Below are 42,741 nucleotides of genomic sequence, written 5' to 3'. Positions count from 1 at the left end.
CCGCCTCTCCCAAGACGGCAACGTCAAACTCCGAGAAGTCGCCAAACGCCTGATCGCAACCACCCGCGAGTGAAGCGCACTGTGATTGGGATCAGGCGTTCACTCAACCAGATGCTCCTGATGCTGCGCGATCTCGCCAGTTGTGCCGGGCTACCGGGGGTTATGTCAGGTGGCGAGGCCGGTTGGGCAGCTTTCGGCTTTCGATCAGTTGGATCGCCACGTCACGCAGCTTCGTGTTGGTGTCTTGGGAGTAGCGCTTCAGCACCTCGAACGCCCGCTCGTCATCGAGGTTGTAGCGCTCCATCAGGATTCCCATCGCCTGACCGACGAGCTTGCGGGCATCGACGGCGCGTGTGAGGTTCTCCTCGCGCTGGGCGCTGGCGACCGCGACCGAGGCGTGCCGGGCCAGGATGTGCGCGATCGCTTCGTCGTCGGGACCGAACGCGTCCTGGTGAATGCTGTACAGGCCCAGCATGCCGACCGTGCCGGCCGCGGTGCTCAGCGGCACATCCAGCACGCTGCGCACCCCGAGCTCGCGAACCTTGCCCGCCCAGTTCGGCCAACGGTCGTCGGTGGTGGTGTCGCGGACCCGGACGATCGAGTGCTCGCGCATCGACTCCGTCAGCGGGCCTTCCCCACCGCGGACCTGCAACGCGTAGATCTCGGCCACCACCGGGTCGGTGACCGCAGGAATCTGCAGCCGCCGGCCAGCGACGATCAGGGCGACGCCGGCATGGGAGCAATCCAGGGCCTGCAACGCAAACTGCACAACCGCGTCGACGGTCTCTTCGGTTCCACCGGAGCCGTGCAGTGCGAGCGCGAGCCGTGAGAACTGTTCCGCCACCCCGTCTTCGGTGACATCGATCATGGTCATCTTTCCTCCTCCGGGCCCGTCGTCGCGCCGTCCCAACCCGCCCATACCGTCAAGGTAGCTTGACGGTAACGAGGCGTCAAGCTGTCTTGACGCTGGGAAGTGGCGTAGACTTCCTCGTCAAGCTATCTTGACGCTATGGGTCGTGAGACAAGACAGCCTCCAGAACCGGCGGACTACCGCAGCCTGGATGAGCTGCTCGACGTACTGCGAGTCAGTGACCAGCGGGAGCTGTATGAACGCGGCATCGAGCAGGCCAACGAAGCAGGCCATCCGGTCGCGGTCCTCGTGACCGCGCTGGCCGATCTGCCCGGCGTCACCGGGCTGGAAGCGCTGCGAGCAAGCCGGCGAGTGGTGGACCTGCTCACCGGTGCGCGGTGGCACATGATGCGCCAAGCCCGCGAAGAAGGCTCCAGCTGGAGTCAGGTCGGCAGCGCCCTGGGCATGAGCAAACAAGCGGCCTACGACTTCTACCGGCGCAAACTCGACCTGCAAGACGAATCGACCGACCCAGAAACCCACAGCTCGGAACGGTCACGAGCAGCACTGGGCACAAAGCCAACCAACTGACCAAGCAAGACGAGAGCGACCGGCCCTCACGAAGGGATCTGGTACGCCAAGACCTACGGCAGCCTGGCCGCCGTGGTGGTCCTGATGCTGTGGTTGTGGTCGGACCGCGTACGCCGTACTGCTCGGCGCGGAGATCAACGCTGAATGCGAGGAACAGACGGTCCGCGGACGGTCAGATGATCGGCGCCGTGGCGAGGTCGAGGGCCAGGGCGGCGGTCCAGCTGAAGGAGCGGGCGCCGTGTGCCTCACCTGTGAAGGGGTCGAGGTACTCGGCGAAGGTCGTCGCCTCGGCGAGGGCCAGCAGGTCGGTTCGGAGCGCCTCGGCGGACTCGGTCTTGCCCAGTTGGACCAGACCGCGGTGGATCAGCCAGGCAGTGTTGAACCAGCTGGGTCCTCGCCAGTAGCGGCCGGCGTCGAAGTCCTCGGCGGTCAGGTCGTAGCTGGGCACGAGCCGCACCTGGCCGAGCCGGAAGCGTGGGCCGCGCGCGGTCGCGAGGAGGGTGTCGGCGACCGGCAGCCCGGGGACGATGAGTGGGATCAGGCCGGCCACGGTGTCGGACGCGACGAGATCGCCCGACATCAGGTCGTGCGCCCGGAACATTCCGGCCGTGAACAGCCGCTCGACCAGAGCGTCGGTGAGCTCTGCGGCGTACTGGCGATGGCGGGCCGGGTCGTGGCCGAGCGTCGTGGCGATATCGGCCAGTGCATGTTCGGAGCAGATCAGCAGCGCGTTGAAGCAGGGGTCTTCGAGAGCGAAGGCGTGCGGTGTCTCCCGGTCGTCGTACCCGTGGTCGCGGTACGTCGCAGCGAGCTGGACGTAGCGCCCGTAGTCCAGATCGGTGGGGCGGTCGGCATCGGCGGCGTGGTCGGTGTCGCGCCGGGTGAACGACCCCGCGGGCGCGGGCGTGACTCGCGCGAGCGGCGAGTCCCAGGCAGGGCTGTTGTCCATCCCGGACTCCCACGGGTGGACGATCGCAACGAGCCCGCCCGGACCGAGGGTACGGCGGTCGCGCAGGTAGTCGTGCCAGGCCACCAGACCCGGGTAGACCCGTTCCAGAAATCCCGAATCCGCAGGGTCGGCCTGGTACGTGAGCCAGGCGGCCAGGGCGTGGATCGGCGGCTGGACGATGCCCGAGGTCTCGGTGCCGTTCGCCAGTCGCGCTTGCCAGAAGTCCGGGCCCGGGAAGTAGGCGTCACGGGGGACACTCGGCGCGAACGCGATGTGCGGGATCCGGCCGTCCGGCCATTGGGCCTGCAGCAGTGACTCCAGTTCGGTCCGGGCACGGTCGACGGACACGTGGCGCAGCCCGATCGCGATGAACGCCGAGTCCCAGCTCCACTGGTGTGGATACAGCGATCGCGACGGAACCGTCGACCGCCCGGTCCAGTTCTGCTCCAGGACCTGCACCGCGTCGTCTCTCATCGGACTCCCCTCAGTACTGGCCGAGCGCCAGGCCCTTGGCAAAGTAACGCTGCGAGACCAGGAACAACAATGCCGTCGGCAACGACACGAGGATCGCGGCCGCCAGGACCACGGTGTAGCTGGCGCCGCCGCCTTCGGTGGACTGCAGCCCGGTGAGGACCGGCATGACCGGGCGGGTGATGTCGCTCTGGGTCAGGATGAGGCCGAGCAGGAGGTCGTTCCACACCCAGGTCGCCTGCAGGATGAAGACGACGGCCAGCGCGCTGGACGACATCGGCAGGTAGATCCTGGTGAAGATCCGCACGGTCCTCGCTCCGTCGACGACCGCGGCCTCGAAGACGGATTCGGCGATGCCGGCGAAGAAGTTGCGCATCACGAACGCCGAGAACGGCAGACAGACGATGGAGTAGATCAGCACCATTCCGGTCAGGGAGTCGTAGAGGCCGAGCCGGGAGTAGCTGTCGAACAACGGGATCACCAGCATCTGCAGCGGGAACACCGACCCGCAGTAGATGACGAAGAACCAGAGAAAGCCGTGACGGAGTTTGAGAACGATGACGGCGAAGCCGACGGTCGCGCCCAGAATGACGGCGATCGCCGGCGCCACCACGCTGTAGACCGCCGTGTTCGCCAGTGCACGAGGGATGTCCGTGCCCGTGGCCACCTGGCTGAGGTTGTCCCACAGATTTCCCAGCGAGCCGGGCCGCCACAACGTGGAACCGGAGTAGTTCTGGACTGTCTTACCGGCGTTGGCCAGCAGCAGGTACACCGGCACGAGCCACAGGGCACCCAGCAGCGACAGGACTGTCACTCGGATGATGATCCCGGTGCGTGAAGGCGTCACTTGCCACCTCCGAGGCTGCTGCTGCTCAGGCTCAGTTGCCTGCGCAGATAGATGATGGAGGCGCCGACGGTCACGATGCTGAGGAAGATCGCCACCGCCGACCCCAGGCCGTAGTCGCTGTTCACGAAGGTGTCGCGGTACATGGTCAGGGCCAGCGTCTCCGACGAGCGCGCCGGTCCGCCCTGGGTCATCGCCTGGACGATGTCGAACGTCTTCAGGCCGTTGACGATCGACAGACCGACGACCACCGTCGTGGACGGCCGGAGCAGTGGCCAGGTGATGTGGCCGAACAGCCGCCGCCCAGTGGCGCCGTCGATCAGGGCCGCCTCCAGCGGCTCCTTCGGGATCGACTGCAGACCGACGGTGAACAGCAGCGCGTTGACGCCGACGCCTTGCCAGGCCGCGGCGATCACCATGACGATCGTGTTCAGCGGCGAGTCCTGGAGCCAGCGAAGCTCGGTGCCCGGCAGGTTGAGGAACTGCAGGGCCTGGGTGAGCGCACCGCCCGACCCCAGCATGAAGCTCCAGATGACGCCGACGGCTACACCGGACAGCGCGTAGGGGACGAGGAACGGCAGGCGTAGCCAGCCGCTGCCCCGGAACCCGTAGGCCAGGACTGCGACGAGCAGGCCGAGTCCGACCGGGAGGACGAGTGTGCCTACGACCCAGATCGCCGTGTTCCTGACCGCGCCCAGGAACGCGCTGTCCGAGAACATCTCGGCGAAGTTGTGGAAGCCGACGAGTTCCGGCGTACCAAGGCCGTTGTACTTCGTGAAGCTCAGGTAGAACGTGTAGAGGACCGGCAGATAGAAGACGAGCAGCACCAGGGCGAGGCTCGGGAGGAGGAAACCCCGAGCCTGGCCCTGGTACGACGTCGCGCCCGACCGTGCCACGCCGTTATCGCCCGGCCCAGTACTCGTCGGCCGCGGTCTGGATCGCCTGCAGGTACTGCATCGGGTCGCCGCGGTTGGTCAGGAACGCACTGAACTGCTCCAGCGCGACCGTCCGGATCGGGACCGGCGTCGCCTCGAAGTACCGGTTGTAGTACTCGTACTTGCCCGCGGCAAGCGTCGTCTTCAGGGCCTTCGTCTGCGGCGTCGGCGCCTCGGCGTCCTTGTTGAACGGCAGGTTGCCCTGCTGCTTCACCCACGGCTGCTGACCCTGCGGCGACATCCACCACTGGGAGAACTTCAGGCCCAGGGCCTTCTGCTTCGAGCTCTCGCCGACGCAGACCGGTGCGGTCTCGATCGCGATCGGCGTGGCCGCGCCGGGCTTGACCGCCGGGATGACGAACATGTCGACGTCCTTGCCCATGGTCATGCCGGCCAGGGCGGCGTCGGCGGTGAACCAGGTGCCTTCGGGCGCCATTGCGATCTTGCCCTCGCGCATCAGGTCGCGGGCGAAGTCGGTCTGGCCGGGATCGTTGAAGTAGCCCTTCTTCTGCAGGTCGAGCCAGCTGTTCATCACCGCGACCACGCGCGGGTCGGTGTACTTCGCCTTACCGGTCGACAGGTCGTTGTACAGCTGCAGGTCGGTGCCGGCCAGGATGGTCTGGAACCAGACGAAGGCCCAGTTCTTGGTCTGGTTCCAGAACGGCGTCACGCCGTGCTGCTTGAGCGTCGCCGCCGCCTTCATCAGCTCGTCCCAGGTCTTCGGAACGGTGATGCCGTACTTCGTGAAGACCGACTTGTTGTAGAACATCACCCAGTCGTCGACGCTGATGGGCGTGCAGTACTGCTTGCCTTTCACCGTGTAGAGCTGGCGCACCGCGTCGGTCACGTAGCCCTTGTCGACGGCCTCGGTCCACAGGTCGGTCGTCTCCGCGATCACGCCCTGTTCCGCGAGCTCGTCGAGCGCCGTACTGACCTCCCAGGTGAACAACCCTGGGCTCTCCTTGGTCCGGAAGGACTGCCGGATGAAGGCCCGGTACGGATCACCGGAGTACTGCGTGCTCTTCAGGCTGATGCCGATGTCCTGCTGCGAGACCTTGGAGAAGGCGTCGAAGTTCCAGGGCTTGTTGTGGGCGAAGCCGAGCTCGCCGGTGGTGGCGCCACCGTCGTTCGAACTGCCGCCGCAGGCGGTGGCCACGAGGGCCGTGCCGAGCACGATCCCGACCGCCGCCACGAGTTTGCGGGCATTCATCGTCTGTTCACTCCTTCACAGGGGACGCATGACCGATGCCTTGGGCAAGTATCATCGGATCATGCAGGGCGATCACCAGACCGGTCCAGGTCTGCGGGGCGGCGCCGAGGCCGGCGCCGTTCTCGGGGTTCCAGTACTCGGCCCACCCGCTCTGCAGCGCACCGTCGACCGAGCGGACCGCCAGGGTCTGTGCAGCACCATCCAGCTCCCATCTGCGGGCCGCCAGCCAGAACAGGTAGTTGAGCGGTGGCCAAGCGGGTCCACGCCAGTACGTCTGCGGGTCGTACGCCGGGTTGCCGCGGGCAACGTTCGCCGGACCGTACGGCGCGCCGAACCGGTCGGGATCGTCGAGCTGGCGCAATGACGCGAGAGCCTTGGACCGGTCCTGGGTGACCAGGGCAGGCATCACACCATCGCTCGTCGGCAGCCTCACGGAAGGGCCACCACCCACGACGGGAAGATCGGACCAGAGTTGTTCGTCTTCGTCCCAGAGCAGCGAGTCGATCGCTTCGCTCAACTGGTCCGCCCGGTCCGCCAGTTCGCGATCGTCCAGCAGGTCGGCCAGTTCGGCCAGGTTGAAGGCGACGTACGCGTTGAAGGCTGCCGGGCAGACGACGAACGAGGTCGACCACAGCGCGCCGCCGTCGCTGTCGAAGGTGATGTCGTGGACGCGGGCCTTGTTCCAGGCTGTCCGCGCCGGCCGGCTGTAGTCGGCCGGCGTGCGGCCCGGGGCGCCGAAGTCGTCCCACCGCGGGCTGTGGTCGTTGCCCGCTTCCCACGGGTGGACGACGTACATGAGGCCGTCGTCGGTACGCCGGGTCCGCCACAGCCAGTCGAGTCCGCGCCGAGCCCGGTCCAGTGTCGCCGACGACGGCACGAACCCGCGCGAGCTCAGCACCTTGGCGGCGTGACCGAACATCGGCGGCTGGGTGATCGACGAGGTGTGCTCGAGTGGACCCAACCACGAGTCGGCGCGCCGGCCGCCGTACCGCATGTGTGGGACGAGCCCACTGGGCAGCTGACCCGCCAGGGTGGCGTCGAGCTCGCGCAGCGCGCGGTCGTCGCCGAGGTGCGCCCAGATGATCGCATGGAAACAGGAGTCCCACAGCCACAGATGCGGGTACGTCGTGGGGTTGGGGACGCAGTACCCGCGGGCGTCGTCCCAGTGGCTCTCCAGCAGCCGCCGGACCTTGGGCTCGAGATCGTGATCTGTCATCGCGCGTCGTCCTTCCGCACCACGGCAGTCATCGCCCGGACCAGTGAACGCGCCAGGACGGCGTGCCCGCGGTCGTTCGGATGGACGTTGTCGTCGGCAAGCATCGTCGCGGCGTCCCAGCCGTCGACGACCACCGCGCGCGCCGAGGGGAAGCGCGCGACGGTGGTCCGCAGGGAGGCGTTGTACTCGTCGACGATCGCGTCCGTCGCCTGGTCGTACGGCGGATGACCCGAGTAGTCCTGGACGTGAGGCTGCTCGATCGCCAGTGTCACGGCCCGCGGATCTGCCTTCTGCAGAGCGTGCAACACGATCTCCAGCGAATCCTCGTACTGACGCCGGCCGGCCGGCGCCGTACCGTGCAGCCGAGCGTCGTTGAATCCGGTCATCAGCACGTAGACGTCGGCGGGACCGGGTGGCCGGGCGACGACGAGACGGGCCGTCTGCGTGCTCAGGCTCCCGCTCTCGGCCTGGTTGTCCAGCCGGTGTCCGAGCTGTCGCGCGGCCAGTTGGACGAACCCCTCGCTGTGCCGCCGTGCGCCCGTCCCGAAGACCCAGGAGTGGCCGTACGCAGTCAGCACCCGCGGCCCGCCTCGCCGGCCGGGAAGTGGTCGCCCGGACGAAAGGGAGGCGGCTCGAGGTAGGCGTTGAGGCCCGGCACTGTTTCGCCGCGCAGGTGGAACGGCGAGGCCTCGTCCGGCCTCGTGATCCGTGTGCTGGTCGGGATGTAGCGGATGGTCAGGGCTCTGCGCCACCGGTCCGACCGGTTCGGCATCGAGCTGTGCACGATGTTCGGGTGGTGCACCTCGACGTCCCCGGCGCGCATCACCAGGTCCACCGCGGAGCTCTCGTCGACGTCGGCGTCGATCCGGTGCCGGAGCACGCTGCCGGGATCGGACTGCTTCATCTGCTCCAGCTCCCAGCGGTGCGATCCCGGCAGGACGCGCAGGCACCCGTTGTCCGGATCGGAGTCGGTGAGGGCGAGCCAGAGCGTCACGACGTTCATCGGTTCGAGGGGCCAGAACGCCCCGTCCTGGTGCCACTCGACGCCCTTGCCGTGCTTTGGCGGCTTGCACAGGTAGTGCGTGGCGAACAGGGCAATGTCCGGGCCGACGAACTGCTGCGCGACGTCGAGCAGGCGGTGGTCGGAGACGAGCCGGATCCAGAACGGGTCGTCGCGGGCGAGCCGGGTTCCCAGCTGCTCCGGGGTGAGCTCGGGGTGACGGGCGAGCAGCCAGTCGACATGCGCGTTGGCCGCCTCGACGACGCCCGGATCGACCACGTCGCGGATGACCACGTAGCCGTCGTCGGCGTACTGCCGGTTGACCTCCTGGGTCATGGTCTGCATCGCGCTCTCCTTCCGGCGCCGATTCCCCGCGATCGACGCTATATGCTCGACAATGACGCTTCTTCCTGGTGAAGGATCAAAAATTGCTCTCCGGTGACACTGACGTGACGCTGCTGCATCTGGAGGACTACGTCGCCGCCGGCGAGACGTACTACGTCGGCCGGCGTACGGAGGCGGTCCGGTTCGTCGGCAGACTGCACACGCACGACGACTTCGCGGAGCTGACCTGGATCGAGTACGGCGTACTCCAGCACGTGGTGGGCGGCACGCGCCGACTGCTCGAGGCGGGCGACGTGGTGTTCATCCGGCCCGACGACGTCCACTTGTTCCGGCCGGTGCCAGGCCGCTCGTTCGCTCAGGTGGCCGTGTCGTTCCCGAGCGAGACGCTCAGAGCACTCGAGGCCAGGTACTTCGACCCGGCCGACTGGGCGTGGTCGGCGGGCGGCCTGCCGACGACGCACCGGCTCGACAGCGTCCGGCTGCAGCGGCTCACCGAGCTGTCGTCGGTCCTGGTCTCCGGGCCTGCCGGCAGGTTGCAGCTGGAACGGTTCCTGCTCGAGTTGCTGTGCGACCTGATCGGCCGCCCGGCCGGCGACGGTCTGCCGCTGTGGCTGACCGAGGCGCTCAGCCGTTTCGCCGACGATCCGGTCGCCCTGACCGAGGGCGTGACCGGACTGGCAGGGCTCGCCGGCCGCAGCCGGGAGCACGTCAACCGGGTCATCCAGGCCGGCACCGGGCAGACGGCGACGGAGATGGTCAACCAGGTCCGGTTGAACCGGGCCGCGGCGATGCTGCGGATGACGGATCGCCCGATCTCGGCCGTAGCCGCCGACTGTGGCTTCCCCTCGCTCAGCCACTTCTACCGGCTGTTCAACGACCGCTTCAAGGCGACGCCGCGGCACTACCGAATGGTCTCGACCGTCTCCGGGCTGCGCCCACTCGGCAGCAGCCGCTAGTCGTACTCGGCCATGACCTTGGTGCAGGTGGTTCGCCAGGTCGAGGCGGCGATCACCCGCCCGAGAATCCTCGGTGGCGCCGGGGCGCGGACGTGCCCCACTCACCAACGTGCCCGTCGGCCCACCTCCACGCCCGAGGTGAGCGCGGCGACCTGAGTCTCCGAGTGGTTGGTGAGTGCGGCACGTCCGCCCATGCCGCGTGCTGCGGACCGCCAGGCCATCTCAATGGATGCGACCGCAGCCCCCGTGTGTCGTGACCGGCCATCGGGCCGTACGGCTCGCCCGTTGTGATGGCCTGCCGGTCCGCGACCACCGCCCGCCACCAACGACCCCGGCTGATCGGCCGGCGTCCGGGTGCGTGCGAGACGCGACTTTGAGCACGGGTCGGTCACGCGGGACGGGATTTGGTGGTTGATCGGTGCCCAAGGTCGGCCGAGTACAGCTAGCACGCGGATCAGGCTGTAGTCGTCATCTCGTTTCTGGCTCGTGATGCTGAAGGCGAGTATCGGGGCTGACCAGGTCGTGTGCGGCTGTGGCGAAGGCGTGGATTCGGGCTGTGGCGCCGTCTGTGCGCCACATCAGGCGCCACTGGACCGGCGGTGCGTCTTGGATGGGGACGTAGGCGACGTCGGGGCGCATGTAGTAGCGCCTCATGTGGGCGCCGATCAGGAAGACTCCGCGGCCGGCGCCGACGAGGGTCAAGATCTCCTGGAACGACCCTGCCGCTGGACCTTCGGCCGGGGTCTGGTGCGGCGGATGGGAGCTGGGCAGGTCATCGGGCGTCCGCAGTACGGCGACCCCGGCGAGGTCTTCGACCGAGACGGACTGCCGGTCGGCGAAGGCGTGTCCGGACGGTACTGCGAGCATCCGTGCCTCGGTCACGAGCGCGGGCCCCGTGACCAGGTCGTCCTGCTCGCTGAGGAAGCAGGTCAGCAGCACCTCCACCCCGCCGTCGAGCAGCCTCGGTACGGCGTCGTCGAGCTGCACTTCGCGAACCAGGACCTCGCAGCCGGGCTCGCGACTGTGCAGCAGCTCGGCGGCATCAAGGAGCAGTTGGCCTCCGGCCGCACCGACGAAGCCGACGCGCAGGGTGCCAGTGATGCCCCGGGCCGACCGGACCGCCCGTTCGAACCCGGCCGCGATCAGCTCCTGCGCGGGCTGGAGATCCTCGGCCAGCCGGTGTCCGATCGGGGTCAGCTCCACGCGGCGACTGGTGCGGTTGAACAACGGCGCGCCGACGCGACGTTCCAGTCCCTTGATCGTCTGGCTGACCCGGGCCGTGGAGACGTGCATCCGCTCGGCGGTTCGACCGAAATGAAGTTCCTCGGCGAGCGTCAGGAACGTCTCCAGCTCGTAGCGCTCCAGCATTCCCGACCTCCTTCGTTAAGGCACACTTCACGAGCGTTGCACAGGTTCGCGTTGATCGACAGGGCGGCCCGGACAAGGGTGAAGGAGTCCGAGTACGACGTGAGCAGGAGAATTCATGCACACCACCCGGGATCAGGTCTCGCCCTTGCCGTTGATGCAGCTGTCGATCGGCTTCTGGTCGTTCAAGGCGCTCGCGACGGCCCACGAGCTGGACCTGTTCGCCCGTCTGTCCGGTACCGATGGTCGCACCGTCGACGAGCTTGCCGGGCTGCTGGGCGTCGAACCGCGGCCGGTTGAGTTGCTGGTGACCGCGTGTGCGTCCATCGGGTTGCTGGAGCGTCGCGACGGGCGCTATGTGAACAGTGCGCTGGCTGAGGAGTTTCTCGTTCCTGGCAAGGCGTACGACTTCGGCGGTTGGGTGCAGATGCTCGACCGCAGGCTCTACCCGGCGTGGGGCCGACTGACCGAGGCGGTGCGGACCAACCGGCCGACGAGCTGGAATCCCGACGAGCAGGAGCACTTGTTCGCCGGCGAGGACCCCGAGCTGTTGGCCGTGTTCTGGGAGGCGATGCACTCGCTGTCGACGCTCACCGCGCGCGAACTCGGCGCGTACGTCGACCTTTCCGCCTCCACCGCTCTCCTCGACATCGGCGGTGGCTCAGGGGCCTTCGACATCGAGCTGTGCCGGCGCTACCCCAACTTGCGCGCAACGGTGTTCGATCTGCCGCCGGTTTGCGAGATCGCGTCGAAGAAGCTTGTGGCGGCAGGGTTCGCGGATCGCATTGCGGTCGCGGCGGGCGATTTCCTCGCCGATCCGGAGCTCCCGGCGGGCCATGACGTCGTACTGCTGTCGATGATCATGCACGACTGGACGCCGGAGCAGGACCTGGCGATCTTGCGCAAATGCTTCGCAGCCCTGCCTTCCGGCGGCCGGATCGTGATCAGCGAGCTCCTGGTCAACGACGAGAAGACCGGCCCACCCGCCGCCGCCCTGATGAGCCTGAACATGCTGGTCGAAACCGTCGGCCGCAACTACACCGCGGCGGAGTACGAGCAATGGCTCCACACCACCGGCTTCGTAGACGTCCAAACAGTGTCCTTCGACGCTCCCGGCGCCAACGGCGCAGTCCTCGCCCGTAAACCCTGACGGCATCGGGCCCGCGCGTCACAATCAGGATCTGTAGCGCTCTCCAAGTTGGGGTCGGGACCCCATGGTTGGGGGGTGTTGTTGCGACAAGACTGACTTGCCAGGGCGGTCGCCGAGAACCAGGCGGCCAGGGAGGTCAGGGTGAGCAGTGTCGAGGCATTCGGTCAGATCGGGCGGGGCGCAGTGATGCGCGCCGGGGACATAGCCGTTGGTCTGCCCACTGTCACGGTGTTCGATCCTGTGGTGAAGGCCGTGCGGTTGATGGCGGTCGGGCGGATGCCGGGTCTGGTTGTCGTGGACGGCCGTGGGCGGCCGCTTGCGGTTCTGCCTGGCTCTCAGGTGTTGAGGCTGAGCATCCTGGCGGCGTTTCAGGATGATCCGATGCTGGTGCGGACCGTCGACGAGTCGTCGGCGGATGCTTTCTGGCGTGAACTCGGTGGTCTGACGGTTGGTGACTGCTTGCCGGGTACCTGGGGATCTGGGCGGCGAAGCGATCGCTGGGTGAGTCGTACCGGCTGATGGTGCTGTTGATGATCATCACCGCGGTCGCGTCGCCGTTCCTGGACAACAACGTGACCACGATCATGTTGGTTGCCCCGGTCACCATTGTGGTGTGCGAACGATTGCGGATCCCGCCGCAGCCGTACCTGATCGCCGAGGTGTTTGCCTCGAACATCGGTGGCGCGGCAACGCTGATCGGTGATCCGCCGAACATCATCATCGGCAGCCGGGCAGGGCTGTCGTTCAACGACTTCGTGGTGCGCATGACACCGATCGTGGTGATCGTGTTCGTATTGTTCGTCGTACTGACGAGATTCCTGTTCCGCAAGAGCTTCCGGTACACCCCGGAGCAGGTCGCCGCGGTGATGGCGTTGCAGCGGTCGTCTACGGGTAGCACAGGGGCGCGACGAACGTCGCCCGCCCTGCCAAGGCCCAGACCGTGCGACTTGCCCTGCAGCGGCAGGGATCTGCTGTTGTCCTCGCGGTGGACGACGACGGGCAGGGACTGCGAGGAGCCGCCGAAGGGACCGGGATCAACGGGATGCGGGAGCGTGCGTTCCTGATCGGCGCGCAACTGGTCGTGGGGGTCGGCGAGCTCGGCGGTACGTCGGTCCGTCTCACCGTGCCGTTGGAGCCGGCGCGATGATCCGGATCCTGCTGGCTGACGACCACACTCTGGTACGTCGCGGCGTACGACTGATCCTGGACAGTGAGCCGGACCTGCAAGTGGTGGCCGAGGCAAGTGACGGTGCTGAGGCGGTGGAGGCGTTCCGCCGTACTACGATTGAGCTGGCGGTGCTCGATGTGGCGATGCCGCGGATGACGGGGCTGCAGGCTGCGCGCGAGCTGTCATGCCGGCGGGGAGCCGCCGCGGATGCTGATGTTGTCGATGTACGACAACGAGCAGTACTTCTTTGCGGCGTTGAAGGCCGGCGCCTGCGGCTACGTGCTGAAGTCGGTCGCCGACCGCGACCTGGTCGACGCCTGCCGCGGGGCCGCTCGAGGTAAGTCCTTGCTCTACCCAGCACGTTGGTCCGCGAAGTCATCGCGCCAACATCCTCCAGAAACTCGGCATGCGCGACCGCACCGAACTCACCCGCTACGCCATCCGCGCCGGCCTGATCGAGCCATAGACCTCCTGGTACGCCGCCACCGCCGACTGGTACGCCGCCACCGTCGGCGCGCAGTACCGTCGAAGGAGGGACTCACGAGAGGACGACCGAGATGAGCATCGACCGGGGCTTGCTGGCGACGTTGGAGGCCAAGCCGGGCAAGGAAGAGGAACTGCGCGCGTTCCTCGAGAAGGGGCGGGAGCTCGCGGTCGCCGAAGAGGGGACCGTCACGTGGTACGCGTTCCGGCTCGGGCCGACGACGTTCGGGATCTTCGACACGTTCGCCGACGAGGACGGCCGGCAGGCCCACGTCAACGGCCAGATCCCGGCCGCGCTCGGACAGGTCGGTCCCGAGCTGCTGGCCGCCGACGCGGACATCCGGCCGATCGACGTCATCGCGGTCAAGTAGCGCAGGGTCGTTTGACGCGGCTGGTCAGGAGACCTCGGTGTGCTTGACGAGGACGGCTCGGGTGTAGAGAAGGTCGAAGCCGCTGCGTTGGGCGTTCTGCTGGGACTTCGAGGCGGGTTGGGTGGTGATCACACCGACGTCGCAATCGGCGGTGGCGGCGTCGGACAGGCGGGTGGACAGGAGAGCGGACTGAATGCCGTGGCGGCGGTGCGCGGGGAGCGTCGCGGCGCCGGCGAACTGAGCGATGCCTTCGGCTGTGCGGAGTCCGGCTCCGCCTGCGATCTCGTCGTTCCGCATCGCGATGTAGCGGCTGATGTCGGCTGAGGCGGCATCGCGTTCGGCCTCGATGTAGGTGTCGCGCGGGAACTCCTCGCGCCACGGGACTCCCTGTGTGTCGGGTACGGCGACCGCGTCGGCCATCAGGTTCAGCCAGACGGTGAGCTCGTCGTCGGCACTCGGCCGGATCTCGATCCCGTCCGGCGGTGTGACGTCGTACTCCGCCTCGACGACGATGCCGAGCACGTTCTCGAACGACTCCAGCTGGTATCCGCGCCGGCTGAGGGCGATGCCGATCTCGGGGTCGGCGAGGTGCGGGAGTTCGACTTGCACCGGCGCGCCGACAACGGCGTACGCGTGCTCGATCTCAGCGAGCTCGTCACCAGTCGGTACGCCGCCGAAGCCAAGCCCCACGACCTTGTTGAACGGCGAGTCGTCGGTGGCGAAGCTCGCGATCCCGCCCGCGACCGGAATCAGGAACCCGCGCTCGTCGCCGAGCCGGCGGTGCGCAGCGCGAGCGGTCGCTTCGATCAGCTGGGTCTCCACCCGCTCGATCCGCTCCGCCAGCTCGGCATCGCAGAACAGAGGTGTCCGTCGGGTGTTCATGACTCTCCTAACAGCTCGTGGCCCAGCCAGACGCGGTCTCGCAGTGGGATTCCGTCGATGACGATTTCGTCGGGATAGCCGGTCGAGGCCACGAACGCATCGCGTTCGACGCTGAGCATGCGGAAGCCTTGACGTTGGTAGAAGTGCAGATTGCCGGTGTCGGCTGCAGCTGTTGCGACGAGAAGGCTTCTCGCCCCGTTCTGCCGGCAGTGTTCGAGCGCCGCTCGAACCAAGGCCCGGCCGACGCCCGCGCCTCGCCGACTCTCGGCGACCGCCATGCTCTTGAGTTCGGCGGTGTCGTTGTCCGGGATCAGCTGGAGGTGTCCGATGATCTCACCGTCGTCCTCGGCCACGAGCACGGTACCGAGGTTGAGGTAGGTGTTGATCTGTTGCTCGGAGTCGTCGGCCTCCCGGAAGAGCGGGCGCAGCGGATCTCGGTCACCGTCGTAACGATGGACGAACATTTCATCGGTACGGCTGCTCACGCCGTACGAACGGTGGCCCATGGTTTGCGATCCCCTCTGTGGTGCCTGACATCGGGCTCTGTGTCACGGAGGGGCGGAAACGTTACATGGCCTCGCACAGGTGGGTGGTCAGTTCCTGGTAGGAGACGTCTACCGGGCGCGTGGTGTCGACGACGAGGTGGTTGCCGGTGCGCGGCTGGTACTGCGTCATCATCCGGTGCACCTGCTCCCAGGAGGGGTAGACCCAGCCGGGCAGATCGCTGACCCGAGTCTCGACCCGGCGGCGGTGCTCGATGCTGTCGGGACACACGGTTTCGATCACCACATGGTCGGCGTCGACAGTCGCCGCGAGGTCACGCCACCCGTCACGTGCCTCGGCGACCGGATTGACGGCGTCCGCGATCACTGTCAGCCCACGCCGCAGGTGGTTCGTTGCTACGTCGTGGGCCACGCTGTAGGCGGTAATACCAGTCTGCTCGGGAGTCAGGCCGTTGCGGCGCATGGCCCCTTCGATCTCATCGATGCGTAGCCAAACAGCCTTGGTCTCAGTGGCGAGCCGACGGGCGAGTGTCGACTTGCCGGTACCGGGCAGGCCACCGAACTCGATCAGCAATCCTCTGTCAGACATCCTTGACCCTTCTTTCACTTTACAGCCTGTATAGTGATTCGCTATACACCGTGTCAAGGGAGGGGTCGCGCATTGGCTACCCACGGTCGACGTGCCGCCGCGACAGCGGGAACCCGCCGCGGCATCATCGAAGCCGCGCGGGAACTGCTGGCCACGCGGGAGTGGCAGCACTTCACCATCGAGGCCGTTGCCAGCCGGGCAGGGGTGACGCGGGTGACCGTCTACAACCAGGTTCGATCGAAGCGCGGACTGCTCGACGCAGTGCTGGCCGACCTCGTGGACCGCGCCGGCATGGACCAGCTCCTGGCGGACACAGAGCACTTGAGCGCTGGTGATGCGTGCGCCGAGATAGTTCGGCGGACCTGCCTGTTCTGGCACTCCGAGCGCCGGCTGCTCCGGCCGTTGTTCGGCCTGGCAGCTGTCGACCACGATGTCGCGTCCATCCTGACGCAACGCGAAGAATGGCGCGGCAACCAGATGCAGCGTCTCGTCGGACGCCTCACAGCGGAAACCACGTCAGAACCATCGCTCGACCAGGCGGACGTTCTGGCCGGCGTGACTGCCGTGACGTCATTTGCCACGTACGACGCGTTGGGCGCGATCGCCGACGACCCAGATCGTGCCGCCGTGCTACTGAACCGCGTGGTACGCAGCCTCACTGGCTGACTGGGGCAAATGGTGCGCGGTCAGTGGCTGGAGGGTGTTGAGGTCTCGGTGTCCGGGAGTTGGCGCAGGGTTCTTAGTGGGCTGAGTACTGCGAAGGCGGTGCCGGTGAGCATGACCAGGCTGCTCATCACGAGGGTGGCGCGGAATCCGGTCAGGGCGCCGAGGGTGCCGCCGAGGAGGGCGCCGATCGGCTGCATTCCGTGGACCAGGAATCTCCAGGTGGCCTGGGTTCGGGCGAGGAGTTCTGGTGGGACCAGGACCTGGCGGATGGTCTGCTGGTTGATCCCCCACAGCGTGGGGCCCCAGCCGCGGAGGAGTTGCGCGATGATCACCACTGCCAACGCCAGTGCCGTCGGCCCTCCGGCGGCGGCCATCACCAGCCCGGCCAGACTTGACAGTGTCGTGCCGACGATGAAGGCCGGCCCGTTCGCGAGCCGGCTGGTGATCTGCACTCCGATGGTGGCGCCGATGATTCCGGCGACCCCGGCCAGTGCGATGACCAGGCCGACCAGTCCAGCCGACAAGCCGAGATCGCGGACCAGGAACAGTACGACGATCACCCCTTGCATCTGACCGGCCAGAGCGCCGACAGTGGCGGCGATCGTCGTCGCCCGAAGCGCCGGGTGCGCGAGCGCCGCCCGCACGCCGCCCCAGATGCCTTTGAACATGGACTCTTTGGCCGGGTCGGCGGCAGTCGATCGGCGGCCCGGGACGGTGATCCGCGCATTCGAGATGGCCGACAGCAGGAACGAGGCAGCATCGACAGCGATCGCTACCGGGGCGGTGAGGAGCTGCACCAGCACACCACCGAGGGCACTGCCGCTGGTGGCGACGACGGAGTTGCTGAGTGCGAACGCGCTGTTGGCTGCCAGCAGTTCGCGGCGGGGAGCAGTAAGGGCGCGAACGACTGGGCCGCGATCACGGAGAACAGGCTGCAGGTCCCGGTGATCACGACAACGACGTACAGCTGCCACATCTGCAACAGTCCCGCCGCGGCGAGAATCGGCACGGCCGTCAGCGCGACGGCGGCCAGCAGATCAGCACCGACAAGGACTCGGCGGTAGGACAGCCGGTCGACCCACACTCCGGCAGGCAGACCCAAAACGAGGTGCGGCAGCAACGAGACTGCTCCGAGCAAACCCATCTGCACCGGCGACGCCCCGAGGACCAGCACCGCAGTCAAGGGCAACGCAACGGTCGTCACACTCGATCCCAACAGAGAGATCGAGTTCCCCCCGAACAACCGCCGGAAGTCCCGATGCTCGGCCAACACACGCCACTGGTCTCTCACCGCCCCCAGTAAACCCGCGCCCACCCCCGCCGACGTGGAGGGACAACGGTTGTCCGGCAAACGATGTGATGTCATACACAGTCACGCCCAGCTCAACCGCTGAGCGGATCTGTACGCGGATGTGGTCGATTCCTCCGCCCAGGTTCGGGTCGCCGATCGTCGTCACCGCAGGGTCAAGGAGGTGCCGGAGGCGAGGCGGGTGAGTTTCTCCGGATTGCGCACGTAGTAGAGGCCGGTGATGCGGGCCTCGTCGACACCGAAAGCGATGACGCCGTCGAGCTCACCGTCGACGTAGACAACGAGGGCCGGGTTCCCGTTGATCAGCGTGGGTTCGCTACCGAACCCGGTCCGCTTGCCGAGACCGCCGAGGATGAAGCGGCCGACCTTCTCGGCTCCGGTGATCGGCCGTGGCGGCGACTGCCTCAGGCCGCCGCCGTCACTCAGCAGGACGACATCCGTGGACAGCACGTCGAGGAGTCCCTGCAGGTCGCTGGTTTCGATCGCCCGCTGGAACGATTCCCGGGCCGCCTGGGCCTTCCCGAGCGACGTCATCTTGCCGGGACGGCGGGCATCGACGTGCCGGCGGGCGCGGTGGGCGATCTGCCGGACGGCGGCAGGAGTCTTGTCGAGGGCGGCCGCGATCTCCTCGTAGCTGACGTCGAAGGCCTCGCGGAGGACGAAGACGGCACGCTCGGTCGGTGCCAGCGTCTCGAGGATCAGCATCATCGCCATCGACAGGCTCTCGGCGAGCTCGACGTCCTCGGCGACGTCCGGGGTGGTGAGCAGGGGCTCTGGCAGCCACGGACCGACGTACGCCTCCTTGCGGCGCTTCATTGTCCGGAGCCGGTTGAGCGCCTGCCGGGTCGTGATCCGGACCAGGTAGGCGCGGCAGTCCTGGACCTGGTCCAGGTCCACCTTGATCCAGCGCAGCCAGGTCTCCTGCAGCACGTCCTCGACGTCGGCGGCCGATCCGAGCATCTCGTAGCCGACGGTGAAAAGAAGGTTGCGATGGGCAACGAATTCCTCGGTTGCCGCGTCAATGCCGTGGTCGCTCATCCCTCAACCTTCCGGTGGACCGCGACACTCCCACACTGCCCCTGCAGGAGCTGCCGGCGCCGGGAGTCATTGACCATCGCCCGAGCCGGCCACCGAGGTAGGAGTTTATCGCCGTGTCGTCACGGCGAGCGAACTGGAAGATGCCGGCCCTCGAGACACCAGGCGGTCGGACACTGTGACGCACTGTGAACCAGATCATTTGCCCTGGTGCGCGCGCTCCGAAAGGTCCTGCCATTCCGACCAGGTCTTGAGGCGGTCGGCGTACACCTGCTGGACCAGCGGGTAGAAACCGGTTCCGAACAGGATCCGCAGCGGCGGGTTGTCCGAGTCAACGATCTCGAGCAGCGCCTGAGCCGCGGCGGCCGGATCTCCGGCGGACTGGTTGCCCACCACCCCAGCGAGTTGCTTGCGGAGTCCGTCGTACGCCGGCAGCGGCGCGGACATGTGCCCGTTGTCGAGTGGATCCGGGTTCTTGCCGGCCCGGGTGGCGTATCCGGCAGGCTCGATCAGCGTCACCTTGACCCCGAACTGTGCCACCTCCTGCGCCAGCGAGTCGTTCAGGGCTTCCAGAGCCCACTTGGAGATGTGGTACCCACTGCCCAGGGGCATCGCGACGAGGCCCGCGGCCGAGGACAGCTGCACGATGTGCCCGCTGCCCTGCTCACGCAGGTGTGGCAGCGCGGCCTGGATCACCCACAACGCACCGAACAGATTGGTCTCCAGCTGGTCGCGCAGCTGCTCCTCGGCCAGTTCTTCGACCGCACCGACGAGCGCGTACCCGGCGTTGTTCACCACCACATCCAGCCGCCCGAAGTGCTCCTTCGCCTGGTCGACCCGCGCGAAGACCGCCGCCTTGTCGGCAACATCCAGCTGGAGTGGGAGTACGGCGTTGCCGTAGGCCGCAACGAGGTCGTCGAGGCTGGCGGTGTTCCGCGCCGTCGCGGCGACCTTGTCGCCATGGGCCAACGCGGCCTCGACGAAGCTGTGCCCCAACCCGCGCGACGAACCGGTGACGAACCAAACCCTGCTCATGACACTTCCGTCCCTTCCTGTGGTGATGGTTTCGGCCACGAGACACCGGCCTCCCCATCCCCCGTGACGGAGTGTGGGACAGCTCACTGCGGGAACCGTCGGGTCAGCCGGCCGCACTCGTTCCCGCGACGGCGCCGAGCTCGACCAGTTGGGCGATGCCGTTGCCGACTGGCCAGTTGTCGAGGGCGTTCTCGACCAGGGTGATCACCACGTCCTCGGGGCGTACGCCGGCCTCGGCCAGCAGTTCGGCGATCCGGCGGTAGAGGTCGAGCTTGAGCTCCCGCGCGCGGCCCTGGACCAGGGTGACCTGGACGTAGACCACGTCCTGCCGATCGACGCCGAGGTAGCTGGGATCGAAGATCAGCTCGTCCGGATCGTGCGGTGTGACGATCTGGAAGCGGTCGCCGTCCGGGATGCCGATGACGTCGACCAGGGCCTGGTGGACCCCGTCGGCGACGGCACGGCGGACGGCGGGCGGTCGATGGGCGGACAGGTCGATGCGGACCAGGGGCATGACACGACTCACTTTCGCAACGGCGACGTACACTGTTTGATCATCATCAATCAGTTAGGTGTTCGACGTCAATCGAACATTCCGACGGAGGGTCGACCGTGTCCGTTCGCACTCGCAACCTGACCCACACCGCGCCGGCCGAGGTGTCTCTGCAGGACGCCCTCGACGCGCTCGGGGACCCGGTCCGGCGGACGATCCTGCGCGACCTGGCCGGCAGCCCCGACTGGACCCGGGCATGCGGCACTTTCGATCTGCCGGTGACGAAGGGGACCCGCAGTCACCACTTCGCCGTACTGCGAGCCGCCGGCCTGATCGAGCAGCGCGACGAGGGTTCCCGCCGGCTCAACCGCCTCCGCCGCCCCGAGTTCGACGAACACTTCCCCGGTCTGCTCGACCTGGTTCTCGCCGAGCCTGCGGCCCGCTGAGCGGTGGCCCGAGGAGTCCCCTGGGGTATCTGGGCTCAGCGGTAGGGGACGTAGTCGAATCTTTCGGCCCGCCGCCGCCAACCGGGCCACAGCCAGGCGTTCATCCAGGTGCGCGGCTCGTGGTTGGAGCTGCGCACTTCGACGCAGCGACCGTGCCGAGGCCGCCAGATCCGAGGTGGTGACAAGCACCTGATGGTCGGCCACGAGCGCTGACTGGTCGTGCCGCTCGGCCAGCTGCCTCCCAGTGACACCCGCGAGAGGATCCGATGGACAGCTTCTCGGCGATCGGTTCCGACTGTGCCATCTCCGCTCCTCATGTTTGGTTGAGGCTGGTTCGGGATCAGGCCAGCACTCGTCACCGCCAGCCGACTCTCAAACCGATCGACCGCCTCATCCCCACGGATCCACCGCGCCCCTGGTCAGCCGAGGCCGGATCGGGCGATGACGTTGGTGATGCCGATCCGAACTGCGGTGAAGCCCGCCTGGACGAATGATTCAGCGAAGTCCTCTGCAGGCTGGGAGGGGTAGTAGCGGTTGGCGATGCCCGTGGCGATGTGTTTGATCTGGTCCGGCTCGGCGGAGACCTGTGCTTCGCCTTCGACGGTGACGAAGCTGTAGGGCTGCCGCTCATCGCTGATGCAGAGTGCGACGCGCCGATCCTGGGCCAGGCTTTTGCCTTTGACGCTCCCGGGGGACAGGGCGAAGGCCAGTCCGTCGCCGTCGAGGATGAAGCAGACTGGGGTGACGTGGGGTCGCCCGTCGGGGCGGGTGAGGGCGACGTGAGCCAGCCTTGTTCCTGCGGTGACGAAGGATCGCCATTCGTTGTCGGTCATTGTTGTCATTGGTGTGTTCCTTCCTTTCGAGGTTGCGATCTCTGGCCAGGTGGCGCTGTGTTCAGGGTCGGGCGAGGGGTGCGCGGTCGGGGACGGACGTCGTACGCCCAGAAGTTCCATGGTGTGCCGGCGACCGTTTCGGTCGGCCAGCCAGCCCAACAGTTGCGACCCGATGTCTCCGACACCGACCCCGGCGCCAGCCGTCGTCAGCGAGAGTTGCCGCTCCAAGGTGCCGCGGGTCGTCATGTTGCCGACGTTAGATCCGCGTGCGCATCAGGTAAAACGATTGTCACCGATCAAGTCGATCGGTTTAAGTTATATTCGGATCGTGGCCGATGTGGAATTGCGGCACCTGGCGACCATGGCCGCCATCGTCGAGGAGGGCACGTTCGGGCGGGCCGGCACGCGGCTTGGCTACACGCAATCGACGGTCAGTCAGCAGATCGCCGCACTGGAGAAGTCCGTTGGCGGCCCGGTGTTCGAGCGCCCGGGCGGTCCCAAGCCGGTCCGGATCACGCCGCTCGGCGCGGTGGTCCTCGAACAGGGACGTGGCCTACTGGCGAAGGCCGAGGCGCTGGCCGATGCTGTCGAGCGGTTCAAGGCCGGCGATGGCCGGATCGACATCGGCACGTTCCAGAGCGTGTCCAACGTGATCCTGCCGTCGGTCGTGCGTCGACTGCGTGACGAGCGCCCCGGCTGCGATATCAGGCTGTCCGAGGTGCCGGATGGTCCGCGGATCGGCGACCTGGACCTGCTGTTCCACGACCGGCCTGTCGAGGGTGACGTCGAGTACGTCAAACTGATCGACGATCCCTACCTGCTGGTGGCCCGTCCAGGCGACTTTCCCGACGGCCCGGTAGCACTGAAGCAGCTGGATGGCAGACCGATGGTGGGCTGCCATCCGACCTGCGACCAGTTGTGGATGGATCGGGCCCTCGCCGATGCCGGTGCCCGGCCGCGGATCGTCTTCCGCTCACCGGGCAACGAGACGATCCTGTCGATGGTGCGAGCCGGGCTGGGATGGGCGGTGCTGCCGTGGCTCGCCCTGCAGGGATCCGGCACCCGCTCCGACGACCGGCTCAGAATCCACGAACTGCGGCCGGCACCGACCCGTGGCATCTATCTCCATTGGCCGGCCAGATCTTCGCGGTCCCCACTGGCCGTCCGGGCGATCGAGATCGCCATCGAGATCGCCACCGAGATTCAGCCGACCTGACCGACCAGGCCCAGCCGATGTCCACCTGACCGTGGCGTCACCTGTGACCGTGGCGCTCCATGACCGTGGCGCGCCGGCAGTCGAGTACGGCGGCAGCGTGTCACAGCCGGATCAGGTCGGCGACCTCCTCGGGCAGGCCTGGGGAGAAGAAGATGTGGCCCATTCCGGGTACGACGTGCAGGCGCGCGCCCGGGATGGCGGCGGCCAGTGCCTCGCCGTGACCGAGCGGGAAGACCGGGTCCTGGTCGCCGTGCACGATCGTGGTCGGAGCGGTGATCGACGAGAGCGGGGCGAGGCGATCGGGGGCGAAGGTCTGGCCGGCCAGGTCATGGTGGGCGGCCGCGGCCGGGTCAATGGCCCGCGACAAGGCCAGCTCGAGCATCGCGCGGGCAGCGGGCTCGTCGAACGGGCGGACCGGTCCGTTGAAGACGCGGAACAAGGCCACATCGGACTCCACGCCTGGCGGCAGGCCGGCGGCCATGTGTGCGAGAAGCGCAGGAGACGGCGGCGGCAGGTCGTCCGGGGCGGGCGGCTCCCCGGCCCGTGTGCGGGCCACCGCCGGACGCGGGTCGTAGCCCATCGGCGAACTGGTCAGCACGGTCAGGGACCGGATGCGGGCCGGCTCGTGCACGGCCAGCCACTGCGCGATCATGCCACCCATCGACATGCCGGCCACGTGGGCGGTGGGCAGCCCATAGCCATCCAGCACGGCCAGACAGTCGGCGGCCAGGTCGGCGATCGCGTACGGATGAGCATCGAAGTCGACCACGCTCGAGCGGCCGGTGTCGCGGTGGTCGAACCGGATCACCTGGACGCCGCGCTCGACGAGCCGGGCGACCAGCGGATCAGGGCAGCTGATGCCCTGCGCGGCCGACCCCATGATCAGAAGCAGAGGAGGGTGATCGGGACGGCCGGCCCGCTCCGTCCACAGCCGCAGCCGGCCGGAAGTCACGAATCGCTCTTGCGTCTCCAGCATGGACAGCACCGTAGCGTCTCGACCAACGGCCGCCGCTAGCGACGACCCTGCCCGCGATCAGTCGCGCTCGAGCGGACGAGGCCATTCATCATCCTGGTCGGGAACCCAGGTATCAAACGTCCCCACATCGCTACCTGCCATGGGCATGCCGACGACGGTACGCCAGCGGTCTTCAGCTCGCACGAGCCGATCTCGCCCTCGACGATCTTGACCGAGGTACACCTCCTGGTCGAGCATGCCGGCGCGCAACCGCACCGTACGCTCGCGGTCCTTGTACTCGATCCAGCTGCGGCCCAGGACGTGGACCGAGTAGTGGTCGTCACCCTCGAACATCGCGGAACCCTTCACAGAAAGGCGCGGCGTGAGCGCTCGTCGGGCGCCTTGTCGAAGCGGGCGGGTCTTGGAATGCTTTGCCACGCTATCTGCCTGAACATGTCAACCGCGACCACAGCCAGCGTAACCAGAACCCTGACGTGCGGGACGGCGTATTGCGGATGCTCGGGATACCGACTGGAGGACACCGGCGGTACGCGACGAGCGGCAACTGGCCGCATTGCACCCAAAGGCAACCCGGCCGGCGTGGAGGCCACGAGCATGGACAACGCGTGCTGTCAGGTCGAGGATGCAAGGAATCATCGAGTCTTGGGAGGGACGGATGACGACGACGAGGCGACGGGTCATGGCGGTCGGGTGCTCGATCGGGCTGCTGTTGGGACCCCTGGGGGTGGCTGGTCCGGCGCAGGCGCAGGATCCGCCGGCCAAGCCGGTCACGGTGATGACGCGCAATATCTACCTCGGCGCGGACATCAACCGGCCGGTCGAGGCGGCTCTCCGCGCGGCGGCGCAACCCGGGGCAAACCAGCTCACGATCGTCACCGCCCTGGCGAATGCGACCCAGGTGACCCGCGCGATCGTCGACCGCACCGACTTCGACGTGCGCGGAGGGCTGCTGGCCGACGAGATCGTCGACGCACGGCCGGACCTGATCGGCCTTCAGGAGGTCGCCCTGTGGCGGCACGGGCCGTTGCAGCTGAATCAGGTCGGGGTGCCGAACGCGGGGACCGTCGACTACGACTTCCTGCAGATCCTGCTCGATGACCTGGCCGAGCGCGGCACGCCGTACGTCGCGGCCAGCATCGCGAACCGGGCCGATGTCGAGTCGCCGAGCTTCACCGGCTCGATCGCCATGCCCGGTGGCGACCCCCGCGACATCCGCCTGACGATGCGCGACGTGGTCCTGATGCGCGCGTCGAGCAGCCTCAGGACGCTGGACGAGGGTCAGGACATCTACGACGTGAATCTGCAGGTCGGCGTTGCCGGAGTGGCCTTCAACTTCGACCGCGGCTACCAGTGGGTCGACGTCCGGGCGGGCGCGCAGCGGTTCCGATTCGTGAACACGCACCTCGAGGCGTTCAGCTCCGACATCGCGCTGGCCCAGGCCAACGAGTTGGTCGAGGAGGCCACGTCGCCGAACCGGAGCACGGTGTTCGTCTGCGACTGTAACTCCGACCCCGCGAACAGCTCGATCAAGCCGATCGACCATGTGCCGCACAAGGCGCCGTACGAACTGATCACTGGCGCCGGCGGGTACACCGACCTGTGGAAGGACTCCGGCCGGCCGACGGACTTGCCCGGCTTCGACGCCGGAGACACCTCCGGCCTCAACGAGACGGTGGACGAGGCGCTTCCCGGATCATGGACCCACCGCATCGACATGGTGTTCGGCCGTACGGCGGACGGGGAGGCGCTCACCACCGACCGTGGTCAGGTGACCGGCCGCGACGGCGACCCGCGCGACCCGGCGACCGGGCTGTGGCCGTCCGACCACGCCGGCGTCGTGATGCGCGTCCGAGGGCTGTGAGCAGCTGACCGGTCGTCGTCGGATGTCCTGACGTGCGACCGTTCCGGAGGCATGCCGCACCCGCTGATGGCCGTGCCGGATTCACAGTCGGACGAGCTGTGACGCCGGATACGGGCCACGAGGTGACCGCGGACCACGGCGACGATCAGAAGAGGACGACTGCGTCAGGCCGGCGACGCTGCTGGCAGGGCGATCAGGATCTCGGCGGTGGCCTTCGGGTCGCTGAGGGAGCGGCCGGTGGTCGCTTCGACCCGGCACCTGGCCGGCGAACTGGGGAGCGATGTTGCCGCTGCGGATGATGCCCCAGCGGAGGGGTTGGTTGTCGGTCTGGTAGGTCTCACGACTTTGACGGCAGCTGTGGGCAGCGTCAGTGGGTGGTGGTGAGGCGGAGGACGCGGGCCGAGGGTTCGGGGGTGTTGGTGGTGACGTTGAGTACGTCGTCGTCGGTCCAGGTGTAGGTCCAGTCGGTGTCGTCGGCCGGGAAGTGAGGCGTGATCCTGGATCGGTGGATGGGCAGACAGACGGTGGCGGGGCCGGGCACACGGTGCCACAGAGTGAGATAGGTGGTTTCTGGGCCGTTGAGGGCGAGGGCGATCCAGTCGTCGGTCCACCCGGGCAGGCCGAGAGGCCAGCTGGGTACGAGTGTGTCGAGGTTCTTGAGGATGTCGCGATGGGCGGCGAGCGCCGAGCGGACCAGGTCGAGCTCACGCGGTGTCATGCGGTTGAGATGACCGGAGAGGTACAGGCGGCCGGGGATGCCGTTGACGAGGGCGAAGGTGAACCGTTCGCGGGTGGTTCCGCTGATCGGGTACGCCCAGTGGCCGGCTTGTTCGGGGAGCAGGGCGGCTGGGGCGGCCGCGGTGATCGGTGCGTAGAGCAACGGATCTTCCTGGTCCGAGGTCGATTGCAGATGGAGCCGGGACAGATTCGCGTAGTCCATCCGCATCGCGCCCGAGGCGCAGTTCTCGATCAGCAGGTCCGGATGACGTCTCTGGAGTCCGTCGAGCCAGTCCAGTAGTGCCCGGTTGTGTTCGAGGAGACCGTGGCCGAGGGACGTGCCGCCCTTGTCGGTACCGGGCCCGGTCATGGTGTTGTTGTCGAACTTGAAGAAGCCGACGCCGAACTCCTCGACCAGCCGGTCGACGGTGTCGTCGAGATGCCTGCGAGCGGCCGGGCTGCGGAGGTCGAGCAAGTAGCGTCCGGATTCGGCGATCCGGATGCCGTGGCGGCTGAGGAACGCTTCGTCGGGCAGCTCGCGGGCGATCGGTGAACAGACGCCGATGACCTCGGGTTCGAGCCAGAGGCCGGGCACCATGGCGTGTGAGTGGATCCGGTCGATGACCTCGGCGAGCCCGTTCGGGAAGCGGGTCGTCGAGGGTTTCCAGGCGCCGACGGTGTTCCACCAGTCGCCGTCGGCGTACCAGCCGGCGTCGATACAGAAGTAGTCCGCGCCCGCCTCGGCGGCCGCGTCGATCAGCGGCAGGAGCTTCTCCGTGGTGGGATCGCCCAGCAGGGTGTTCATGTAGTCGTTGAAGACCACCGGCATCCGGTCGTCGACGGGGCGCCGTCGGCGTACGGCTCGCCGTTGGCGAGTGAGGGAGGCGAACGTGGTGTCACGGTCCGTCCCGGCTACGAGTGACACCGGTACCGACGTGAACGGCGTGTCCTCGGTGAGCTGCACGCTCCATTGGTGTTCCTGGTCGGTCGGGCCGCTCAGCAACAGGTAGCCGCCCTTCCGGCTCTCGCCGATCTCGTAGTGCCATGGTCCGTTGTGCTCGATCTGCCAGCCGAGAGCGTACGGTGTACTGCGGTCGACCAGTACGCCGATCGGCAGGCGTTCACCGCTGGACCATGATCCGAAATTGGTCACCGCATGCCGGGTCCTGGCGACGTGACGATGACCTTCGCTCATGATGTCGGCGAGCGCCCCGGCCCGGAGAGACGTCACCGACCATCTGTTCTCGGTCATCCAGCTGTTGGCCGCCGAGTACAGCTCGGCGTCGACGGCCTCGAGGCCGACGGCGAGCGACGACAGGAGCGTCAGCTCGAGGGACCCGTGGCCGGCGATCGATGCCTCGGACCAAGCGCGGACACCGGCTCCCGCTTCGAACACGCTGGTGATGCGCAGCCCGGAGTCAGGGTCCTGCTGCAGGATGCGCAGCCCGCGGTCGCTCTCCTCGTGCCGGATGTACCGCAACCCTTGACCGAGCACGGTTTCCACATGCCGGTTGCTGCTCGGCGACCGCCCGGACCCGATGGCTGACACCTCGACCAGCGGCTGGCTCGTCTCCTGCACCGGACGCTCGGGTTGAATGGTTTCGCGGACGGCCACCAGCCGCACCGGGCCGTCGTCGAGCGCGAAAGTCAGTGTCAGGTCAGGTGTACTCCACCGCAGCAGCTCCACACGGCCTCATTTCGTGGTCGGGCTCACGACATCTCGTTCGAGGAGATAGTCCTCGACCGTGAACAAATGGGCGGACATCCGGGTTCGTGCCCGGTCCGGGTCATGCGCGGTCAGTGCGGCGAGAATCGAGAGGTGCTCCCGGTGCGCGGTCTCGTCGGCGCCGGGCTGCGTGATCGATCGGCGTAGCCGGTCCCGCATCGTCCGGCCGCCCAGGGCGTCGATCAGCGCGGTCAGCACCGGGTTCCCGCCTGCCGCCGCGACGATCCGATGGAAAGCGATGTCGTTCTCGATCACCGTCTCGTGGTTCGGCTCCTCGGCAGCGAGTTCGGCGGCGTTGTGGCGCAACAGCTCGGCGGCCGCGTCCAGCTCTGCCGGGCCGATCTGCTGCGCCGCCAAGGCGGCGGCCTCTGTCTCGAGGAACCGGCGTACCGCGTGCAGATGAGATGTACCGCTGCCGGTCTGCAGGTCGACGACGAAGCCCATCGGAGCCAGCAGCATCGCAGAGTCCAGCTTGGTGACGTAGGTGCCGTCACCTTGCCGTGTCTCGAGAACTCCCATCATCGACAGCGCGCGGACGCCCTCACGCAGGGGATTCCGGGAGACGCCGAGCGCTGCGGCCAGGTCCTTCTCGACGGGAAGCCGATCGCCGGGGCGGAGGTGGCCGTCGATGATCAACTGGCGGATGCCCTGGACCACGACGTCCGTCTGCGAAACGCCTGGGACACGAGTCTGCTCGGACAGCTTGCCGGGAGTCATGGAAGGGCCGGCCTGTCCGCGTACTGCGCCCAGTAGGTGCCGTCCGGGAACCGGTAGGTCTGGAGTGAATCTGTGTGCATCTCGGCACTGTAACCGGGCGCGACCGGGAGTACGTACGCTCCGTTGCGGATCTCGCAGGGCTCGACGAAGTGTTCGTGCAGGTGATCGACGTACTCGGTGACGCGGCGGTCGAGGCTGCCTGATACGGCGACGTAGTCGAAGATCGAGAGGTGCTGAACGAGTTCGCACAGACCGACTCCCCCCGCGTGGGGGCACACCGGTACGTCGAAGCAGGCGGCGAGGAGGTAGACCGCGAGTACCTCGTTGACGCTGCCGAGGCGAGCCGCGTCGAGCTGGCAGTAGTCGAGGGCGCCGGCCTGGAACATCTGCTTGAACAGGACCCGGTTCATCCCGTGCTCGCCGCTGGCCACGCCGATCGGTGCGACCGCCCGCCGGATCGCGGCGTGTCCGAGGATGTCGTCGGGGCTGGTCGGTTCCTCGATCCACAACGGGTTGAACTCGGCGAGCGCCTTGACCCATTCGATCGCCTGCGGGACGTCCCACACCTGGTTCGCGTCGATCATCAGGTTGCCGTCCGGCCCGAGTACCTCGCGAGCGATCCCGCAGCGCCGGATGTCGTCGGCCAGTACGGAGCCGACCTTGAGCTTGACGTGTTTGTAGCCAGCGGCAACAGCTTCCTCGCAGAGCCTGCGCAGCTTGGCGTCGGAGTACCCGAGCCATCCGGCCGAGGTGGTGTAGCACGGGTAGCCGGACGCCTCGAGCTCGGCGATTCGTTGCTTACGGCCCGTTTCTTGCCGGGCAAGTAGCTGGACGGCTTGCGCCGGCGTCAGGACGTCGCTGAGATACCGCAGATCGGCAGCGTCGACGAGTTGCTCGGGTGACATGTCCGAGAGCAGTCGCCACAGCGGCACGCCGGCCCGCCGGGCGGCCAGATCCCAGACTGCGTTCATGACCGCGGCGAGGGCGAGATGGATGACCCCCTTGTCCGGGCCGAGCCATCGCAGCTGGCTGTCCGACTGCAGTTCCCGGTAGATCCCGCCCAGGTCTGCGCACAGTTCGTCGACGTCTCGGCCGACCAGTGGCTCGGCGCGCTGTGCCGCGGCGGCGACGCACAGGTCGGTGCCGCGCCCGATCGTGAAGGTGAAGCCGTGGCCGGCGAGGCCCGGGGCGTCCGTGTGCAGGACGACGTACGCCGCCGAGTGGTCGCCGTCCTTGTTCATCGCGTCGGATCCGTCGCTGGTCAGCGAGGTCGGGAAGCGGACGTCGACGACCTCCACCGAGGTGATGCATGGCATGCGGGGCCCTCACGATCAGCGATAGATGGGATCTTTCTTCACTTTGATGCCGTTCAGTATGGACCAGTGATGGCTCTGGCGCTACGATCCCGACAATTCATAGGATTAATACCTCGTCATCTCGACGGAGGACAGTGGTATGGGCAACCTGGTGAGCTCTGACCGCTCCGGCCTGCAGCGGATGTTCTACGACCGCCCGGCCGCAACGTGGCTGGAGGCGCTGCCGCTCGGCAACGGTCGGATCGGCGCGATGTGCTTCGGTGGTATCGGTAGGGACCGGATCGGGCTGAACGACGAGACGTTGTGGTCGGGCGGTCCGGAGACCGCCCGGTTGCTGTCGACCCCGCTGGGTGCGACCGGAGCGGACGCCGTACAGGCTGTGCGCGACGCGCTCAGGGCCGGCGACATCCGGCGGGCGCACGAGTTGGCCCGCGGCTTTCACTCCGGCTACTCGCAGGCGTACCTGCCACTGGGCGACCTCCTGCTCGAGGTACGCATCGATGGCGCTACTCCCGAGGCCGGCGAGGTCACGCGGTATCGCCGCGAGCTTGATCTCGACGCCGCGCTGGCCACGGCGGAGTACGAACTCGGGGGAGTCGTGGTGCGACAGGAGGTCTTCGTCAGTGCGCCGGACGGTGTACTCGTCCACCGAATGACCGCGTCCGAGCCGGTGCTGGCGCTGACCTGCCGGTTGACGTCGCCGTTGCAGTCGCGCCCGCACGCCGTCCAGGACGGGCTCGGGCTGCTCCTGCAGGCTCCAGCCGATGTCGCTCCTCCGCATCGCGACGTGCCGGAACCGATCCGGTACTCCGATGGTGCGGATCGCGGGATGGCAGCCGCCATCGCGTTGCGCACCACGACCGATGGCGAGGTCGGGGCAAGGGACTCCGAGCTCACGGTCGAAGGCGCGACAGAGATCGCCCTGATCCTCTCGACGGCCACGGGGTACGACGGTCCGTTCAGTGCACCGACCCGGACGGCCGAGGAGTGCTGGTTCGCCGCGGATCAGACCGTACTCGCGGCGCTTGATCGTGAGTACGACGAGCTCCTCGCCGATCACCAGACGGATCACCGGCGACTCTTCCGGCGTGCATCGCTCGAGCTGGCCGGCTCGGCGGAGCAGTACGGACAGCCGACCGATGTGCGGGTTGCCCGGGCGCGCGATGTCGAGGATCCTGCCTTGGCTGCGTTGATCTTCAACTACGGCCGGTACCTGATGGTCGCGAGTTCGCGACCAGGTGGGTTGCCGACCAATCTGCAGGGGATCTGGAACGACATCCTGCGGCCGCCGTGGAGCTCGAACTTCACGGTCAACATCAACACCGAGATGAACTACTGGCCGGCCGAGACGACCAACCTGTCCGAGTGCCACGAGCCGTTGCTCAGGTATATCGGTCACCTCGCCCAGGCGGGACGGCGTACGGCCCGTGAGCGGTACGGATGCGGCGGCTGGACCGCGCACCACAACGCCGACGCCTGGTGCTGGACGCTCCCGGTCGAGGGGGATCCGCGCTGGTCGAACTGGCCGATGGCAGGTGCCTGGCTCGTCCGCCATCTGTGGGATCACTACGAGTTCACCGGCGATGCGCAGTTCCTCGGTGAGGCCTGGCCTGCGTTGCGTGGAGCGGCGGAGTTCTGCCTGGACTGGCTCGTGGAGATGCCGGACGGCAGTCTCGGTACGGCGCCCTCGACGTCTCCCGAGAACGACTACATCGCCGGCGACGGTCAACCGGCCTCGGTCACCGAGTCGTCGACCATGGATCTGGCGCTCATCTCCGATCTGTTCCACCGGGTTGAGCAGGCGGCGGAGCTGCTCGATGTCGTGGACCCGATCGTGGGTGAGCTGGCGACCGCCCGCAAGCGCCTGCCCGAACCGTCCATCGGCGCGCAGGGCCAGCTGCAGGAGTGGGCGGCCGACCTGCCGGAGGAAGATCCGCATCACCGCCACCAGTCCCATCTGATCGGGGTCCATCCTGGCGACGCGATCACGCCGGACGGCACGCCGAGTCTCGCCGCCGCGGCCGTCCGGACGCTCGATCTGCGCGGCGATGAGGCAACGGGATGGTCGCTGGCCTGGAAGATCTGCCTGCGGTCCCGCCTGCGCGACGCGGCCGGCGCACACCGCCTGGTCCGTGCGTTCCTGACTCCTGCCGACGACACCGGCACGAGCTACGTCGGCAGCGGGGCAGGTGTCTACCCGAACCTGTTCTGCGCGCATCCGCCGTTCCAGATCGACGGCAACTTCGGTGCGACGGCAGGAATCGCGGAGATGCTGCTGCAGAGTCACACCGGCGAGGTCGAACTGCTGCCGGCGCTACCCGCCGCATGGACCCGCGGACGAGTCACCGGCCTGCGAGCTCGCGGCGGGGTCGTCGTCGACATCAGCTGGACACCGCGCGGCGTCGAGGCAGTCCTGACCGCCGATCGGGACCAAGAGCGGGTCGTGCGGCACGGCGACGAACGGGTGCCGGTCCGACTGACGGCCGGCATCGGTCACCGCGTGAGCTCGAATTGATCGCCGGCGTGGAGGAGGAAGTCTCATGGCAACCCTGACAACCGTCCGGCCTCCGGCCGGCGAGCTGCCCAACCGGCCCAAGCGACGACGGCGGCGCGAGCGTCCCGGGATCAAGGGCCTGCGGCGCAGTCTCCAGCGGCACTGGACGCTGTATCTGCTGATGGTCGTGCCGCTGATCTGGTTCGCGGTGTTCAAGTACATCCCGATGTCGAACGCCGTCCTGGCGTTCAAGAACTTCAACGTGATCAAGGGAATCTGGGGGAGCCCGTGGGTGGGCTGGCAGAACTTCGAGCTGTTCTTCCACAACCCGGTGTTCTGGACGCTGGTGAAGAACACCTTCATCCTGTCGGTCTACACCGTCGCGGCGAGCTTCCCGATCGCGATCATCCTCGCGCTGGCGCTCAACGAGATCCGCACCGGTTTGTTCAAGCGGACAGTGCAGATGGTGACGTACGCGCCGTACTTCATCTCCACCGTGGTCGTCGTGTCGATGACGATCCTGGTGCTGTCACCGCGGCTCGGGATCGTCAACGAGGGACTCGGCTTCTTCGGCGTGCCGGCGATCGACTTCCTCGGGAACCCGGACTACTTCCGGCACATCTATGTCTGGTCCGACGTCTGGCAGACCACCGGGTACTCCGCGGTGATCTACCTGGCCGCGTTGTCCGGCATTGATCCGGCACTGCACGAGTCGGCCAAGATCGACGGTGCCACCCGGTTGCAGCGGATCCGGCACGTGGACCTGCCGGGCATCATGCCGACCGCGGTGATCATCCTGGTCCTTGCCGTCGGCAACATCATGGCCATCGGCTTCGAGAAGGCGTTCCTGTTCCAGAACCCACTGAACCTGAGTGAGTCCGAGATCATCGCGACGTATGTCTACAAGACCGGTCTGCTGAATGCGGACTTCAGCATGGCGACCGCGGTCGGGCTGTTCAACTCGGTGATCAACCTGGTTCTGCTGCTGATGGTCAACACGATCGCCAAACGGATCACCGGGAACGGATTGTGGTCATGAGCGCCCAGATTGAAGTGCGAACGGTGCCGAGCAAGCGTGGCGAGCGCCGTGCGGCCCGGGCCCGCCGGATCCGCGAGCCGCGCACGGACCGGATCTTCCTGATCTGTGTGTATCTGCTGCTGGCGGTCTTCCTCCTGGTCGTCCTGCTGCCGCTGCTGTACATCGTGGCCAGTTCGTTCAGCAGCCCGGCGGCGGTCTCGTCCGGCCGGGTGCTGTTCTGGCCTGTGGACTTCTCGCTGCGCGGGTACCACGCGGTCTTCGCGAACCCGCAGATCGTTCAGGGATATCTGAACTCGTTGTTCTACACGGTGGTCGGGACGATCGTCAGCGTCACGATGACGATCGCGATCGCCTACCCGATGTCGCGGCGTACGCTGGTCGGCCGGAACGTCGTGATGACGCTGATCCTGTTCACCATGCTGTTCACCGGCGGCCTGATCCCGACGTACCTGGTGGTTCAGTCGGCCGGTCTGCTGGACACCCGCTGGGCGCTGATCATCCCGCAGGCGATCGGGGTCTGGCAGGTCATCATCGCCCGGACCTACTTCCGGACCGCGATCCCCGACGAACTGGTCGAGGCCGCCGAGCTGGACGGGTGCGGCGACCTGCGGTTCCTCTGGTCGGTGGTCATTCCGTTGGCCAAACCGATGATCGCGGTGGTGGCGCTGATGTACGCGATCATGCAGTGGAACTCGTACTTCGACGCGCTGATCTACCTGAAGAACCCGGACCTGTTCCCGCTCCAGTTGGTCCTGCGCAACATCCTCATCCTCAACACAACCGGCGGCGGCGCGGTCGACGCGTCCGTCGTCATCCAGCGGCAGCAACTGGCTGACCTGCTCAAGTACTCGCTGATCGTGGTGGCCAGCGTTCCGGTGCTGCTCATCTATCCGTTCGTCGCGCGCTATTTCACCAAGGGAATCATGATCGGCGCCGTCAAGGGCTGATCTTCCGGTACCACCCGGTATCACTCCGTATCACCTCGACCCTGTGAGGGAACCATGTCTGTACGAATCAGTAGGCGGAGGCGTGCCGCGATCGCCGGTATCAGTCTCCTGGCACTCGGCCTGGCGGCCTGCTCCGGAGGCGGTGGCTCGGACACTACGGAGGGCAAGCCACTGCCGACGATCACCGGGAATCCCGCGGTCACCCTGAGCGTCTTCTCGCCGCAGTCGGCCGACACGAACCTGGCCACGAACGACTTCACGAAGCTGATCCAGCAGAAGTTCAACATCACCATCAAGTGGCAGACGACCACGTACGACGGTGGGCCGGCCAAGGAGAAGCGGCAGATCTCGCTGGCCAGCGGCGACTATCCCGATCTGTACCTGCTGATCCCCTGGGTCGACCAGTTCTCGACGGCGGACCTGCTGAAGCTGTCCAATCAGGGGGTCGTCGTACCGCTGAACCAGCTGATCGAGCAGTACGCGCCGAACATCAAGAAGGCGCTGGACTCCACGCCCGAGTGGAAGGCGATGGCGACCGCGCCGGACGGCAAGATCTACGGGATGCCGCAGTGGGTCGACTGCTTCCACTGTTCGTACCCGGACAAGCTGTGGATGAATTCGGCGTGGCTGAAGAAGCTGGGCCTCGAGCAGCCGAAGACCACCGAGGACCTGCGGAAGGTGCTCCAGGCGTTCAAGACCCAGGACCCGAACGGCAACGGCAAGGCCGACGAGATCCCGCTCAGCGCGAACCTCCGCGACAGCCTCATCCCGTACTTGATGAACGCCTTCATCTACGACCCGCAAGGGCAGAACAACAGCGGCGGCAACAACACCACACTGGTTCTCAACAACGGCAAGGTCGACGTCCAGGCGAACAAGGACGGCTGGCGCGAAGGTCTGCGGTACATCAACTCGCTCTACAAGGAAGGCCTGATCGACAAAGGCGCCTTCACGCAGAACCCGGACGCGATGCAGCAGCAGGGCAACCACGGCGGCTCGGTCATCCTCGGCTCGGGCACCGTCATGCACTCGGGCATCTTCGTCACTATCGGTTCGGCGGACGGGCGGGACAAGCAGTACGACGCGGTACCGCCGCTGACCGGTCCGAGTGGCGCGAACTACGCCAGCTACGTCTTCCCGAGCATTCCCGGCGCCACGTTCGTGCTGACGTCGAAGGCCACACCGGAGAAGCAGATCCAGGCGATCAAGATGCTCGACTACATCTTCACCGATGAGGGACAGAACAATGGACAGTTCGGCACGGAGGGCAAGGCCTGGACCAAGCCCGGTCCCGGCGATGTGGCGCTCGACAAGTCGCTGAAGCCGAGCTTCAAGCAGATTCCCCTGAAGCCCGGGTCGAAACCGCGGAACAGCGGCTGGGGTGCGCTGGCGCAGTACAACAACACCGCGAAGTACCGCAACTCCGAGGTCATCGACACCGACACCTCATCGCAGGCGGGGTACGAACGCAAGCTGTTCGACGCAACGAAGTTGTACGCCGGCCACGAGGACAAGGCACAGATCTACCCGTTCTGGCGGGTCTGGATCGACCCGTCGCTCGCCAACGAGGTCGCGACCCTGCAGACCAACCTCGAGAACTACATCCAGCAGAACTCCCTGCAGTTCATCACCGGCTCGAAGAACATCGACGCCGACTGGGACACCTACGTCAAGGGGCTGGACGGTCTCGGGCTGAAGCGCTACCTGGAGATCCAGCAGACCGCGTACGACAAGGTGCCCAACAAGTAGGCGGACCCGGGCCGGCCGGAGTGATCCGGCCGGCCCTCACCCTGTATCAGCGACGAGGAGCAAAGAGTGCCGTTCGACGCAACGTTCGAGTCCCTGACCACGTTCGAGTGCCCTGACTGGTTCCGGGACGCGAAGCTCGGCATCTGGTCGCACTGGGGAGCACAATCGGTCCCGCGATACGGCGACTGGTATGCGCGCCACATGTATCGGGAGGGCAGCGATCAGTACCGCTATCACCTGCGGACCTATGGGCACCCGTCGCAGTTCGGCTACAAGGACGTCGTACAGCTGTGGAAGGCGGAGCGGTTCGATCCGGACGAGCTGATGGATCGCTTCGTGGCTGCCGGTGCCCGGTACTTCGTGGCCCAGGCCGTGCATCACGACAACTTCTTCAACTACGACTCGACCGTCAACCACTGGAACTCGGTGAAGATGGGGCCGGGCAAGGACATCCTGGGTCTGTGGAAGGCCGCCGCGGACCAGCGCGGGCTGCCGTTCGGATTCACCGAGCATCTCGGTGCCACGCTCGGATGGACGGCGGTCAACAAGGGCAGTGACAAGCACGGGCCGTTCGCCGGCGTACCGTACGACGGAACCGATCCGGCCAACCAGGACTTCTATCTCGACAACAGCCGGCACCTGCCGGCCCAGGACGTCGAAGTCCAGAACCCGTGGTACAGCGATGATCCCGAGTGGCACAAGCACTGGCTCGACGCGGTGACCGAGATGATCGACCGCTACCAGCCGGACCTTCTGTATTCCGATGGACCGCTGCCGTTCGGCGAGGTCGACTACACACCCGGTCTGCAGGCGGTGTCTCACCTCTACAACACCAGCGTGCGGATCCACGGGACGAACCGCGCTGTCTACCAGCAGAAGGATCGCCGGCCCGAGGTGAGCTCGGTCGGGGTGATGGACATCGAACGGAGTCAGACGCCCGGCATCCATCCCGCGCCGTGGCAGACCGACACGTCCGTCGGCGACTGGTTCTACAACGTTCGCGATGTCTACAAGACCGCCGGCCACGTGATCGAGATGCTGGTCGACATCGTGTCGAAGAACGGGAACCTGTTGCTGAATGTGCCGCAACTGCCGGACGGCACGATCGACCTCGAGTGCTCACAACTCCTGGACGACCTCGGCGCCTGGACGCGGGTCTGCGGCGAGGGCATCTACGGCACGAGACCGTTCCGAGTGTTCGGCGAAGGCCCGTCAACCGTTGTCATCAAGGGCTTCACCGAAGACCGCGCCGACTGGACGAGCTCCGACTATCGCTTCACCCGCCGGGGCAACACCCTCTACGCATTCCAACTGGCCTGGCCGGACGACCGGCGCGCCGTGATCCGCAGCCTCGCCGATCACGAGACAGTCACCAGGGTCCGCCTCCTCGGCCACGGTCCCGTCCCCTTCGAACAAGCCCACGGCATCCTGGTCGTCCGTCTCGCTGACACCCCACCGCTCAACGTTGCCAACTGCCTTGCGATCGACCTCCACTCGAACTGAGCGCATGTACGGCTACCTCTACGTGCATTTCAAGCGCGAATCAGTCGACGGTGAGCAGATCTACTTCGCCTTGAGTGATGGTAACGACCCACTGCACTTCGACGACCTCAACGACGGCAAGCCGGTCCTGTACTCCACCTCGGGCGAATGCGGCGTCCGCGACCCGCACATCGTCCGTTCCCCGGAAGGAGATCGGTTCTACCTGGTCGCGACCGACCTGCGCCTCGCGGCCGGCCTCGACTGATACCTAGTGCCCACACGATGCCGGCGACCAGCCGTGCGGACACCCCTGCCGTCAGGGCGATGGTGGCGAGCTTCGGCAGCCAGGCCGGGAGTCGGCGCCGAGTTGCCCGAGCATCCCCGCGCGGGCGAGCACCAGCAGTGCCGCGGCGGCCGGCATCGACGCGATCACGACCAGGTTCAGCGGCGCGAACGACACGTCCGCGTTGAGTAGGCCGCGGGACAGTTCAGTGAGGCTGGATGCCGGCCAACTGGTGCCGGTCGTGGCCCAGAACATGTGCACGAGCGCGTCCGGCCCGAGAACTCCCGCCACCAGTACGACCGCGGCCTTCTTGATTCTCATCATCAATCCTTGCCTCTGGATGTGTAGTCACCCATACAGAGGCACCCGACAGTCCTCACCATCCCTGCTGTGTTGTCGATCACAGCGGGAGTGTTCGCCGGCTTCAAGCCCTCCTTCAATCAAGAGCGCCATCGATTCGACCGAATGATCGGACCGATGACGGATCATCCTGAGGAGGACAAGTGCGAACAGGAACAGTCATCGCCAGCGCCGCCATGCTGGTTGGAAGCCTCGGTGTCGCGCCCGCCGCTGGAACAGCAGCTCCGCAATCTCGACCGTGGCGTGACGACTACATCAGTGTGGCTGCCGGCGGACCTGGTCCGGCGCGTACCGATCGGGTGCATGTGTACCGGGTCGGACCAGCCCATGCCAGGCTGGTGCTGGTGCTGGTGCTGGTGCTGGTGCTGGTGCCTGGCCAGTTTGTTGCTGCTGGGGAGTTCCGGAATCTGGCGCGTGGGCTCGCCACACGATTGCGCGATACCGAAGTCTGGGCGGTTGACCGGCGGCAGACGAACCTGGAAGATCCCGCCGGTCTGCTGACGGGTGATCCGGATCGGGCCGCCGACTATTACCTCGGTGGGCATTACCGGACCACGACTGCCCAGTCGGCTCCGTACGTCGGCCAGTGGGGTCTCACCGTGGCGGTCAACGATCTGCGGCAGGTCGTGCTCGCGGCGCGCGACGGTGGCCGCCGGCAAGTCGTGCTCGGTGGCCATTCGTGGGGCGCGACGACCGCCATGGCCTACGCCGCGTGGGACTTCCATGGTCTCGCCGGATACCGGGACCTGTCCGGGCTTGTACTGATCGACGGTGGGGTGCATGACGCGTTCGCGGGGGAGGGCGACATCTACCGGGTGACCCCTGATCAGGCTCGTTCAGGGCTCGGTCAGATCGCCGCCGGAGCAGTCTTCGACCCGACGGTGGCCATGGGGCGGACCGAGACGTTCCAGATCCTGCAGGAGCTGGCTGGGCTGTATGCACAGAAGATGCCCGATGCCCCGTCCACGCTGGCCGCACACCTACCTCCTGGCCTGCAGCCGACCCGTCCAGTCACGAACGCCGGTTTGCTGCGTTGGCTGTATGTCGAGCACCCGCTGGTCGCGGACCTGAGCGCGAACCCGGACTACACCTCCGTGGAGGCTCTCGCGGATGTGTTCGGCGCCACGCGGCCGCAAGGGTTCGAGTGGTATTGGCCGCAGCGGCTGACGCTTGACCTGTCAGCGGCCGATCCATTCGTCCGAACGGCGACCACCGATGTGCTCGGACTGCGCGTGTGGCACGGCCACGAGATCAATGTGCCGCTCTACTCGTTCCAGAGCGGACTGACACACGGCACGGTCAACGACGCTGCTCGATGGGTTGTCGACCAGTCGCGGATAGCATCGGCGACCTACGCTGGAGACGACAAGATGACCCACGTCGACGTGACGGTCGCCGAGCCGGATCACAACCCGATGCTCAACAGCCTGGTCCCCTTCCTGCAGAACCTCGACAACCAGCGGTGACTTCGATGACCGATCGACGGGCAGGCCACGGTGCAGGAGTGCCCGGGACGGCACGGCCCGACTCCGATCGCTTCGCGGCGATCGTCCGAGCCGCACAACGAGGCGACGCGCTGGCCATGCACGACCTGCTCGACGAGATTACGCCGTACGTCCAGCGACTCTGCGGACCGATCGCCCTGCATGACGCCGCCGACGCCACCCAGGAGACGCTGATCGTCGTGCTCCGTCGGCTGGGCACCCTGCGGGAACCAGCCGCGTTGTTCGGCTGGGTCCGCATGATCGCGATCCGGGAAGCGGTCAGGGTGGCAGGGCCGGCCTCGCGCGTGCCGCCGACGGATCCACCCGATCTTCCAGGTCCAGACGACACCGAACTGGCCACCGACATCGCCGACGTTCTGCAGCGACTCGCGCCGGAGCAACGCGCCGTTCTGGTACTGCGGGACATCGAAGGACTGACCGAACAGCGCGCCGGAGAGCTGCTCAGGATTCCGGCCGGCACCGTGCGCTCACGGCTGTTCCGGGCCCGGCGCAGCTTCCGGAAGGCGTGGCTGACTGAGAGGACAACGCCATGAACTGGCCGATCAGCGACCTCGACGAGGTGCGGCGCCTCCGCACACTGCACGGCGCGCTGCCCGGGACCCTCCTGGCCGAAACTGTGCTGCCCGACCCCTTCGAACGAGTCTGGCCGGAGCTCAGCGACCTGGAACACCAGTTCCTGCAGTACGCGCCGAGCATTACCTCGATCCACATCACCGAGCGGCACGGCGAAAAGATGAAAGCGACTGTCCGCGACCGGATCGGTCTGCGCGCACCGTTCGATGTTGTCCTGCGCAACGGCTGGTGCCTCATGCAGAGCCGCTTCGTCGTCTTCGGCATGGCCGCAGTCCCGGCCGACCAAGGCACCCACGTCGCATATCTTCTCGGACTTCGGCTGCCAGGCATACGGACCTACGGCAGGCTCCTGACGCCAGGCCTCCAATTGGTCGGCAAGATGATTCTCCGAGGGGTCGCCCGGCGCTGGACCGAGCGTCACCAGTAGCAGTCCGTCTGCACCTGACCACTGGCGCTTGATCATATGTGAACCACATGGTTCGCTTACTTCATCTTCGCACCACCTCTGATTCGAGCTGTAGCTGCTCTGTCAGCACGGCGACAGCTCGCTCCTCTCACTGCGACGGGATACCTGGCATGAATGAGATCGCGCTGTCCGCTGGAAGCGTTCAATACATCGACACCGGTGGCGGCGGACCGGTCGTCGTACTGCTGCACGGATTGATGATGGACGCGTCGCTGTGGGACTCGGTGATCGCAGACCTGGCCACCGATCACCGCTGCATCGCGCCGACTCTGCCGCTCGGGGCGCATCGTCACCCGATGGATCCCGGCGCCGACCTGTCGCTCCCCGGGATCGCGAGTTTGGTCGGCGAGTTCCTTGAGCGGCTCGACCTGCAGAACGTCGTGCTGGTTGGCAACGACACCGGCGGTGCTCTTGTCCAGCTCGTCATCCGCGATGGAGCCAAGCGAGTGGGACGTGTCGTGCTGGCGTCCTGTGAGGCGTTCGACAACTTGCCGCCGGGACTGACCGGCAAGACGCTCGCATTATCGAGCCGACTGTCCCCCACGCTGTTCGGCGCGTTCATGCAGCAACTGCGGCTGCGTGCCGTCAGACGGATGCCGATGGCGTTCGGAGCACTGACGAAACGCGGCGATGCCACCACCGCTCGATGGATCAGGCCGTTGCTCGAGCAACCCGAGATCCGCCGCGACACGGTCCGGATGCTGCGCGCGGCATTCGCCGATTCCAACCTTCTGCAGGACGCTGCCAATGGACTCGTCGACTTCGATCAACCTGCGCTCATCCTCTGGGCCGGCGACGATCGGGTGATGCCGGTCGACCACGGCCGGCGCCTCGCCGATCTGTTGCCACAGGCAGACTTCGCGACAGTCGAGGACAGTTACACGCTGATTCCCCTGGACCAACCGGCACACCTGGTCCGGCTGATCAGACAGTTCGCCTCCTAGGTACGACGTACCGCTGGGAAGCCAACGTGTCATGATCGCGATCGCGTGAGCGACGGTGTTGTGTACCTCGCAGGCGATCCTCAGCACGTTCTTGTCCAGTCGGGTACTCACTCGCGGATTCGTTCGCCGGCTCAGCTCGCTCCGATGCCCGCTGCGGGTGCGTCGAACCAGCACAACCCGTGATCGTCGGCGGACTCCGGTACGAGTAGCAGATGCCGGTCGAGAAGAGCCCCCGCGGCCGTCTCCCAGATTTGCCCTGCCGCCTCGTCGCTCGGCGCACGCTCGATCGCCCCCGCGAGCCGGATCTGCTCCGCGCGGCGGGTCACTGCGCCACCGGTGTCGAGGAGGATTTCATGTTGCGCGCCAGCGAAGTCTCATCGATCTGCACGCCGGGCCCCATCACCTCATGAGTGCAGGTTCGCCACCAGCGAGGTCGCGCCGGCCGGAGCGTGGTCCTAGTGTGCGAAGTCCTGCAGCGAGGCGAGTTCCTCGATGATGCGATCGACTGGTTTGTCGTCGCGGTCTGCTCGGTCAGAGGTTTCGCGGTGGCTCGGACGGGCACTGCGTGGTGGCGGCGCTCGATTAGCCCGCTTCCGCACTTGAGATGCCAGGTGCTTTCGCTGAATCCAGTCAAGGAGCACCACACTCATGTCTGCTCATTCTGAGACCAACGCC

At 66.8% G+C, this 42,741-nt stretch carries 44 protein-coding genes and 1 pseudogene; 21 read left to right on the top strand and 24 right to left on the bottom strand.

What is annotated here, in order from left to right:
• Nucleotides 1-160: 160 nt before the first annotated feature.
• Complete coding sequence (locus E0H73_RS43885) at nucleotides 161-874, bottom strand: GAF and ANTAR domain-containing protein (protein ID WP_420323457.1); 714 nt, start codon at nucleotides 872-874, stop codon at nucleotides 161-163.
• Nucleotides 875-1,009: 135 nt separating this feature from the next.
• Here E0H73_RS43885 and E0H73_RS43880 point away from each other — a divergent pair, with 135 nt between their 5' ends.
• On the top strand, nucleotides 1,010-1,441 hold the full coding sequence (locus tag E0H73_RS43880; protein ID WP_131366980.1) for a hypothetical protein: 432 nt from the start codon (nucleotides 1,010-1,012) through the stop codon (nucleotides 1,439-1,441).
• A gap of 172 nt (nucleotides 1,442-1,613) precedes the next feature.
• Here the strand turns inward: E0H73_RS43880 and E0H73_RS43870 are convergent, their stop codons facing one another.
• The 7 genes from E0H73_RS43870 to E0H73_RS43840 are packed head-to-tail and all read right to left on the bottom strand — an operon-like array spanning nucleotide 1,614 to nucleotide 8,411.
• Entirely contained in the window at nucleotides 1,614-2,864 is a 1,251-nt protein-coding gene (locus E0H73_RS43870) for an MGH1-like glycoside hydrolase domain-containing protein (RefSeq protein WP_131366974.1), read from the bottom strand.
• A gap of 10 nt (nucleotides 2,865-2,874) precedes the next feature.
• Nucleotides 2,875-3,708, bottom strand: a complete 834-nt coding sequence (locus E0H73_RS43865) for a carbohydrate ABC transporter permease (RefSeq protein WP_131366972.1) — start codon at nucleotides 3,706-3,708, stop codon at nucleotides 2,875-2,877.
• Entirely contained in the window at nucleotides 3,705-4,601 is an 897-nt protein-coding gene (locus E0H73_RS43860) for a carbohydrate ABC transporter permease (protein WP_131366970.1), read from the bottom strand. Before E0H73_RS43860 ends, E0H73_RS43865 begins: the two co-directional genes overlap by 4 nt.
• A gap of 4 nt (nucleotides 4,602-4,605) precedes the next feature.
• Entirely contained in the window at nucleotides 4,606-5,850 is a 1,245-nt protein-coding gene (locus E0H73_RS43855; protein ID WP_131366968.1) for an ABC transporter substrate-binding protein, read from the bottom strand.
• A 7-nt stretch (nucleotides 5,851-5,857) separates the two neighbouring features.
• Nucleotides 5,858-7,066, bottom strand: a complete 1,209-nt coding sequence (locus tag E0H73_RS43850; protein WP_131366967.1) for an MGH1-like glycoside hydrolase domain-containing protein — start codon at nucleotides 7,064-7,066, stop codon at nucleotides 5,858-5,860.
• A complete protein-coding gene (locus E0H73_RS43845; RefSeq protein ID WP_131366965.1) occupies nucleotides 7,063-7,644 on the bottom strand; it encodes an SGNH/GDSL hydrolase family protein in 582 nt (193 codons plus the stop codon). Before E0H73_RS43845 ends, E0H73_RS43850 begins: the two co-directional genes overlap by 4 nt.
• Nucleotides 7,638-8,411, bottom strand: coding sequence for a phytanoyl-CoA dioxygenase family protein (locus E0H73_RS43840; RefSeq protein ID WP_131366963.1), 774 nt, complete (start codon nucleotides 8,409-8,411; stop codon nucleotides 7,638-7,640). The genes E0H73_RS43845 and E0H73_RS43840 overlap by 7 nt, the downstream gene beginning before the upstream one ends.
• A 68-nt stretch (nucleotides 8,412-8,479) precedes the next feature.
• On the opposite strand from E0H73_RS43840, the gene E0H73_RS43835 reads away from it, so the two are divergent.
• Nucleotides 8,480-9,367, top strand: a complete 888-nt coding sequence (locus tag E0H73_RS43835) for a helix-turn-helix transcriptional regulator (protein ID WP_131366961.1) — start codon at nucleotides 8,480-8,482, stop codon at nucleotides 9,365-9,367.
• Between the two features lie 468 nt (nucleotides 9,368-9,835).
• Here E0H73_RS43835 and E0H73_RS43830 read toward each other — a convergent pair whose 3' ends face one another.
• A complete protein-coding gene (locus E0H73_RS43830; protein WP_131366959.1) occupies nucleotides 9,836-10,735 on the bottom strand; it encodes a LysR family transcriptional regulator in 900 nt (299 codons plus the stop codon).
• Nucleotides 10,736-10,850: 115 nt separating this feature from the next.
• On the opposite strand from E0H73_RS43830, the gene E0H73_RS43825 reads away from it, so the two are divergent.
• The 5 genes from E0H73_RS43825 to E0H73_RS43805 all read left to right on the top strand — a co-directional run bounded on the left by E0H73_RS43825 (nucleotide 10,851) and on the right by E0H73_RS43805 (nucleotide 13,904).
• Complete coding sequence (locus E0H73_RS43825) at nucleotides 10,851-11,882, top strand: methyltransferase (RefSeq protein ID WP_202867897.1); 1,032 nt, start codon at nucleotides 10,851-10,853, stop codon at nucleotides 11,880-11,882.
• A 141-nt stretch (nucleotides 11,883-12,023) separates the two neighbouring features.
• Nucleotides 12,024-12,401 (top strand): CBS domain-containing protein, encoded by a 378-nt coding sequence (locus E0H73_RS43820; protein WP_131366957.1) that lies wholly within the window; start codon nucleotides 12,024-12,026, stop codon nucleotides 12,399-12,401.
• Nucleotides 12,401-12,946 (top strand): SLC13 family permease, encoded by a 546-nt coding sequence (locus E0H73_RS46860; RefSeq protein ID WP_238164665.1) that lies wholly within the window; start codon nucleotides 12,401-12,403, stop codon nucleotides 12,944-12,946. Before E0H73_RS43820 ends, E0H73_RS46860 begins: the two co-directional genes overlap by 1 nt.
• Before the next feature lie 79 nt (nucleotides 12,947-13,025).
• Nucleotides 13,026-13,391, top strand: coding sequence for a response regulator (locus tag E0H73_RS43810; protein ID WP_238164664.1), 366 nt, complete (start codon nucleotides 13,026-13,028; stop codon nucleotides 13,389-13,391).
• A gap of 216 nt (nucleotides 13,392-13,607) precedes the next feature.
• On the top strand, nucleotides 13,608-13,904 hold the full coding sequence (locus tag E0H73_RS43805; protein WP_131366955.1) for a putative quinol monooxygenase: 297 nt from the start codon (nucleotides 13,608-13,610) through the stop codon (nucleotides 13,902-13,904).
• A 24-nt stretch (nucleotides 13,905-13,928) separates the two neighbouring features.
• On the opposite strand, the gene E0H73_RS43800 is transcribed toward E0H73_RS43805, so the two are convergent.
• The 3 genes from E0H73_RS43800 to E0H73_RS43790 all read right to left on the bottom strand — a co-directional run bounded on the left by E0H73_RS43800 (nucleotide 13,929) and on the right by E0H73_RS43790 (nucleotide 15,878).
• Nucleotides 13,929-14,786, bottom strand: a complete 858-nt coding sequence (locus E0H73_RS43800) for a GNAT family N-acetyltransferase (protein ID WP_165556147.1) — start codon at nucleotides 14,784-14,786, stop codon at nucleotides 13,929-13,931.
• Entirely contained in the window at nucleotides 14,783-15,292 is a 510-nt protein-coding gene (locus E0H73_RS43795) for a GNAT family N-acetyltransferase (protein ID WP_202867896.1), read from the bottom strand. The genes E0H73_RS43800 and E0H73_RS43795 overlap by 4 nt, the downstream gene beginning before the upstream one ends.
• Before the next feature lie 61 nt (nucleotides 15,293-15,353).
• Nucleotides 15,354-15,878, bottom strand: a complete 525-nt coding sequence (locus tag E0H73_RS43790; RefSeq protein ID WP_202867895.1) for a P-loop nucleotide/nucleoside kinase family protein — start codon at nucleotides 15,876-15,878, stop codon at nucleotides 15,354-15,356.
• A 72-nt stretch (nucleotides 15,879-15,950) separates the two neighbouring features.
• On the opposite strand from E0H73_RS43790, the gene E0H73_RS43785 reads away from it, so the two are divergent.
• Nucleotides 15,951-16,544, top strand: a complete 594-nt coding sequence (locus E0H73_RS43785) for a TetR/AcrR family transcriptional regulator (RefSeq protein ID WP_165556146.1) — start codon at nucleotides 15,951-15,953, stop codon at nucleotides 16,542-16,544.
• 20 nt (nucleotides 16,545-16,564) lie between these two features.
• Here E0H73_RS43785 and E0H73_RS48290 read toward each other — a convergent pair.
• The 4 genes and pseudogenes from E0H73_RS48290 to E0H73_RS43760 form a co-directional block, all read right to left on the bottom strand.
• A pseudogene (locus E0H73_RS48290) lies at nucleotides 16,565-17,824 on the bottom strand (MFS transporter); the annotation flags it as partial.
• Between the two features lie 173 nt (nucleotides 17,825-17,997).
• Nucleotides 17,998-18,891 carry an RNA polymerase sigma-70 factor gene (locus tag E0H73_RS43770; protein ID WP_131366947.1) on the bottom strand — a complete coding sequence of 298 codons (894 nt, stop codon included), beginning with the start codon at nucleotides 18,889-18,891 and terminating at the stop codon, nucleotides 17,998-18,000.
• Nucleotides 18,892-19,086: 195 nt separating this feature from the next.
• Nucleotides 19,087-19,923 carry an SDR family NAD(P)-dependent oxidoreductase gene (locus tag E0H73_RS43765; RefSeq protein WP_131366945.1) on the bottom strand — a complete coding sequence of 279 codons (837 nt, stop codon included), beginning with the start codon at nucleotides 19,921-19,923 and terminating at the stop codon, nucleotides 19,087-19,089.
• A gap of 103 nt (nucleotides 19,924-20,026) precedes the next feature.
• Nucleotides 20,027-20,437: a tautomerase family protein gene (locus tag E0H73_RS43760; protein WP_131366943.1), complete on the bottom strand. Its 411-nt coding sequence runs from the start codon at nucleotides 20,435-20,437 to the stop codon at nucleotides 20,027-20,029.
• Nucleotides 20,438-20,535: 98 nt separating this feature from the next.
• Between E0H73_RS43760 and E0H73_RS43755 the strand changes: the two genes are divergently transcribed.
• The gene (locus E0H73_RS43755; protein WP_238164663.1) at nucleotides 20,536-20,862 is read left to right on the top strand and encodes an ArsR/SmtB family transcription factor; all 327 of its coding nucleotides are present in this window, start codon (nucleotides 20,536-20,538) and stop codon (nucleotides 20,860-20,862) included.
• Between the two features lie 419 nt (nucleotides 20,863-21,281).
• Here the strand turns inward: E0H73_RS43755 and E0H73_RS47740 are convergent, their stop codons facing one another.
• Nucleotides 21,282-21,941: a PPOX class F420-dependent oxidoreductase gene (locus E0H73_RS47740; protein WP_238164662.1), complete on the bottom strand. Its 660-nt coding sequence runs from the start codon at nucleotides 21,939-21,941 to the stop codon at nucleotides 21,282-21,284.
• Between E0H73_RS47740 and E0H73_RS43745 the strand changes: the two genes are divergently transcribed.
• Entirely contained in the window at nucleotides 21,940-22,911 is a 972-nt protein-coding gene (locus E0H73_RS43745) for a LysR family transcriptional regulator (protein ID WP_238164661.1), read from the top strand. The two genes, E0H73_RS47740 and E0H73_RS43745, sit on opposite strands and share 2 nt — an antisense overlap.
• 100 nt (nucleotides 22,912-23,011) lie before the next feature.
• On the opposite strand, the gene E0H73_RS43740 is transcribed toward E0H73_RS43745, so the two are convergent.
• Nucleotides 23,012-23,887, bottom strand: coding sequence for an alpha/beta fold hydrolase (locus tag E0H73_RS43740; protein WP_131366938.1), 876 nt, complete (start codon nucleotides 23,885-23,887; stop codon nucleotides 23,012-23,014).
• A gap of 57 nt (nucleotides 23,888-23,944) precedes the next feature.
• Nucleotides 23,945-24,220, bottom strand: coding sequence for a hypothetical protein (locus tag E0H73_RS43735; RefSeq protein ID WP_131366936.1), 276 nt, complete (start codon nucleotides 24,218-24,220; stop codon nucleotides 23,945-23,947).
• A gap of 322 nt (nucleotides 24,221-24,542) precedes the next feature.
• Here E0H73_RS43735 and E0H73_RS43730 point away from each other — a divergent pair, with 322 nt between their 5' ends.
• Nucleotides 24,543-25,748: an exonuclease/endonuclease/phosphatase family protein gene (locus tag E0H73_RS43730; RefSeq protein ID WP_131366934.1), complete on the top strand. Its 1,206-nt coding sequence runs from the start codon at nucleotides 24,543-24,545 to the stop codon at nucleotides 25,746-25,748.
• 367 nt (nucleotides 25,749-26,115) lie between these two features.
• Here the strand turns inward: E0H73_RS43730 and E0H73_RS43725 are convergent, their stop codons facing one another.
• From E0H73_RS43725 to E0H73_RS43715, 3 genes are read right to left on the bottom strand one after another with little or no spacing between them, the layout of a single operon-like run.
• Nucleotides 26,116-28,152 carry a glycoside hydrolase family 36 protein gene (locus E0H73_RS43725; RefSeq protein ID WP_131366932.1) on the bottom strand — a complete coding sequence of 679 codons (2,037 nt, stop codon included), beginning with the start codon at nucleotides 28,150-28,152 and terminating at the stop codon, nucleotides 26,116-26,118.
• A 6-nt stretch (nucleotides 28,153-28,158) separates the two neighbouring features.
• Nucleotides 28,159-28,908, bottom strand: a complete 750-nt coding sequence (locus tag E0H73_RS43720; RefSeq protein WP_131366931.1) for a FadR/GntR family transcriptional regulator — start codon at nucleotides 28,906-28,908, stop codon at nucleotides 28,159-28,161.
• The gene (locus E0H73_RS43715) at nucleotides 28,905-30,224 is read right to left on the bottom strand and encodes an L-fuconate dehydratase (RefSeq protein ID WP_131366929.1); all 1,320 of its coding nucleotides are present in this window, start codon (nucleotides 30,222-30,224) and stop codon (nucleotides 28,905-28,907) included. The genes E0H73_RS43720 and E0H73_RS43715 overlap by 4 nt, the downstream gene beginning before the upstream one ends.
• A 139-nt stretch (nucleotides 30,225-30,363) precedes the next feature.
• On the opposite strand from E0H73_RS43715, the gene E0H73_RS43710 reads away from it, so the two are divergent.
• The 6 genes from E0H73_RS43710 to E0H73_RS43685 all read left to right on the top strand — a co-directional run bounded on the left by E0H73_RS43710 (nucleotide 30,364) and on the right by E0H73_RS43685 (nucleotide 38,200).
• Nucleotides 30,364-32,739 (top strand): glycoside hydrolase family 95 protein, encoded by a 2,376-nt coding sequence (locus E0H73_RS43710; RefSeq protein WP_131366927.1) that lies wholly within the window; start codon nucleotides 30,364-30,366, stop codon nucleotides 32,737-32,739.
• 25 nt (nucleotides 32,740-32,764) lie between these two features.
• The gene (locus E0H73_RS43705) at nucleotides 32,765-33,757 is read left to right on the top strand and encodes an ABC transporter permease (RefSeq protein ID WP_131366925.1); all 993 of its coding nucleotides are present in this window, start codon (nucleotides 32,765-32,767) and stop codon (nucleotides 33,755-33,757) included.
• On the top strand, nucleotides 33,754-34,704 hold the full coding sequence (locus E0H73_RS43700; RefSeq protein ID WP_131366923.1) for a carbohydrate ABC transporter permease: 951 nt from the start codon (nucleotides 33,754-33,756) through the stop codon (nucleotides 34,702-34,704). The genes E0H73_RS43705 and E0H73_RS43700 overlap by 4 nt, the downstream gene beginning before the upstream one ends.
• A 54-nt stretch (nucleotides 34,705-34,758) precedes the next feature.
• Nucleotides 34,759-36,453 (top strand): type 2 periplasmic-binding domain-containing protein, encoded by a 1,695-nt coding sequence (locus tag E0H73_RS43695; protein WP_131366921.1) that lies wholly within the window; start codon nucleotides 34,759-34,761, stop codon nucleotides 36,451-36,453.
• 66 nt (nucleotides 36,454-36,519) lie between these two features.
• Nucleotides 36,520-37,956, top strand: coding sequence for an alpha-L-fucosidase (locus E0H73_RS43690; RefSeq protein WP_202867894.1), 1,437 nt, complete (start codon nucleotides 36,520-36,522; stop codon nucleotides 37,954-37,956).
• 4 nt (nucleotides 37,957-37,960) lie between these two features.
• Nucleotides 37,961-38,200 carry a hypothetical protein gene (locus E0H73_RS43685; RefSeq protein WP_131366917.1) on the top strand — a complete coding sequence of 80 codons (240 nt, stop codon included), beginning with the start codon at nucleotides 37,961-37,963 and terminating at the stop codon, nucleotides 38,198-38,200.
• Nucleotides 38,201-38,251: 51 nt separating this feature from the next.
• Here E0H73_RS43685 and E0H73_RS43680 read toward each other — a convergent pair whose 3' ends face one another.
• A complete protein-coding gene (locus E0H73_RS43680; RefSeq protein WP_131366915.1) occupies nucleotides 38,252-38,539 on the bottom strand; it encodes a hypothetical protein in 288 nt (95 codons plus the stop codon).
• A gap of 182 nt (nucleotides 38,540-38,721) precedes the next feature.
• Between E0H73_RS43680 and E0H73_RS43675 the strand changes: the two genes are divergently transcribed.
• The 4 genes from E0H73_RS43675 to E0H73_RS43660 all read left to right on the top strand — a co-directional run bounded on the left by E0H73_RS43675 (nucleotide 38,722) and on the right by E0H73_RS43660 (nucleotide 42,066).
• Nucleotides 38,722-40,044, top strand: coding sequence for an alpha/beta hydrolase (locus E0H73_RS43675; protein WP_131366913.1), 1,323 nt, complete (start codon nucleotides 38,722-38,724; stop codon nucleotides 40,042-40,044).
• A gap of 5 nt (nucleotides 40,045-40,049) precedes the next feature.
• Nucleotides 40,050-40,616: an RNA polymerase sigma factor gene (locus E0H73_RS43670; protein ID WP_131366911.1), complete on the top strand. Its 567-nt coding sequence runs from the start codon at nucleotides 40,050-40,052 to the stop codon at nucleotides 40,614-40,616.
• A complete protein-coding gene (locus tag E0H73_RS43665) occupies nucleotides 40,613-41,083 on the top strand; it encodes a hypothetical protein (RefSeq protein ID WP_131366909.1) in 471 nt (156 codons plus the stop codon). Before E0H73_RS43670 ends, E0H73_RS43665 begins: the two co-directional genes overlap by 4 nt.
• A 149-nt stretch (nucleotides 41,084-41,232) precedes the next feature.
• The gene (locus E0H73_RS43660) at nucleotides 41,233-42,066 is read left to right on the top strand and encodes an alpha/beta fold hydrolase (RefSeq protein ID WP_131366907.1); all 834 of its coding nucleotides are present in this window, start codon (nucleotides 41,233-41,235) and stop codon (nucleotides 42,064-42,066) included.
• A gap of 131 nt (nucleotides 42,067-42,197) precedes the next feature.
• Here E0H73_RS43660 and E0H73_RS43655 read toward each other — a convergent pair whose 3' ends face one another.
• On the bottom strand, nucleotides 42,198-42,392 hold the full coding sequence (locus E0H73_RS43655) for a DUF2397 family protein (RefSeq protein ID WP_165556144.1): 195 nt from the start codon (nucleotides 42,390-42,392) through the stop codon (nucleotides 42,198-42,200).
• Nucleotides 42,393-42,741 lie beyond the last annotated feature (349 nt).

Source organism: Kribbella pittospori (assembly GCF_004331465.1).
GTDB classification, from domain to species: domain Bacteria; phylum Actinomycetota; class Actinomycetes; order Propionibacteriales; family Kribbellaceae; genus Kribbella; species Kribbella pittospori.
This window is presented reverse-complemented; position numbering and strand designations above follow the sequence as displayed.

What these genes read in the sequence shown, in the direction of transcription:
- E0H73_RS43885 (WP_420323457.1), bottom strand. Translation starts at nt 874, where the DNA reads ATGACCATGATCGATGTCACCGAAGACGGGGTGGCGGAACAGTTCTCA.
- E0H73_RS43880 (WP_131366980.1), top strand. Translation starts at nt 1,010, where the DNA reads ATGGGTCGTGAGACAAGACAGCCTCCAGAACCGGCGGACTACCGCAGC.
- E0H73_RS43870 (WP_131366974.1), bottom strand. Translation starts at nt 2,864, where the DNA reads ATGAGAGACGACGCGGTGCAGGTCCTGGAGCAGAACTGGACCGGGCGG.
- E0H73_RS43855 (WP_131366968.1), bottom strand. Translation starts at nt 5,850, where the DNA reads ATGAATGCCCGCAAACTCGTGGCGGCGGTCGGGATCGTGCTCGGCACG.
- E0H73_RS43850 (WP_131366967.1), bottom strand. Translation starts at nt 7,066, where the DNA reads ATGACAGATCACGATCTCGAGCCCAAGGTCCGGCGGCTGCTGGAGAGC.
- E0H73_RS43840 (WP_131366963.1), bottom strand. Translation starts at nt 8,411, where the DNA reads ATGCAGACCATGACCCAGGAGGTCAACCGGCAGTACGCCGACGACGGC.
- E0H73_RS43830 (WP_131366959.1), bottom strand. Translation starts at nt 10,735, where the DNA reads ATGCTGGAGCGCTACGAGCTGGAGACGTTCCTGACGCTCGCCGAGGAA.
- E0H73_RS43825 (WP_202867897.1), top strand. Translation starts at nt 10,851, where the DNA reads ATGCACACCACCCGGGATCAGGTCTCGCCCTTGCCGTTGATGCAGCTG.
- E0H73_RS46860 (WP_238164665.1), top strand. Translation starts at nt 12,401, where the DNA reads ATGGTGCTGTTGATGATCATCACCGCGGTCGCGTCGCCGTTCCTGGAC.
- E0H73_RS43810 (WP_238164664.1), top strand. Translation starts at nt 13,026, where the DNA reads ATGATCCGGATCCTGCTGGCTGACGACCACACTCTGGTACGTCGCGGC.
- E0H73_RS43805 (WP_131366955.1), top strand. Translation starts at nt 13,608, where the DNA reads ATGAGCATCGACCGGGGCTTGCTGGCGACGTTGGAGGCCAAGCCGGGC.
- E0H73_RS43800 (WP_165556147.1), bottom strand. Translation starts at nt 14,786, where the DNA reads ATGAACACCCGACGGACACCTCTGTTCTGCGATGCCGAGCTGGCGGAG.
- E0H73_RS43795 (WP_202867896.1), bottom strand. Translation starts at nt 15,292, where the DNA reads ATGGGCCACCGTTCGTACGGCGTGAGCAGCCGTACCGATGAAATGTTC.
- E0H73_RS43790 (WP_202867895.1), bottom strand. Translation starts at nt 15,878, where the DNA reads ATGTCTGACAGAGGATTGCTGATCGAGTTCGGTGGCCTGCCCGGTACC.
- E0H73_RS43770 (WP_131366947.1), bottom strand. Translation starts at nt 18,891, where the DNA reads ATGAGCGACCACGGCATTGACGCGGCAACCGAGGAATTCGTTGCCCAT.
- E0H73_RS43765 (WP_131366945.1), bottom strand. Translation starts at nt 19,923, where the DNA reads ATGAGCAGGGTTTGGTTCGTCACCGGTTCGTCGCGCGGGTTGGGGCAC.
- E0H73_RS43760 (WP_131366943.1), bottom strand. Translation starts at nt 20,437, where the DNA reads ATGCCCCTGGTCCGCATCGACCTGTCCGCCCATCGACCGCCCGCCGTC.
- E0H73_RS43745 (WP_238164661.1), top strand. Translation starts at nt 21,940, where the DNA reads ATGTTGCCGACGTTAGATCCGCGTGCGCATCAGGTAAAACGATTGTCA.
- E0H73_RS47740 (WP_238164662.1), bottom strand. Translation starts at nt 21,941, where the DNA reads ATGACGACCCGCGGCACCTTGGAGCGGCAACTCTCGCTGACGACGGCT.
- E0H73_RS43740 (WP_131366938.1), bottom strand. Translation starts at nt 23,887, where the DNA reads ATGCTGGAGACGCAAGAGCGATTCGTGACTTCCGGCCGGCTGCGGCTG.
- E0H73_RS43735 (WP_131366936.1), bottom strand. Translation starts at nt 24,220, where the DNA reads ATGTTCGAGGGTGACGACCACTACTCGGTCCACGTCCTGGGCCGCAGC.
- E0H73_RS43730 (WP_131366934.1), top strand. Translation starts at nt 24,543, where the DNA reads ATGACGACGACGAGGCGACGGGTCATGGCGGTCGGGTGCTCGATCGGG.
- E0H73_RS43720 (WP_131366931.1), bottom strand. Translation starts at nt 28,908, where the DNA reads ATGACTCCCGGCAAGCTGTCCGAGCAGACTCGTGTCCCAGGCGTTTCG.
- E0H73_RS43715 (WP_131366929.1), bottom strand. Translation starts at nt 30,224, where the DNA reads ATGCCATGCATCACCTCGGTGGAGGTCGTCGACGTCCGCTTCCCGACC.
- E0H73_RS43710 (WP_131366927.1), top strand. Translation starts at nt 30,364, where the DNA reads ATGGGCAACCTGGTGAGCTCTGACCGCTCCGGCCTGCAGCGGATGTTC.
- E0H73_RS43705 (WP_131366925.1), top strand. Translation starts at nt 32,765, where the DNA reads ATGGCAACCCTGACAACCGTCCGGCCTCCGGCCGGCGAGCTGCCCAAC.
- E0H73_RS43700 (WP_131366923.1), top strand. Translation starts at nt 33,754, where the DNA reads ATGAGCGCCCAGATTGAAGTGCGAACGGTGCCGAGCAAGCGTGGCGAG.
- E0H73_RS43695 (WP_131366921.1), top strand. Translation starts at nt 34,759, where the DNA reads ATGTCTGTACGAATCAGTAGGCGGAGGCGTGCCGCGATCGCCGGTATC.
- E0H73_RS43685 (WP_131366917.1), top strand. Translation starts at nt 37,961, where the DNA reads ATGTACGGCTACCTCTACGTGCATTTCAAGCGCGAATCAGTCGACGGT.
- E0H73_RS43680 (WP_131366915.1), bottom strand. Translation starts at nt 38,539, where the DNA reads ATGAGAATCAAGAAGGCCGCGGTCGTACTGGTGGCGGGAGTTCTCGGG.
- E0H73_RS43670 (WP_131366911.1), top strand. Translation starts at nt 40,050, where the DNA reads ATGACCGATCGACGGGCAGGCCACGGTGCAGGAGTGCCCGGGACGGCA.
- E0H73_RS43665 (WP_131366909.1), top strand. Translation starts at nt 40,613, where the DNA reads ATGAACTGGCCGATCAGCGACCTCGACGAGGTGCGGCGCCTCCGCACA.
- E0H73_RS43660 (WP_131366907.1), top strand. Translation starts at nt 41,233, where the DNA reads ATGAATGAGATCGCGCTGTCCGCTGGAAGCGTTCAATACATCGACACC.